At 52.7% G+C, this 57,496-nt stretch carries 59 protein-coding genes (2 of these 59 only partly in view); 17 read left to right on the forward strand and 42 right to left on the reverse strand.

Going from position 1 to position 57,496, the window contains the following annotated elements; genetic code table 11:
• The 5 genes in view from CWE23_RS00875 to pspA are tightly spaced (at most 34 nt apart) and all read right to left on the reverse strand, a layout consistent with a single transcriptional unit that may run on beyond the window.
• Positions 1–742: the 5' portion of a YcjF family protein gene (locus CWE23_RS00875; RefSeq protein WP_126819143.1), read on the reverse strand. 251 nt of this gene lie to the left of the window's left edge; the window shows 742 of its 993 coding nt (coding positions 1–742); its start codon is at positions 740–742; the stop codon falls past the left edge of the window.
• Complete coding sequence (locus tag CWE23_RS00880; protein WP_126819144.1) at positions 739–2,121, reverse strand: YcjX family GTP-binding protein; 1,383 nt, start codon at positions 2,119–2,121, stop codon at positions 739–741. Before CWE23_RS00880 ends, CWE23_RS00875 begins: the two co-directional genes overlap by 4 nt.
• Positions 2,118–2,498 (reverse strand): envelope stress response membrane protein PspC, encoded by a 381-nt coding sequence (gene pspC / locus CWE23_RS00885; protein WP_105306236.1) that lies wholly within the window; start codon positions 2,496–2,498, stop codon positions 2,118–2,120. Before pspC ends, CWE23_RS00880 begins: the two co-directional genes overlap by 4 nt.
• A complete protein-coding gene (pspB, locus tag CWE23_RS00890) occupies positions 2,495–2,731 on the reverse strand; it encodes an envelope stress response membrane protein PspB (RefSeq protein ID WP_105306235.1) in 237 nt (78 codons plus the stop codon). The genes pspC and pspB overlap by 4 nt, the downstream gene beginning before the upstream one ends.
• Before the next feature lie 34 nt (positions 2,732–2,765).
• Positions 2,766–3,440, reverse strand: a complete 675-nt coding sequence (gene pspA / locus CWE23_RS00895; RefSeq protein ID WP_126819145.1) for a phage shock protein PspA — start codon at positions 3,438–3,440, stop codon at positions 2,766–2,768.
• 210 nt (positions 3,441–3,650) lie between these two features.
• Here pspA and pspF point away from each other — a divergent pair, with 210 nt between their 5' ends.
• The 8 genes from pspF (at position 3,651) to ggt (ending at position 13,401) form a co-directional block, all read left to right on the forward strand.
• A complete protein-coding gene (gene pspF, locus CWE23_RS00900) occupies positions 3,651–4,739 on the forward strand; it encodes a phage shock protein operon transcriptional activator (protein ID WP_105306233.1) in 1,089 nt (362 codons plus the stop codon).
• A 7-nt stretch (positions 4,740–4,746) separates the two neighbouring features.
• A complete protein-coding gene (locus CWE23_RS00905; RefSeq protein ID WP_241970503.1) occupies positions 4,747–6,351 on the forward strand; it encodes an ABC transporter substrate-binding protein in 1,605 nt (534 codons plus the stop codon).
• On the forward strand, positions 6,348–7,376 hold the full coding sequence (locus tag CWE23_RS00910) for an ABC transporter permease (RefSeq protein ID WP_126819146.1): 1,029 nt from the start codon (positions 6,348–6,350) through the stop codon (positions 7,374–7,376). Before CWE23_RS00905 ends, CWE23_RS00910 begins: the two co-directional genes overlap by 4 nt.
• Complete coding sequence (locus tag CWE23_RS00915) at positions 7,363–8,256, forward strand: ABC transporter permease subunit (RefSeq protein WP_105306230.1); 894 nt, start codon at positions 7,363–7,365, stop codon at positions 8,254–8,256. Before CWE23_RS00910 ends, CWE23_RS00915 begins: the two co-directional genes overlap by 14 nt.
• Positions 8,256–9,248: an oligopeptide/dipeptide ABC transporter ATP-binding protein gene (locus CWE23_RS00920; protein ID WP_105306229.1), complete on the forward strand. Its 993-nt coding sequence runs from the start codon at positions 8,256–8,258 to the stop codon at positions 9,246–9,248. Before CWE23_RS00915 ends, CWE23_RS00920 begins: the two co-directional genes overlap by 1 nt.
• Positions 9,245–10,045, forward strand: coding sequence for an ATP-binding cassette domain-containing protein (locus CWE23_RS00925; RefSeq protein ID WP_105306228.1), 801 nt, complete (start codon positions 9,245–9,247; stop codon positions 10,043–10,045). The genes CWE23_RS00920 and CWE23_RS00925 overlap by 4 nt, the downstream gene beginning before the upstream one ends.
• 32 nt (positions 10,046–10,077) lie before the next feature.
• Entirely contained in the window at positions 10,078–11,601 is a 1,524-nt protein-coding gene (putP, locus tag CWE23_RS00930; RefSeq protein WP_105306227.1) for a sodium/proline symporter PutP, read from the forward strand.
• 96 nt (positions 11,602–11,697) lie between these two features.
• Positions 11,698–13,401 carry a gamma-glutamyltransferase gene (ggt, locus tag CWE23_RS00935; protein WP_105306226.1) on the forward strand — a complete coding sequence of 568 codons (1,704 nt, stop codon included), beginning with the start codon at positions 11,698–11,700 and terminating at the stop codon, positions 13,399–13,401.
• On the opposite strand, the gene rssA is transcribed toward ggt, so the two are convergent.
• Complete coding sequence (rssA, locus tag CWE23_RS00940; protein WP_105306225.1) at positions 13,398–14,372, reverse strand: patatin-like phospholipase RssA; 975 nt, start codon at positions 14,370–14,372, stop codon at positions 13,398–13,400. The genes ggt and rssA overlap by 4 nt on opposite strands.
• 88 nt (positions 14,373–14,460) lie before the next feature.
• Between rssA and CWE23_RS00945 the strand changes: the two genes are divergently transcribed.
• The gene (locus CWE23_RS00945; protein WP_126819147.1) at positions 14,461–15,678 is read left to right on the forward strand and encodes an EAL and HDOD domain-containing protein; all 1,218 of its coding nucleotides are present in this window, start codon (positions 14,461–14,463) and stop codon (positions 15,676–15,678) included.
• Positions 15,679–15,687: 9 nt separating this feature from the next.
• Positions 15,688–17,046: an anti-phage deoxyguanosine triphosphatase gene (locus CWE23_RS00950; RefSeq protein ID WP_126819148.1), complete on the forward strand. Its 1,359-nt coding sequence runs from the start codon at positions 15,688–15,690 to the stop codon at positions 17,044–17,046.
• A gap of 6 nt (positions 17,047–17,052) precedes the next feature.
• On the opposite strand, the gene recA is transcribed toward CWE23_RS00950, so the two are convergent.
• Both recA and CWE23_RS00960 read right to left on the reverse strand, forming a co-directional pair.
• Positions 17,053–18,141: a recombinase RecA gene (gene recA, locus CWE23_RS00955; RefSeq protein WP_105306222.1), complete on the reverse strand. Its 1,089-nt coding sequence runs from the start codon at positions 18,139–18,141 to the stop codon at positions 17,053–17,055.
• Between the two features lie 68 nt (positions 18,142–18,209).
• A complete protein-coding gene (locus CWE23_RS00960) occupies positions 18,210–18,710 on the reverse strand; it encodes a CinA family protein (protein WP_105306221.1) in 501 nt (166 codons plus the stop codon).
• 34 nt (positions 18,711–18,744) lie between these two features.
• Here CWE23_RS00960 and mutS point away from each other — a divergent pair, with 34 nt between their 5' ends.
• The gene (mutS, locus tag CWE23_RS00965) at positions 18,745–21,318 is read left to right on the forward strand and encodes a DNA mismatch repair protein MutS (RefSeq protein ID WP_126819149.1); all 2,574 of its coding nucleotides are present in this window, start codon (positions 18,745–18,747) and stop codon (positions 21,316–21,318) included.
• A gap of 11 nt (positions 21,319–21,329) precedes the next feature.
• On the opposite strand, the gene rpoS is transcribed toward mutS, so the two are convergent.
• The 9 genes from rpoS to ftsB form a co-directional block, all read right to left on the reverse strand.
• Positions 21,330–22,337 carry an RNA polymerase sigma factor RpoS gene (rpoS, locus tag CWE23_RS00970; RefSeq protein WP_126819150.1) on the reverse strand — a complete coding sequence of 336 codons (1,008 nt, stop codon included), beginning with the start codon at positions 22,335–22,337 and terminating at the stop codon, positions 21,330–21,332.
• An 82-nt stretch (positions 22,338–22,419) separates the two neighbouring features.
• Positions 22,420–23,346 (reverse strand): peptidoglycan DD-metalloendopeptidase family protein, encoded by a 927-nt coding sequence (locus CWE23_RS00975; protein WP_126819151.1) that lies wholly within the window; start codon positions 23,344–23,346, stop codon positions 22,420–22,422.
• A 14-nt stretch (positions 23,347–23,360) separates the two neighbouring features.
• The gene (locus CWE23_RS00980) at positions 23,361–23,948 is read right to left on the reverse strand and encodes a YqaA family protein (RefSeq protein WP_105306217.1); all 588 of its coding nucleotides are present in this window, start codon (positions 23,946–23,948) and stop codon (positions 23,361–23,363) included.
• Entirely contained in the window at positions 23,945–24,583 is a 639-nt protein-coding gene (locus CWE23_RS00985) for a protein-L-isoaspartate(D-aspartate) O-methyltransferase (protein ID WP_105306216.1), read from the reverse strand. Before CWE23_RS00985 ends, CWE23_RS00980 begins: the two co-directional genes overlap by 4 nt.
• Positions 24,580–25,332, reverse strand: coding sequence for a 5'/3'-nucleotidase SurE (surE, locus tag CWE23_RS00990; protein WP_105306215.1), 753 nt, complete (start codon positions 25,330–25,332; stop codon positions 24,580–24,582). Before surE ends, CWE23_RS00985 begins: the two co-directional genes overlap by 4 nt.
• Positions 25,310–26,374 (reverse strand): tRNA pseudouridine(13) synthase TruD, encoded by a 1,065-nt coding sequence (gene truD / locus CWE23_RS00995; protein WP_105306214.1) that lies wholly within the window; start codon positions 26,372–26,374, stop codon positions 25,310–25,312. Before truD ends, surE begins: the two co-directional genes overlap by 23 nt.
• Entirely contained in the window at positions 26,371–26,859 is a 489-nt protein-coding gene (ispF, locus tag CWE23_RS01000) for a 2-C-methyl-D-erythritol 2,4-cyclodiphosphate synthase (RefSeq protein WP_126819152.1), read from the reverse strand. The genes truD and ispF overlap by 4 nt, the downstream gene beginning before the upstream one ends.
• Before the next feature lie 32 nt (positions 26,860–26,891).
• Complete coding sequence (gene ispD, locus CWE23_RS01005; protein WP_126819153.1) at positions 26,892–27,587, reverse strand: 2-C-methyl-D-erythritol 4-phosphate cytidylyltransferase; 696 nt, start codon at positions 27,585–27,587, stop codon at positions 26,892–26,894.
• Positions 27,584–27,907 carry a cell division protein FtsB gene (ftsB, locus tag CWE23_RS01010; RefSeq protein ID WP_105306211.1) on the reverse strand — a complete coding sequence of 108 codons (324 nt, stop codon included), beginning with the start codon at positions 27,905–27,907 and terminating at the stop codon, positions 27,584–27,586. The genes ispD and ftsB overlap by 4 nt, the downstream gene beginning before the upstream one ends.
• A 61-nt stretch (positions 27,908–27,968) precedes the next feature.
• Between ftsB and CWE23_RS01015 the strand changes: the two genes are divergently transcribed.
• From CWE23_RS01015 to CWE23_RS01025, 3 genes are read left to right on the forward strand one after another with little or no spacing between them, the layout of a single operon-like run.
• Complete coding sequence (locus tag CWE23_RS01015; RefSeq protein WP_105307703.1) at positions 27,969–28,688, forward strand: sulfite exporter TauE/SafE family protein; 720 nt, start codon at positions 27,969–27,971, stop codon at positions 28,686–28,688.
• 9 nt (positions 28,689–28,697) lie between these two features.
• On the forward strand, positions 28,698–28,994 hold the full coding sequence (locus CWE23_RS01020; RefSeq protein ID WP_126819154.1) for a hypothetical protein: 297 nt from the start codon (positions 28,698–28,700) through the stop codon (positions 28,992–28,994).
• Between the two features lie 9 nt (positions 28,995–29,003).
• A complete protein-coding gene (locus CWE23_RS01025; RefSeq protein WP_126819155.1) occupies positions 29,004–30,002 on the forward strand; it encodes a branched-chain amino acid aminotransferase in 999 nt (332 codons plus the stop codon).
• A 17-nt stretch (positions 30,003–30,019) separates the two neighbouring features.
• Here CWE23_RS01025 and CWE23_RS01030 read toward each other — a convergent pair whose 3' ends face one another.
• The 3 genes from CWE23_RS01030 to CWE23_RS01040 form a co-directional block, all read right to left on the reverse strand.
• Positions 30,020–30,523: a GNAT family N-acetyltransferase gene (locus CWE23_RS01030; protein ID WP_126819156.1), complete on the reverse strand. Its 504-nt coding sequence runs from the start codon at positions 30,521–30,523 to the stop codon at positions 30,020–30,022.
• A complete protein-coding gene (locus CWE23_RS01035) occupies positions 30,510–31,892 on the reverse strand; it encodes a GGDEF domain-containing protein (protein WP_126819157.1) in 1,383 nt (460 codons plus the stop codon). The genes CWE23_RS01030 and CWE23_RS01035 overlap by 14 nt, the downstream gene beginning before the upstream one ends.
• Before the next feature lie 67 nt (positions 31,893–31,959).
• Positions 31,960–32,619 carry a Fe2+-dependent dioxygenase gene (locus CWE23_RS01040; RefSeq protein WP_126819158.1) on the reverse strand — a complete coding sequence of 220 codons (660 nt, stop codon included), beginning with the start codon at positions 32,617–32,619 and terminating at the stop codon, positions 31,960–31,962.
• A 101-nt stretch (positions 32,620–32,720) separates the two neighbouring features.
• Between CWE23_RS01040 and CWE23_RS01045 the strand changes: the two genes are divergently transcribed.
• Positions 32,721–33,533, forward strand: coding sequence for a hypothetical protein (locus CWE23_RS01045; RefSeq protein ID WP_105306205.1), 813 nt, complete (start codon positions 32,721–32,723; stop codon positions 33,531–33,533).
• Between the two features lie 15 nt (positions 33,534–33,548).
• Here CWE23_RS01045 and CWE23_RS01050 read toward each other — a convergent pair whose 3' ends face one another.
• The 7 genes from CWE23_RS01050 to CWE23_RS01080 all read right to left on the reverse strand — a co-directional run bounded on the left by CWE23_RS01050 (position 33,549) and on the right by CWE23_RS01080 (position 41,792).
• Positions 33,549–34,226, reverse strand: coding sequence for a hypothetical protein (locus CWE23_RS01050; protein ID WP_105306204.1), 678 nt, complete (start codon positions 34,224–34,226; stop codon positions 33,549–33,551).
• Positions 34,180–35,472 (reverse strand): phosphopyruvate hydratase, encoded by a 1,293-nt coding sequence (gene eno / locus CWE23_RS01055; protein WP_126819160.1) that lies wholly within the window; start codon positions 35,470–35,472, stop codon positions 34,180–34,182. The genes CWE23_RS01050 and eno overlap by 47 nt, the downstream gene beginning before the upstream one ends.
• Before the next feature lie 25 nt (positions 35,473–35,497).
• The gene (locus CWE23_RS01060) at positions 35,498–37,135 is read right to left on the reverse strand and encodes a CTP synthase (RefSeq protein ID WP_105306202.1); all 1,638 of its coding nucleotides are present in this window, start codon (positions 37,133–37,135) and stop codon (positions 35,498–35,500) included.
• Positions 37,136–37,236: 101 nt separating this feature from the next.
• Complete coding sequence (locus CWE23_RS01065; protein ID WP_126819161.1) at positions 37,237–38,580, reverse strand: TrkH family potassium uptake protein; 1,344 nt, start codon at positions 38,578–38,580, stop codon at positions 37,237–37,239.
• An 8-nt stretch (positions 38,581–38,588) separates the two neighbouring features.
• Positions 38,589–39,305, reverse strand: coding sequence for a response regulator (locus CWE23_RS01070; RefSeq protein WP_126819163.1), 717 nt, complete (start codon positions 39,303–39,305; stop codon positions 38,589–38,591).
• Positions 39,306–39,307: 2 nt separating this feature from the next.
• Positions 39,308–40,336 (reverse strand): sensor histidine kinase, encoded by a 1,029-nt coding sequence (locus tag CWE23_RS01075; protein WP_126819164.1) that lies wholly within the window; start codon positions 40,334–40,336, stop codon positions 39,308–39,310.
• A 1-nt stretch (position 40,337) separates the two neighbouring features.
• Positions 40,338–41,792 (reverse strand): TrkH family potassium uptake protein, encoded by a 1,455-nt coding sequence (locus tag CWE23_RS01080; protein WP_241970504.1) that lies wholly within the window; start codon positions 41,790–41,792, stop codon positions 40,338–40,340.
• A 177-nt stretch (positions 41,793–41,969) separates the two neighbouring features.
• On the opposite strand from CWE23_RS01080, the gene CWE23_RS01085 reads away from it, so the two are divergent.
• Entirely contained in the window at positions 41,970–42,602 is a 633-nt protein-coding gene (locus CWE23_RS01085; RefSeq protein WP_105306197.1) for a cation diffusion facilitator family transporter, read from the forward strand.
• A gap of 17 nt (positions 42,603–42,619) precedes the next feature.
• Here the strand turns inward: CWE23_RS01085 and CWE23_RS01090 are convergent, their stop codons facing one another.
• The 15 genes from CWE23_RS01090 to rpoE form a co-directional block, all read right to left on the reverse strand.
• Positions 42,620–43,162 (reverse strand): hypothetical protein, encoded by a 543-nt coding sequence (locus CWE23_RS01090; protein ID WP_126819165.1) that lies wholly within the window; start codon positions 43,160–43,162, stop codon positions 42,620–42,622.
• A gap of 28 nt (positions 43,163–43,190) precedes the next feature.
• Positions 43,191–43,979, reverse strand: coding sequence for a nucleoside triphosphate pyrophosphohydrolase (gene mazG / locus CWE23_RS01095; RefSeq protein ID WP_105306195.1), 789 nt, complete (start codon positions 43,977–43,979; stop codon positions 43,191–43,193).
• A gap of 5 nt (positions 43,980–43,984) precedes the next feature.
• Positions 43,985–46,168: a GTP diphosphokinase gene (gene relA / locus CWE23_RS01100; RefSeq protein WP_105306194.1), complete on the reverse strand. Its 2,184-nt coding sequence runs from the start codon at positions 46,166–46,168 to the stop codon at positions 43,985–43,987.
• A gap of 3 nt (positions 46,169–46,171) precedes the next feature.
• Complete coding sequence (rlmD, locus tag CWE23_RS01105) at positions 46,172–47,503, reverse strand: 23S rRNA (uracil(1939)-C(5))-methyltransferase RlmD (RefSeq protein WP_126819166.1); 1,332 nt, start codon at positions 47,501–47,503, stop codon at positions 46,172–46,174.
• A gap of 6 nt (positions 47,504–47,509) precedes the next feature.
• Positions 47,510–47,896 carry a holo-ACP synthase gene (acpS, locus tag CWE23_RS01110; protein WP_105306192.1) on the reverse strand — a complete coding sequence of 129 codons (387 nt, stop codon included), beginning with the start codon at positions 47,894–47,896 and terminating at the stop codon, positions 47,510–47,512.
• Complete coding sequence (gene pdxJ, locus CWE23_RS01115) at positions 47,896–48,624, reverse strand: pyridoxine 5'-phosphate synthase (protein ID WP_126819167.1); 729 nt, start codon at positions 48,622–48,624, stop codon at positions 47,896–47,898. The genes acpS and pdxJ overlap by 1 nt, the downstream gene beginning before the upstream one ends.
• Positions 48,625–48,633: 9 nt before the next feature.
• A complete protein-coding gene (gene recO, locus CWE23_RS01120; protein WP_126819168.1) occupies positions 48,634–49,332 on the reverse strand; it encodes a DNA repair protein RecO in 699 nt (232 codons plus the stop codon).
• 2 nt (positions 49,333–49,334) lie between these two features.
• A complete protein-coding gene (era, locus tag CWE23_RS01125; protein WP_105306189.1) occupies positions 49,335–50,282 on the reverse strand; it encodes a GTPase Era in 948 nt (315 codons plus the stop codon).
• Complete coding sequence (gene rnc, locus CWE23_RS01130) at positions 50,279–50,968, reverse strand: ribonuclease III (RefSeq protein ID WP_105306188.1); 690 nt, start codon at positions 50,966–50,968, stop codon at positions 50,279–50,281. Before rnc ends, era begins: the two co-directional genes overlap by 4 nt.
• Positions 50,965–51,822 carry a signal peptidase I gene (gene lepB, locus CWE23_RS01135; protein ID WP_105306187.1) on the reverse strand — a complete coding sequence of 286 codons (858 nt, stop codon included), beginning with the start codon at positions 51,820–51,822 and terminating at the stop codon, positions 50,965–50,967. The genes rnc and lepB overlap by 4 nt, the downstream gene beginning before the upstream one ends.
• Positions 51,823–51,878: 56 nt before the next feature.
• Positions 51,879–53,690, reverse strand: coding sequence for a translation elongation factor 4 (lepA, locus tag CWE23_RS01140; RefSeq protein WP_105306186.1), 1,812 nt, complete (start codon positions 53,688–53,690; stop codon positions 51,879–51,881).
• Between the two features lie 110 nt (positions 53,691–53,800).
• A complete protein-coding gene (locus CWE23_RS01145; protein ID WP_126819169.1) occupies positions 53,801–54,256 on the reverse strand; it encodes a SoxR reducing system RseC family protein in 456 nt (151 codons plus the stop codon).
• A gap of 5 nt (positions 54,257–54,261) precedes the next feature.
• The gene (locus tag CWE23_RS01150) at positions 54,262–55,215 is read right to left on the reverse strand and encodes a MucB/RseB C-terminal domain-containing protein (RefSeq protein ID WP_126819170.1); all 954 of its coding nucleotides are present in this window, start codon (positions 55,213–55,215) and stop codon (positions 54,262–54,264) included.
• Positions 55,216–55,224: 9 nt separating this feature from the next.
• Complete coding sequence (locus CWE23_RS01155) at positions 55,225–55,887, reverse strand: sigma-E factor negative regulatory protein (RefSeq protein ID WP_126819171.1); 663 nt, start codon at positions 55,885–55,887, stop codon at positions 55,225–55,227.
• Between the two features lie 44 nt (positions 55,888–55,931).
• Positions 55,932–56,510, reverse strand: a complete 579-nt coding sequence (gene rpoE / locus CWE23_RS01160; protein ID WP_105306182.1) for an RNA polymerase sigma factor RpoE — start codon at positions 56,508–56,510, stop codon at positions 55,932–55,934.
• 144 nt (positions 56,511–56,654) lie between these two features.
• On the opposite strand from rpoE, the gene nadB reads away from it, so the two are divergent.
• Positions 56,655–57,496: the 5' portion of an L-aspartate oxidase gene (gene nadB / locus CWE23_RS01165; RefSeq protein ID WP_105306181.1), read on the forward strand. 757 nt of this gene lie beyond the right edge of the window; only the first 842 of its 1,599 coding nucleotides appear in the window; its start codon is at positions 56,655–56,657; its stop codon lies off the right edge, out of view.

The following is a 57,496-nucleotide window of genomic DNA, read 5'->3' on the forward strand; positions in this document are numbered from 1 at the left end:
CTACGTCAACCACCAGTTCGCTGATGCCGGCGTAGGCCAGGTTAGCCAGGATCTGACGCCATAAACGTACGCGGCTCCAATAGCCCAGCTCGACACCATAACAGCGTGCGACATCCGCAATCATGCGCTGATTACGCCACAGCAATAACAGCATATCGGCAATTGAACTGGGGCTAACCGCAACCAGCGCTGCGGATTCCGCCGCCCGTTTGCTGATGATGCGCTGGGCCTGCTGATCAACCCGACTGAGAATGTCCTTCTCGAAGCGTTCCTGACGTTCATCGTCGTTCCAGTAGGGTTGCTCGATTTGCTGCCAGAGCACGTGTAAATCCGGGTGCTTCAGATCGGCTAATAGCTGCGCCGGTGCCGTGTGCTGCTGACGCTGCCAGCGGCGCTTAAGGCGCCGCAGCAACAACCATTCTCGCCCGATAAAATAGCCTAAACTCAGCAACGCGATACCTAAACCGCTCGCCCACAACGCGCCGAGCAGCCAGTGCTGCTGAAAACTTTCCAATAATAATAAGGTTGTTTCGATCGATACCGCCGCCAGCAGTAACAGCAGACTGATCAGCAGCCAGCGTCGCACTCGCCGGTTGGGCGAACTCGTTAGCGGTTCATTGATGCTAAGCGCATCGGCATGTGCTTGAGGCGTATCTGCCTCATCCACGTCGACGGCGGCTGCCGGTTCCTGATCAGGGTCATAATAGGTCAGTTGCGCCTTACCTTGTTTTGGCTGGCTCATAACAGTTTGTCCCCAAGTAGGTATTCGAGTAATTGATCCAGGCGCACGTGCGGCAAGGGTGACTGGCCGCTGACAAACTGCGGCGACAGTCGTGGGTAGGCGAAACCTTGCGCCCATGCCTCACGATCCGGCCAGTTTGCCGGCACCGTTGGTGCGCCGATACGCACGCGCTGCCCTGCTTCATCGCAACCGTCCAGCACCACCGTGCCATCGGCCAGTTTACCGGGCTGCGCCACGGCAATGCCGGACACCGCAAACAACTGATAGCTGATGCGTTCAAAGTCCAACTGCTGTCGGCTTTGTTGCAGCAATTGACCCAATAACTGACGCATGGCGCTGTGTTGCTCCGGTGCGACGTGATCAGCTTTTGATGCGACCAGCGCTACTCGGTCAATTTGTGGTGACAGTAACCGTTTCAACAACGAATTATTGCCGTATTCAAAGCTTTTCATTAACTCGCCAAGGGCTAAGCGCAACTCAGACAAGGCATCTTCCCCGGCCTGCAAGGCCGACAATAGGTCCACCAAAACGATTTGCCGGTTATAGTCCTGAAAATAATTTTTATAAAACGGTTTGATGACCTGCTGTTGATAGTAGCTAAACTTCGCTTCTAACGAGTCGCGCCATGCTGCCGGCAGGCTCAGGTGTTGTGGCCAGGGGAAAAAGTCCAGTGCCGGCGCATCCGCCAGTTCGCCGGGCAGCAGATGACGTCCTGGCTGCAAAAAGTACAGGCCAAATTCCTGTTTGCAGCGTTGCAGTTGCTGCTGATAATCACGTGCCAGACGGCGCAGGGTTTCATCAGTGTCCTGACTCTGCTCAATACTGGCTGCCACCCGTGCCTGCCAGTCCGCAAAAATCTGTTGTCGCACGCCCTGTTGTGCCAGCCGGCTTTGCTGCTCGCTCCACTGCTGATAGGTTAAGCCCAGCATCGGCAAGTCCAGCAACCATTCACCCGGGTAATCGATCAGATCCAGTGTCAGCCGGCGGGTATCACTGAGTTTACTGGCCAGTCCTTTATTCGGTTTGTACTTTAATTCCACCCGAATTTCGCTGACATCACGGGTCGACTGCGGCCAGCCCGGCGTTTCGGCAGTCAGAGCGGCGATGGCGGTCTCATAATCGAAGCGTGCAACGGACCACTGACTGCTCGGAACCAGCCTTGCGCCCTGCAAGCGCCGTTCGGAACGCACCGCCCAGTAGGGCAAGCGGTTGCTGTCATTGGCGTACAACATCTGCTCCAGCAGCCCGGTCAACAACGCCGTCTTGCCGGCGCCGCTTAAGCCGGTGACGGCCAGGCGGACATGACGATCGAGCCCGCGGTCGAGAAGATCGCGGGCTCGTTTAGAAACCTGTTCGGCTAACTTTTCCGTTCGGCTCACAGCTTACTGAATTCCTTATGTAAGTTGTACTGGTTCGAGGTCACGTACTTTTCCATCCGTTGCAGTTCCTGTTCCAGTTCACTCAGTTCCTGGTTCAGTTCCCGAAACGCGCGGTGTGGTGGCTCGCCGGCCTGATACACACTGCTTTTTACATTAACATGGTGTGCCTGTGACAACTGTGCCGGCGCCTTGTCCAGTATCAGCCAGCCGGCCACATACAAAATGAAGAAAAAGCCACTTGAGAAGATAAAGCCGGTGAAAAACACCACGCGAACGATCCAGGCCTCAACATTCAAGTAGTCGGCAAGACCGGCGCAAACGCCGGCCAGCTTGCCTTTTTCGGTATTACGACGCAATTCACGTTTGCCTGAGCTCATATGTGCTCCCTCCAATTGGGCGCATCGGCGTCCAGAATGCGTTCCAGCGTCTTGATTCTGTCACGCATTTTTTCAACCTGTTCAGCCATTTGGTTTAACTGCATGCGCTCTTCGTCACTTAAACCTTTGTTCACCTGCTTCTTGCTGCGGTAATGCAGAATCAGCCAGATGGGTGCGACAAAAATCGTGAATAAGATAATTGGCGCAACTAACAGTCCTAAAATGCTTTCCATAATCCGTTCCTAGTCGAGTCGATTAGCGTTGCGGTTACTCGCCGCCTTTTGCTTTGGCTTTCATGCGAGCTTTTAACGCTTCCAGCTCATCATTCACTTTGCCTTCGTTTTCCAGCTCAGCGAACTCGTCGCGCAACGTACGTTTGCCTAAATCATAGGATTCAACCTGTGCTTCGATATCATCAATCTTAGCTTCGTAACGGTCAAATTTTTCCATCGCATCGTTGACTTTATTACTGTCGACCTGCTGCTTAACCGCAAGACGGCTGGTCGCTGTCTTCTGGCGCATCAGAATGGTTTTCTGACGAGCTTTAGCATCGGCTAACTTTTCCTGTAACTGACCGATTTCGTCGTTCAGTTTATCCAGGCTTTCGTCAACACGGTCGATTTCGTGCTGCAACGATTCAACCACTTGCTGCGCTTTTTGTTTTTCAATCAACGCCTGCTTAGCCAAATCTTCACGCTCTTTAGACAGTGCCAGCTCGGCTTTGCTTTCCCAGTCCAGCACTTCGTGTTCCGCGCGCTGCTGCTGACGCTGCACGTCTTTTTTCTCGGCCAGTAAACGAGCGGAGGTAGAACGCACTTCAACCAGTGTGTCTTCCATTTCCTGAATGATCAGGCGCACCATTTTTTGTGGATCTTCTGCTTTATCCAGAAGCGAGTTGATATTCGAGTTCACGATATCGCTAAAACGTGAAAAAATACCCATAATAATTACCTCACAGTTGGTGTTTCGAATAAGTGGCCATGATTGACCTCTGCTGTTAGGTATTCAACAATCAGGCCAACTTTTAAATTCGACTTAACCATCTGTTTTTGTTAGATTTTTATTGAAATAAAACGATTGTCCGCTTGCACTTATTTGTAAGTTCGACTAATAATTGGCAAAAATAACTATAAAAATGGGATTTTACCTAACATGAGCCAATTTCGCCAAAAGGATAACCTCATCGGTCAGTCCAACAGCTTCGTCGAAGTGTTGGAACACGTCTCGCAAGTGGCTCCGCTGAATAAACCGATCCTGATCATCGGTGAGCGCGGTACGGGTAAAGAGCTGATTGCCCAGCGCTGCCACTTTCTGTCGCAACGCTGGGATCAGAAATACATTACCCTAAACTGCGCATCCCTTAACGATAACTTACTCGAAAGTGAATTATTTGGCCACGAAGCCGGCGCCTTTACCGGTGCCAGCAAACGCCATGAGGGTCGTTTTGAACGCGCCGACGGTGGCTCGTTGTTTTTGGACGAGCTGGCCAATACGTCGATGCTGGTGCAGGAAAAACTGCTGCGGGTGATTGAATACGGCGAATTTGAACGCGTCGGTGGTTCACGCCCGGTAAAAGTCGATACCCGCTTAATTGCCGCCACCAACGAGGATTTACCGACGTTGGCGGAACAGGGCAAGTTTCGCCACGACTTACTCGACCGGCTGGCGTTTGATGTGATTACCCTGCCGCCGCTGCGCGAGCGTCAGGAGGACATTCTGGTGCTGGCGGAACACTTTGCCATTGCCATGGCGCGGGAATTGGAATATGAATTGTTCAGTGGCTTTACCGAAAAAGCAAAGCGGTTGTTGCTGGAGTATGATTGGCCGGGTAATGTACGGGAGCTGAAAAACGTCATCGAACGCAGTGTCTATCGGGTCGGTAACGGTCATATTCCGGTCTCGGAGATTGTACTTGATCCCTTTGACAGCCCGTTCCGTCCGCAGGCGCGGCCAGCCAACCCTGCAACCACAACGCCGACAGCGGCAGCAACTCCGGCCGCGGCAACAACAGCGCCGGCACCCGCGGCGGCGGTCGCCGAGCCGCGCTTGGACGTCAGTGAGCCACTGGATTTAAAACAGGAATCACAAGCGTTTGAAATTCGGGTGTTGAAAGAGGCCCTCAAACAGTGTCAGTTTAACCAGAAGAAGACCGCGAAGCATTTAGGATTAACCTATCATCAGTTACGGGGTTATCTTAAAAAATATCAACTACTGGAAGGTACCAACGGCGATAATGATTAATCTGCGAATGACGCTGCCTTTAGTGCTTGGTCTATTCAGCATTGCCTGCAGTAATGAACAACAATTGCCCGAGCCGCTTCGAAAAGGGCTGGTGTACTGCTCTGAGGGTAATCCGGAAGGGTTTAACCCGCAACGTATTACCTCAGGCACAACCGTCGATGCCACTGCGGCGCAATTGTACGATCGCCTCATCGATTACGACGCCGAAACGCAGCAGTTTGTGCCGGCATTGGCCGAACAATGGCAGGCGCTCGACAACGGTACCCGCTACCGCTTTCAATTACGCGACGGCGTGGCCTTTCATAGCACAGCCTATTTTACCCCGTCGCGGCCGTTTAACGCCGACGACGTGATCTTCAGTTTTAACCGCTGGCTGGACCCAACGTCGCTGTACCATAACGTTGGTGGCGGCAATTACCCATTTTTCACAGCAACCGGGCTGGATAAATTGATCAAACGGGTGGTGAAAGTCGACACCATGACCATTGATATTATCCTTAACAACGCTGACAGCTCCTTCTTAGCCAATCTGGCCACCGATTTTGCCGTGATTCTGTCGGCGGAATACGCTGGCCAATTGGCAGTCGACGGAACCCCGGAACGTATTGACCATCAGCCCATCGGCACCGGTCCCTATCGCTTTGCCGCTTATCGTAAAGATTACTTTATTCGCTATAACCGCAATCCGGATTACTGGCGTGAAGGCCCGCAAATTGAACATCTGGTGTATTCGATAACGCCCAACGCCAATAAACGGATGTTAAAACTGGTGACCGGCGAATGTGACGTTATCCCCTACCCTTTGGTCAGTAAATTGCAGTCGCTGAACCAGGCGCAAATTGAAGTGAAATCAGAGGTAAGCCCGAACGTGGCGTTCTGGGCCTTTAACACGCAGAAAAAGCCTTTTGATGATCCCACCGTGCGCCAGGCGCTGAGCCACGCCATCAATCGACGTGCCATCATCGACGCCATCTATTATGGCAGCGCCGAGCGTGCTGACTCGATTTTGCCGCCGACCTCGTGGGCATACAGTGCCAATGGTAGTGACGTTGATTATGACCCCGAGAAAGCGCGCCAACTGCTGCGTCAGGCCGGCGTTCGCGATGGCTTCCGGATGACCATTTGGGCCATGCCGGTGCAGCGGGTTTATAACCCAAACGCCCGTCGTATGGCCGAGCTGATGCAGTCGGACCTGGCTCAGGTTGGCATCGACGCCCGCATTGTCAGCTACGAATGGAACAGTTTCCGCCGCCGCCTGAGTCGCGGCGAACACGATACGGCGCTGATTGGCTGGTATGCGGATAATGCCGACCCGGATAATTTCTTCCGCCCGTTGCTCAGTTGCGCCGCCGTTGCCATTGGCAGTAACCGCGCTAACTGGTGTCATCCCGGTTTCGACCAAATTTTACTGGAGGCCATCGCCACCACCGATACCGAGACACGCCGCCAGTTGTACCGTTCGGCGCAGGATCTGCTGAACCAGCAGGTGCCGTTATTGCCGATCGCCCACTCGATGCGCTATCAAGCGCAACAGGACTTTGTCACCGGGGTTGAGCTGCCTCCTTATGGCGGCATCAGTTTTCGGCGAGCCGGCAAGGAGCTTAAGCCATGACGCGTTTTTTACTGCACCGACTGATTTATTTTACGCTGGCGTTGTGGTTGCTGACGGTGTTCAGTTTTCTGCTCAACTGGCTGTTTCCCGGCGACGTGATCACCAATATGTCCGGTATCCGCGCCATCAGTGACAGCTACGCCAGCGAATTCGCGTTACGCGGCGGTGACGATAATCTCGTCATGCAATACGTTTATTACCTGCAAAATCTGATCAACTTTGACTGGGGTTACTCGCTGGTCAGCCAACAGCCGGTGTGGCTGGAAGCTTCCCGCACCTTTATGGCAACCGCCGAAATCTTACTATTGGCCTTGCTACTGGCCTTGGTGGTCGGGCTGCCGCTGGGGGCGCTAGCCGCCATGCGTTATCACTCCGGTGTCGACAAGACCATTGTTTCAATCGCGGTCGGGGGTTACTCGATTCCGGTGTTCTGGCTGGCTCAGCTATTGATTTTGCTGTTTGCGGTGAAACTGCGCTGGCTGCCCATTACCGGCCAAATCGACCCGCTGTTTTTGATCGAACCTCAGTCGGGTTCAGTGTTGCTCGACATTGCCCTGAGTGATTCGGCGCATAAAGCGGCAGCTTATCGCGATGCCCTGGCTCATATGGTGTTGCCGGTGATTGTACTGGCCAGCCTGCCGGCCATGCTGTTGTTGCGGATGATGCGCAACACCACCGTCGAAGTGATGCAGCAGCCCTACATTAAAGCCGTTCGTGCCCGAGGCCTGTCGCCGTTGCGGGTAGCGGTTAAACACGCTATCCCCAATGCCATTCAGGGTATTCTGCAACAACTGACCTTTATCTTCGGTCTGATGTTAGCCAATGCCGTGATTGTCGAGTCCATTTTTAACTGGCCCGGTATCGGCTCCTGGCTGCTGAAGGCCATCATTGACCGGGATTATCCGGTCATTCAGGCCGCCTTGCTGATCCTGGTTGCCACCACATTGTTTGCTAATCTGCTGTTTGAACTCTATCGCGGTTGGCGCTTCCCGATTGTCAGAGAGGAACGTTATGGCGCAACCTGACCTGTATTACCGGGATAATAATCCCTCACCGCTGCAGTTGGTCTGGTACTCGTTTCGCAGCCGCATTGCTGCCATGGTGGCGTTGTGGTTTTTGATCATTTTGCTGGCGGTGACCTTATTGTCACCGCTGCTGGCTCCCTTTGATCCGGCGCAGCAATTTACCGACGCCATTTCGCTCCCGCCGTCGTGGACCGATGCCGGTAATATGCAATATATGTTCGGTACCGATGACCTTGGCCGTGATATGTTGTCGCGACTGCTGATTGGCTCGGTTTACAGCTTTGCGCTGCCATTGGCTACGGTCATTGTCGCCTCGACCTTTGGCATTTTCATGGGCGCTGTCGCCGGTGTTGATCGCAACTTTAAATATCAAGTATTCGGCCAGGTCTTTGACCGGGTATTAACCATTCCATCGTTTTTGCTGGCACTGGTGATCATCGCGATTTTGGGTCCGGGTCTGGGCAATGCCATCATCGCCATCACGCTGTCGTTAATTCCGCAGTTTATTTATGTCACCCGCAACGCGGTACACAGCGAATGGCAAAAAGACTACGTCACTGCGTCGCGTTTGAATGGCTGCTCCAATACCTATTTGATGTATCGGGTGATATTACCCAACATCACACCGGCGTTGGTGATGCAACTGACGGTAGCATTATCGGTATCGATTATGGACATAGCCGCTCTCAGCTTCCTTGGTCTTGGCGTGCAACCACCGACGCCGGAGTGGGGCTCAATGCTGTCCCGCAGTCTTGATGAGGTGTACTTATCGCCCTGGTCGATGGTGTTGCCGGGGATTACGCTGTTCTTGACCATCACCGCCATCAATGTGGTCGGCGACAGTCTGCGCCGCGCAATCAAACAACGGATGGAGAACTGATGGATTTACTGGATATTCGTAACCTCACCATCGAACTGGATATGCCGCAAGGTCGGGTACGCATTCTCGACCGCGTAAACCTGCAACTGAAGGCCGGTGAAATCCACTCCATCGTGGGCGAATCCGGCTCCGGTAAAAGTTTGCTGGCTAAAGCCGTGATTGGCGTTATCAACCCGGCCTGGCACGTCACCGCTGACCGCCTGTGGTGGAACGGCCAGGATTTACTGGCCATGAACAGTAAGCAGCGACGCGCCGTCACCGGCCGGGACATGGCGATGATTTTTCAGGATCCGGCCGCGTATCTCGACCCCAACAACACCATCGAGCAGCAAATTGATGAAGCCATCCCTAAAGGTGACGTCACCGGTACGTTTCTGCGCCGGCGCATCGATCGTAAAACCCGTGCACGACAATTGCTGCACCGGGTCGGTGTGCGCGACCATGATAAGGTGTTAAAAAGCTATCCGTTTGAGTTGTCCGAAGGTATTGCGCAAAAAGTCAGTATTGCGATTGCCGTGGCTCACCGTCCAAAACTGTTGATCGCCGATGAGCCGACCACCGCGATGGAGCCGTCAACCCGCGACCAAATCCAACGTCTGCTCACCAAATTGGCGGTCAGCCAGGATATGTCGGTGTTACTGATCACTCAAGATGTGGCGTCGATTTTGCCGGCCACCCAGAACCTGACCCTGCTGTATTGTGGGCAGTTAATGGAAACCGGTGATGCGCAGACCATTCTGGAACGGCCGGCGCACCCTTATACTGATTCGATGATTCGTATGTCATTGCAAAATCAGGACGATTTACCCCGCAAATCGCGCTTACCAACTTTACCGGGAGCGGTCCCTACCCTGCGACATATGCCGATTGGCTGCCGTCTGGGGCCGCGCTGTCCGTACGCGCAAAAACAATGTGTGAAAGCACCGGTGGCGCAGATCCGTGACGAGCAACTGTTTCATTGTCATTTTCCGTTAAACGAGCCGCAATCATGAGCCATGTACTGGAAGTAAAAGGCCTTAGCAAAACGTTTCGTGGTCGCCGCGATTGGCCCTGGAGCCCGAGATCCGTTGCGCTGGAACCCACGTCGTTTACGCTCGAGGCCGGCGAAACACTGGCGATCATGGGTGAAACCGGCTCCGGTAAGTCGACTCTGGCGAAACTGGTGGCCGGAGTCGACAACGCGTCCTCCGGCGACATTTATTTGAACGGCCAGAAGCTGTATGACAACAACACCAAGCAGCGCTGCCAGAATATCCGCATGATTTTTCAGGACAGCGAGAAATCGCTCAACAGTCAGCGCACCATCGGACAACAGCTGGAAGAGCCGCTGCTGTTTAATACCAGCCTGAGTGCCGCGGAACGCGATGATTACGTAAAGAAAATTTTACGGAAGGTGGGATTGCTGGCCGAACATTACGAGTTTTACCCGCACATGTTGTCCACCGGTCAAAAACAACGTGTTGCCATTGCTCGCGCGATTGCTCTGGAGCCGCAAATCATCGTGGCCGACGAGGCGCTGGTCGCACTGGACCCATCCGTTAGAGCACAAATTATTAACCTAATGCTCGATCTCCAGCAGGAAATGGGTATTTCGTACATTTTCGTGACACATTCGCCGCAAATCGTGAAACACATTGCTGACAAGATCTTAATTTTGTATCGTGGTAAAATGATCGCGTTTGAGAAAACCGAACTATTACTAACAGAACCGCAACAACCTTACGTAGAACAGTTGTTGCATGAACACTTAACGACAGAACACTTAAACCAAAAGCGACAGAAGCGCTAACGTCGCTACAACTAAAATTAAGGGAGTTTAATGTGGAAACAGGTACTCTGATATCGCTAGCGCTGTATTTTCTTGTGATGCTTGGCATCGGTCTGTATGCCTATAAAAAGGCGACCGATTCGGTATCCGGTTACATGCTGGGTGGCCGCGGCCTTGGTCCTGCAGTGACGGCGCTTTCGGCCGGTGCATCGGATATGAGCGGCTGGATGCTGATGGGCTTACCCGGAGCGATTTATGTTTCTGGTGTGTCACAGTTGTGGATAGCTGTGGGTTTGCTCATTGGTGCGTATCTCAACTACATCATTGTTGCACCGCGCTTGCGGACATACACTGAGGTTGCCAACGATTCCATCACCATTCCGGATTATTTTGCCAACCGCTTTAACGATAAAGGACGCAAACTGCGTATCTTCTCGTCGGTGGTTATCATCATATTCTTTACCCTGTATACGTCAGCCAGTCTGGTGGCCGGGGGTAAGCTGTTTGACAGCTCCTTTGGCATGGATTACACCACCGGCCTTTGGGTCACCGCCGGGGTGGTCTGCGCTTATACCCTGTTCGGGGGTTTCCTGGCGGTCAGCATGACCGACTTTGTGCAGGGCTGCATCATGTTTGTAGCGCTGGTGCTGGTGCCGATTGTCGCCTTCGCCGAACTCGGTGGTTACAGCGACGTGGTCGGCCAGGTTGGCGACATCAATCCGTCCTTCCTGGACTTCTTTAAAGATGGGGCTACCGGTGAAAGCTTAGCTGCACTGGGTATTATCTCATTACTGGCCTGGGGTCTGGGCTATTTTGGCCAGCCGCACATTATCGTCCGTTTTATGGCGATTCGTTCCGTCAGTGACATCAAGAGTGCACGCCGTATCGGTATCAGCTGGATGTTTGTTTCCATTATCGGTGCGATGGCAACCGGTTTCGTGGGTATTGCCTACGTCGCCGAAACGAAAATGACACTGGCCGATGCTGAAACCATCTTTATTATCTTCTCGCAGTTCTTGTTCCACCCGCTGATTGGTGGCTTCTTGCTGGCAGCTATTCTGGCGGCCATCATGAGTACCATCTCGTCGCAATTATTGGTGAGTTCAAGCTCGTTGACGGAAGACTTCTACAAAGCCTTCCTGCGTAAGGACGCCAGCGATAAAGAGCTGGTTGCCGTTGGCCGAATTTCGGTACTGCTGGTTTCACTGGTCGCTATCTGGTTGGCCTGGAACCCGGAAAATACCGTCCTGACGCTGGTATCTAACGCCTGGGCAGGTTTTGGTGCGGCCTTTGGTCCGGTGGTCATTCTGAGCCTGTTCTGGAAGCGCATGAACCGTCACGGTGCCCTTGCCGGTATGATTCTGGGTGCTGCGACCGTGCTGTTCTGGATTTATGGTCCGGAATTTGGCGGCCAGCCATTAAGCGGCTACGTTTATGAAATCGTACCTGGCTTTATCGTGTCGGTACTGGCCATCATCGTGTTCAGTAAACTGACCGAAGAACCGGCACAGGAACTGCAGGATAAATTCGATGAAATGGAAAAAATCATCGATGACCACTACCACACTCAGAAGTAATCGGTAGTAAGCTAAAGCAGTAAAAGCAGGGTCGCTTCGGCGGCCCTTTTTTGTATCTACAGCGTTAGGACAGGTTACCTAAGCGAGGAGATCGTTATGAAGACTACCCTACTTTCTTGTGCGCTCGCGTTGGGCTGCACATTGGCAGCGGATTCGCTACAGGCGGCCGACCGCATTACCGGCCATCATTTTGCCACCCGTTCAGAAGCCATGGCGCCCAATGCGATGGCGGCAACCAGCCAACCGCTGGCAACCCAGGTGGCGCTGGACATCATGCAGCAAGGCGGCAACGCGATTGATGCCGCAATTGCCGCAAACGCGGTGCTGGGGCTGGTTGAACCGACCGGTAACGGCATTGGTGGTGACCTGTTCGCCATTGTTTGGGATGCCGACAGCGAACGCCTTTATGGCTTAAACGCATCCGGTCGCTCGCCACAGTCACTGAGCCGTGACTATTTTATCGACAACGGTTATGACAGCATCCCGGCACGCGGTGTATTGCCCCTTTCAGTACCGGGAGCCGTTGATGGCTGGTTTGAATTGCACGACCGCTTCGGCGCGCTGCCGATGTCGGAGGTGTTAGCGCCGGCGATTGAGTATGCGCGTCAGGGCTTTCCGGTTACTGAGGTGATTGCCTATTATTTTCAACGCAACGGTGAAGTTCTCAAAGACCAGCCCGGCTTTGCTGAGGTCTTTATGAAAGACGGAACCATGCCGCAGAAAGGCGAACGCTTCCGCAACCCGGATCTGGCCAATACCTATCAGATGTTGGCCGAACAAGGTCGTGACGCCTTTTACGAGGGCGAAATCGCTGAAACCATCGGTGACTTTGTGCAGCAACACGGTGGCTTTTTGTCCTATGAGGATTTGGCGGCGCACGAATCAACCTGGGTCGACCCAGTGTCCAGCAGCTACCGTGGCTACGACTTATGGGAGTTACCACCCAACACCCAGGGCATCGCGGCACAGCAAATTTTAAACATTCTGGAAAACTTTGATGTTGCCGAGATGGGGTTTGACAGCCCCGAATACGTCCATCATTTTGTCGAAGCCAAAAAGCTGGCTTTTGAAGATCGTGCCAAATATTACTCGGATCCTGCCTTTAACGAGGTACCGGTTGAGGGCTTATTAGACAAAGGTTACGCCAAACAACGCGCCAAACTGATCGACCCGAACAAGCCCGCCGCAGCGGTTGAACCCGGTAATCCCCCCACCGAAGGCGACACCATCTATCTGACCACCGCCGACAGTGACGGTAATATGGTGTCTTTGATTCAAAGTAATTACCGCGGTATGGGCTCCGGTGTAACCCCTGAAGGTCTGGGTTTTGTACTGCAGAACCGCGGTGAGCTGTTTCATCTGGACCCCAGCCATAATAACGTTTATGAGCCGGGCAAGCGGCCGTTCCATACCATCATTCCGGCGTTTGTCACCAAAGACGGTAAGCCGCTGATGAGTTATGGCGTTATGGGCGGTGCTACGCAGCCGCAGATGCACGCGCAAATCCTCATCAATATCATTGATTTTGGTATGAATTTACAAGAAGCCGGTGACGCACCACGCATTCTGCATACCGGTTCGGGTCAGCCAACCGGCGGCCAAATGACCGACGGCGGCACCGTGCATCTGGAGAATGGTTTTTCGAAACATACCCGTCGTGAACTGATTAAAATGGGCCATACCCTGCAAGAAGCGGTCGGCCCATTCGGCGGTTATCAAGCGATTTGGAAAAACCATCAGCAAGATGTCTATTACGGCGCCTCCGAGAGCCGCAAAGACGGGCACGCGGCGGGTTATTAACCCCGTCGCTCCCGAAACAATTCGATTTCGTCCATAATGAGATCACGCATGCGTAGCGTGGTCTCATAACCGATGTCGATGCCCTCGTTGCCACGATCAAACTCCATAATGCCAATATGGCCCAGCTTGGGCTGCACTAAAATATCGGGCGGATCACCGGCCATACGAGCTTTGGTAATACGCTCCTGCATGATATCAATGGCACTGGACATGACGCTGAACATACCCGGCGGTTTATGCGGGTTGGCTTTAAATCGATCTTTAATATTATCGAAGTAATGCTGACTGCTTGACCAGAAGTTCTCGAAAAAACCCGACTCGTCATGCCGCGCTTTATGCTCTAACTGCTTTTTCTGCGCTTCTTCGGCCTCAGTTTGCGGCGGAATGTTGCGTCCGCGTTGCTCCAGTGCTTTGGAGTTTAACTGCGAGTTGAGGTGCACGGCGATGACAAAATCCGCCCCCAGCGCGCGACACAGTGATACCGGAACCGGGTTAACCAAACCACCGTCAATCAGCCAGCGCCCATCCATCGCACTCGGCGCTAAAATGCCGGGCATCGCGCAGGAAGCCCGTGAGGCATCGTACAAATCACCTTTGCGCAGCCAAATTTCACGTCCGCTGTACAGATCCGTTGCCACGGCACCATAGGTAATGGGCAGATCTTCGATGTTTTTGGCACCAAACTGCTCACGAGCCTCGTTAAACACCTTTTCACCACCGATCAGTCCACCTTGATTGAAACCAAAGTCGAGCAAATTCCAGACTTCCCAGCGCCCCATATTAACCACCCAATCCTCGATTTCGGCCAGCCGACCGGACGCGTACCCAGCGCCTACCAAGGATCCGATTGAGGTTCCGGCAACCATATTAATCCGCACACCCATTTCTTCTAATGCTTTGATCACACCGATATGGGACCAGCCTCTGGCAGCTCCTGAACCGAGCGCCAATGCTACTTTGACTTCTGACATGTAAACTCTTCCTAATTCCCTGCTAACAACGTACACTGAGTTGCCTCATTTGTAGCATAAAACAACTCACACGGATAAGGAAAACTCGGTGATTTTTTATATAGCGCGGCAACCCATCTTTGACCGTCGTAGAGGCCTGTTTGCCTACGAGCTGTTGTTTCGAGATGGCTTTGAGAATGCGTTCCCGGACATTGACTCCGATGAAGCCACGGAACGGCTGGTTGAGAGCAGCGAACTGAGTACCGGCATTGAAGCATTAACCGGTCAGAATAGAGCGTTCATTAATTTCACGGAACAATCGATCTGCAACCAACTACCTCAACTGCTACCCAAGCAAAACACGGTGGTTGAGCTGCTGGAAACGGTAGCCCCAACCGACGACGTTTTTCAGTCGGTAACGTCATTGAAGGATAAGGGCTACACAGTAGCGCTTGATGATTTTGAATTTGATGATCGCTGGCAGCGTTTTTTGCCGCTGATCGACATCGTCAAAATGGACTTCCGCGCACTGTCGATAGCGCAGATTAAACAGCAAATGCGCGCACACCGCGGCTTTACAGGACGTTATCTGGCGGAAAAAGTAGAAACCTACGATGAATTTAAGCAAGCACTCGAGCTCGGCTTTGATTACTTTCAGGGCTACTTTTTTGCTAAACCGGAAGTCATCCAACGCCGTTCTTTATCGGCGTCACAAAAAGTCTATCTGGAGCTGCTGGATAAAATATCCGCCGACGACTATAACCCCGACGAAATCGCCCAAATTATTGAGCGTGACACCGGCGTTTCCTACAAGTTGCTGCGTTTTGTGAATTCCGCGTTTTTTGCCCGTCGCTCGGAAATAACCTCATTAAAACAAGCCGTCGTGCGCCTGGGACAGGCCGAAATACGCAAGTTTGTTGCGTTAATATCAACCGCCTCACTGGGCGAGAGTAAACCCAACGAGTTAACGCAGTTATCAATAACCCGCGCGCGTTTTTGTGAACAACTGGCGCAGATGAATCCACGCTATGGTGCCGACCCCGGTACAGCTTTCCTGTCAGGGTTGCTCTCTAAGCTTGATGCGATGATGGACGATGAGTTGAGCCAAATTTTAACGCACATTCATGCCGGCACCACCATTCGCGACGCGTTGATTGATAAAAAAGGCGCGATTGGTTTTTTTCTGATTACCGCTGAAGCGATCGAGCGCGTCCATTGGAAGAAAATTGATCAGGCCGCCAAACAGCTCAAACTGTCCAGTGATACGGTGATCAAACTGTACCACGACGCCTCAAGTTGGGCGCGGGCCGCGAGCGGAAGTGCTTAAGGAGGTACTATGCAGCACTCGGATATCTGGCAACAACGTATGCAAGCATCAACACCGGCGGATCGTTCCGGTGATACCCGTACGCCCTATCAGAAAGACAAAGCCCGGGTGTTACATTCCGCCGCATTTCGACGGCTGCAGGCAAAAACTCAGGTGATGTACATTGGTATGCACGACTTTCCGCGTACCCGCCTAACTCATTCGCTCGAAGCCAGCCAAATTGGCGGTGGCCTGGTGGTTCATTTTCAGCAACACCAGACCGAACTTGCAGAGTCTCTGCAACTGTCTGAATCGCTGATCGAATCCTTGTGTCTGGCGCACGATATTGGTCATCCGCCATACGGTCATGGCGGTGAAATTGCGCTCAATTACATGATGCGACATCACGGCGGCTTCGAGGGCAATGGTCAAACCTTTCGTATCGTCACCCAGTTAGAGACCTACACGGCCGACGCCGGAATGAATTTATGCCGCCGCACACTGCTCGGACTGTTGAAGTATCCGGTTACCATGCATCAGGCAAGACGCAAACGACTGCCAAAGGACATCAGTGATTTCCGTCATTTACCAACCCGCGACTGGCTGCCGGCGAAAGCGCTGTATGATGACGACAGCGATGCGTTAAAGTGGGTACTTTCCGCACTGTGTGATCGTGATATCGAGCGCTTACAGCAGTTTTCACAGCAGCCAAGTGAACATCAACATGGCCGCAGTCAATACAAAAGCGTTGATGCGTCGATCATGGAGCTCGCCGATGACATCGCCTATGGCGTGCATGATCTGGAAGACGCCATTGTGGTCGGTTTAATCCAGCGCGATCGCTGGATGGCTGAAATGTATGAGTTGTTGCAACAGCTGGAGTCGGAATTACCTGAGTTTAATGCGGCTGAGCTGACCGATTTGCTGTTCTCAGCACAGCATTATCAGCGCAAACGCGCCATCGGCGATTTGGTTAACCGTTTGGTGACCTCAGCGACCCTACAACCCTACCCAGTCACATTTGACGATCCTATTCTGCAATACCAAGCGTTACTGGGTCCGACAGAACACAAGCTGTTACAGGCGCTAAAAGAATTCATCTTTAAATTTGTTATTCGCAAACCCGAAATGCAAATTCAGGAATTCAAAGGGCAACAGGTGGTGATGGAAATTTTTGACGCACTCGCGGTCGATCCGGAGCGTTTATTACCCGAAAACACCAAACAACGTTATCAGTTGGAAAAACAGCGTCTCGAGCAGGGACTCAAGGGCAACCCCTATCGGGTTATTGCGGATTATCTGGCAGGAATGACCGATGCTTACGCGGCGAGACTTCATCAGGAAATGTTCTCTGTGAACTCACCGCCGCGCATGACATCGAGGTTTTAATAACGCCTAGGTCAATGACAGATCGTCATCGGCCTCGGCTTTATCGCTGGCCTTGCTGGCTTTAGCAGCCGCTTCAGCTTCTCGATCTTCCTTGGTTTTCTTTACGGGTTTAGTCAACAACAGTTCCCGTAAACGTCCTTCCAGCTCGTTCGCGATAGCCGGGTTTTCCTGCAGGAACTTCATTGAGTTCGCTTTACCCTGACCAATCTTATCGCCATTGTAACTGTACCAAGCGCCCGCTTTATCGACCATCTTGTGTTTAACACCTAAGTCGATGAGCTCGCCTTCTTTGGAGATGCCGCGACCGTATAGGATCTGGAAGTTTGCTTCTTTAAATGGCGGCGCTACTTTGTTTTTCACCACTTTCACGCGAGTTTCGTTACCCACCACTTCGTCGCCCTCTTTCAGAGCACCGGTACGACGAATATCAAGACGTACTGACGAGTAGAATTTCAACGCATTACCACCGGTTGTGGTTTCCGGGTTACCGAACATCACACCAATCTTCATCCGGATTTGGTTAATGAAGATGCACAGGCTGTTCGACTTTTTGATGTTAGAGGTCAATTTACGTAACGCTTGTGACATCAAACGCGCCTGCAGACCCACGTGGCTGTCACCCATCTCGCCTTCAATTTCAGCTTTTGGCGTAAGCGCGGCAACCGAGTCGACGATAACCACATCAACGGCACCAGAACGCACCAACATGTCACAGATTTCCAGTGCCTGCTCGCCCGTATCCGGCTGCGACACCAACAGGTCATCAACCTGAACGCCAAGCGCTTCCGCGTAAATCGGATCCAATGCGTGCTCAGCATCAACGAACGCACAGGTTTTTCCGGCTTTCTGAGCTTCTGCGATAACTTGCAGTGTCAGCGTGGTTTTACCGCTCGATTCCGGTCCGTAAATTTCAACGACACGTCCAAATGGCAGACCACCGATGCCGAGGGCGACATCAAGCCCTAACGAGCCGGTTGACACTGAGGCAATGTCCATGGTCTGGTTATCACCCAGACGCATAATGGATCCTTTACCAAACTGTCGTTCAATTTGTCCAAGTGCTGCATCTAGTGCTTTTGAACGATCGTTGCTCATGCTATGCTCCAACTATTAATTACTGGTTTTATGAACAGTATACTGTATGTTTTTACAGTATCAAGTTATTACGATAATTTTTTTAGTAAGCGATTCAAAACCGTTGCTATGGTCTGTATCCGCACCGCTTCGCGGTCTCCTTCGAAAACCTGCGAGAAGCTCTCGGTCTGCTGGCCACAGGCAATGGCCATCCACACCAGACCCACCGGTTTTTCCGCACTGCCACCCTCCGGTCCGGCAATACCACTGACGGCAACCGCCCAATCCGCTGAGGCGGCCTGACAAGCTCCTCGTGCCATCGCTTCAACACAAGGTTGCGATACCGCACCAAATTCCGTCAGTGTGGTTTCGGGTACCTGCAACCACTGCTGTTTGAGTGCGTTAGTATAGGTGATTAAGCCACCATTAAACCATGCAGAGCTTCCCGCCACTTCCGTAATGACGTATCCTATACCTCCGCCGGTACAGGACTCTGCGGTTGCCAGCGTTTGCTGGCGGGCGGTCAACTGTTGACCAACCGTTGCCGCCAGCGACACCAGTTGCGCCCAGTTTTGTCGGCTTGTTACCATAATTTTCGGATCCTAATAAAAAGATAACTAAAGTATGCCAGCGTCCGCTATTTCTGAACAGTCGATCCAATCACATACACCCATGATGCAGCAATACCTGCGCATAAAAGCAGAACATGCTGACATGTTGTTGTTCTATCGGATGGGTGATTTTTACGAGCTTTTCTTTGATGACGCCAAACGCGCCGCCGAATTGCTTGATATTTCGCTGACCAAACGCGGCGTCAGTAATGGTGAGCCGATCCCGATGGCCGGTGTGCCCTACCATGCCGCCGAAAACTACCTCGCGCGACTGGTCAATAAGGGCGAATCCGTTGCCATTTGCGAACAGATTGGGGATCCGGCCACCAGTAAAGGCCCGGTTGAGCGTAAAGTGGTACGGATCCTGACGCCGGGCACCATTACCGACGAATCCTTGCTGAATGAGCGCCAGCAAAATCTTCTCACCGCCGTCAATCCGTTGGCAAACGGCTATGCCATTGCGGTACTGGAATTGAGCAGCGGCCGCTTCTGGCTTACTGAAGCCCACTCGTACGAGCAGTTAACGGCCGAACTGCAACGGCTGCAGCCGGCCGAACTGCTGTACCCGGAAGGTTTTGATATTGCCGGGCTCCCCTTGGCCAAAACCCGCAGTTGCCGCCGCGCGGTTTGGGAATTTGACGTTGAAACGGCGCAGGGTTTGCTGACCCGCCAATTTAATACCCAGCACCTGCAGGGCTTTGGCTTACAGGATAAACACCCCAGCATCAGCGCTGCCGGAGCGGTACTACACTACGTACAAGAGACGCAGCGAGCGGCGTTACCGCATATTCAGGCGCTGCTGCGCGAACCGCCGAACGATGCCATTATTTTAGATGCTGCCACACGACGTAATCTGGAACTGCAACAAAGTTTATCCAGCGCCGATACGCATTTGAGTGCGGTACTCGACGAAACCGTGTCGGCAATGGGCAGTCGTAACTTTCAACGTTGGCTACAACGCCCCATCCGCGAACAACAGACCTTAGAGGCTCGTTATGACGCGGTCGAAGAGTTGTGCGAACAAGAGCGTTACCTCGAGTTGCATCAACAACTGAAGCAGTTTGCCGATATCGAGCGTATTGTGGCGCGGATTGGCTTGCGCAGCGCGCGGCCCAAGGATTTCGCTCGTCTGCGTGACAGTCTGGCGTTGATCCCGGCGTTGAAGCTACTGTGTCAAACAGCGGCGCTGACGCGCTATGACAAGGTGATACAACCATTTGCTGAATTGCAGCAACGGCTCACTCGCGCAGTCATTGAAAACCCACCGATGCTGATCCGTGATGGCGGCGTCATTGCCAGCGGCTATGATAGCGAACTGGACGAGTTACGCGAACTGGCTACCGGCGCGTCCGACTATTTACAACAGCTTGAAACCCGTGAACGTGAGCGTACCGGCATTGCTACACTTAAAGTCGGTTACAATAAAGTTCACGGTTACTTTATCGAAGTATCGCGCAACGCGTCCGGGGATATCCCCGCTGATTACCAGCGTCGACAAACGCTGAAAAACACCGAACGCTACATTATTCCCGAACTGAAACAGCACGAGGAAAAAGTACTGACGGCACAGGCTCGCAGCCTGGCGCGCGAGAAATGGCTTTATGACCAGCTGTTTGAGCACTGCCTGCCCTTTGTCAACGAACTGCAACGCACAGCCGCCGCGCTGGCCGAACTGGACACCCTTGCGGCCTTTGCCAAATTGGCCATGCAACAAGGCTACTGCCGGCCACAACTGGTCAGCGACAACAACCGGCTGCAGTTGCAACAGGCTCGCCACCCGGTGATCGAACGGCTCAGTGACGAACCCTTCATAGCGAACGACATTGTACTGAGTCCCGAGCGCAAAATGTTGATGATAACCGGCCCCAACATGGGGGGTAAATCCACGTATATGCGACAGGCCGCGTTGATCGTTATTCTTGCTCATATGGGCTGTTATGTGCCCGCCGAAGCCGCGGTGATCGGTCAGTTCGATCGCATCTTTACCCGCATTGGTGCGGCCGATGATATTGCGTCAGGACGCTCAACCTTTATGGTCGAAATGACCGAAACGGCAAATATTCTGCATAACGCTACCGCGCAAAGTCTGGTGTTAATGGATGAGATTGGCCGTGGCACTTCTACCTATGATGGCTTGTCGCTGGCCTGGGCCGTGGCTGAACAACTGGCGCGCAATATCGGTTGTCTAACGCTGTTTGCAACGCATTATTTTGAACTCACCGAGTTGGCAGAACAGCTGCCCGGAACCGTAAATGTGCACGTCGAAGCACAACAACACCAGGATCATATCGTGTTCCTGCACCGTGTCGCTGAAGGCGCCGCCAGTCAGAGTTTCGGTTTGCAGGTCGCAAAACTGGCCGGTGTACCGGGTCATGTCATCAGCGCCGCCAAACGTAAATTAAGGACGCTGGAGCAAGAGTCAAGCGCACAACAAAGCTTACCGCTTGAGCCTCAGCCAGCAGCGCCACAAACGCCGGAACCGCAAGCAACGGCGTTGCTGGAGAAGTTACAGGGCGTTGACGTTAATGAACTGAGCCCGAAACAGGCATTGGATTTGCTGTTTGAATGGAAAAAGGCGCTCGATTGAGCGCCTTTTTATCAGTTCGAGGTAAACAGGGAGTCCAGTGTTAATCCCCGTTGTTTGAGAAAGTCCCTCAGCTTGCGTAACGCCTCCACCTGAATTTGCCGCACCCGTTCACGGGTTAACCCAATTTCATGGCCGACATCCTCCAGTGTTGAGGGTTCATAACCGAGCAGGCCGAACCGCCGTGCCAACACTTCTTTTTGCTTCGGACTCAGAGCTTCCAACCATTCCGTAATGCGCTCCTTGAGATCGCCGTCCTGCAAAATACCCTCAGGGCCGCCATCATTTTCATCGGCAAGCAGATCCAACAGTGCTTTATCACCATCCCCGCCCATCGGCATATCTACCGAAGCAATGCGCTCATTGAGGCGCAGCATTTTGTTGATGTCACCAACCGGCTTATTAAGGCTACGGGCAATATCTTCGGCGGTTGGCTCATGATCCAGTTTGTGGGCTAATTCCCGCGCTGCACGCAAATACACATTCAACTCTTTAACCACGTGTATCGGCAGGCGGATGGTGCGGGTTTGGTTCATGATGGCGCGCTCGATGGTCTGTCGTATCCACCAGGTCGCGTAAGTTGAGAAGCGAAAGCCGCGTTCGGGATCAAACTTTTCGACCGCACGAATCAGTCCCAAATTGCCTTCTTCGATCAAGTCTAAAAGCGCCAAACCGCGATTGTTATAGCGGCGAGCGATTTTAACCACCAGTCTCAGGTTGCTTTCAATCATTCGCCGTCGTGCGGCTTTATCGCCTTTTAACGCACGCCGCGAATAGAACACCTCGTCTTCGGCCGTCAACAGCGGCGAAAAACCAATTTCTCCCAAATACATTTGGGTAGCGTCCATTTTACGCTGGTACTGAGTATTCGATGACAGCGCTTCTTCTAAGGCAGCTTCTTCATCTTCAGCAATACGGGACGCATTCAGCGCCTCGGGTTGCGGTTCCTCGATGTCATCATCCTCAACAAAATCTTCACTGACTTCGTCATTTTCGTCCAACTCTGCCTTGGTCCTGCTCATAACAACTTCCCCTTGTCTAACCCTTCGTGACAAACGACACGCTGACATCCCTATCCGTTGCTTTTCATCCTCCTCGCCCTCACTAGCGGGATTTAGGCAAATAATGCCGTGGATTAACTGACTTGCCGCGATAGCGAACTTCAAAATGCAGCTTCACCCGCTGCGTTCCTGAATCGCCCATTTCGGCAATGGTTTCACCCACATCTACCCAATCTTGCTCTTGCACAAGAATCTTGTCGTTGTGCGCGTAAGCAGTAATAAAATCATCGTTATGTTTCAAAATGATTAACTGCCCAAAACCTCTTAACGCGCTGCCGACATAAACGACTTTCCCGGCAGCCGCCGCACGCACTGGGTCGCCCCTGTTACCGGCAAAATCGAGGCCCTTATTACCCCGTTCCGATAACGAAAAATCTTCAATGACTGCCCCCGCCGCCGGCCATCGCCACTGAATGTCTTTGTTGGCGACTGTCACCGAGCGACGTGGCTCAACCGTCTTCACGCGTTTCTGAACCGTTCGCTCAGACGCCTGGCTTTTCGGTTTAGTTGTTGGTTTTACAACCTTTTTCTTGCTGTCTACTTTTTGACCATACTCCTTCTGTGCAGACTTAGCAACGGGTCGCTTTATATCTTTTTTTGAGTCTCGGACAGTATTATTATTCGCTTTCGTTTGAGCAACCGATTTTGGCGGACGTTGACGTGCGAGATTGCCGGATAAACGCAACGTCTGGCCGGGGTAAATCGTGTAAGGCTCATCCAGTTGATTGAGTCTGGCCAGTTCGTTGACATCACGATTGGCACGGAAGGCGATAGAATAGAGGGTTTCACCGGCTTGTACCTGATAGGTATCGGCGGTCAATGAATTGGGTTCGAAGTCGCGAAAGGTTTTACCGGTATATAAGGTTTCCACCGGCGCCGGGGAACTGCGCCCCGAGCAGCCAGCGATGAGCAACAGGCCAATGGCTGCAGCCGCTGATAATACCAGTCTGGCAGGCAGTTGCTCTTTCATTGCTGTGTGCGCCCTTAACTCATCCCTTGGTAAACAACATAACCCAGGATAGCCAGCACCACAACACTCCAACCAATGCGGTCAACGTAAAGACGCAGTTTTACCGCCATTGCCGGGCCACCGGTTTTCAGCAGCCAGGCAACCAGATAAAAACGCAGCCCGCGACTGACTGCCGACGCCAGCACGAAAGGTAAAAATGCCATTTGCATAACCCCGGCTGTTACGGTAAATAATTTGTACGGAATGGGTGAGAAGCCGGCAATAAAGACGATCCAGATCCCATAAGTCGTAAACCACTCGGTTACCGTGGCCAGCTTGTCCTGATAACCAAGCGTTTCAACCAATGGCACCACGGCGACATCATAGGCCCAGTAGCCGAGCAAATAACCCAGTATGCCGCCGGCAACCGAGCTTACCGTCGTCAGTGCGGCCAACCGCCAGGCGCGCTGGGGCTGAGTCATTGCCATCGGCGCTAGCATGACATCAGGCGGGATCGGGAAAATAACCGATTCGGTAAAACTGAGTAACGCCAACAGCCAGTCTGCTTTCGGGTGTTGCGTCCAGCGAAGCACCCGATCATACAACGCAGAAAAAAGTTTCAAAGAAGATCCCCTTTAACCAATGGCACAAATCGAACATCACCAATCCGTTGTTGTTCAATGGTGTCGCCAAACCGACGCAGCACCGTTAACGTCTGCTGCTTATCACCCACAGGAATGATCATCACCCCGCCGTCGGCCAATTGTTCTACCAGCGCTTGCGGCACTTCGGTTGCGGCGGCGGTGACGATAATACCGTCGAACGGCGCTTTACTGCGCCAACCTTCCCAACCGTCACCATGGCGCATCGAGACGTTATGCAAGTCCAGACTACGCAACCGGCGTTTGGCCTGATACTGCAACTGCGCGATTCGCTCGACGCTGTAGACGTGATCCACCAGGCGCGCCAGAATTGCGGTCTGATAACCGGAGCCAGTGCCAATTTCGAGTACTTTTTTGCAATCGTGCTGCATCAGCAATTGGGTCATGGTTGCCACCATCAGCGGCTGCGAGATGGTCTGCCCGTTGCCGATGGGCAACGCGGTGTTTTCGTAGGCTTTGTGCGCTAGGCTCTCCGGCATAAACAACTGCCGCGGCGTGGTTTCGATGACGTCCAGTACCTGCTGGTTCGTGATACCCGCCTGCCGTAAAATACTGATCAAACGCCGAGCCGGACCTGAAGATGTAAATGCTGTCATGATTGATCGGATAACCAGTCGTTCAAGGTGTCCTGATGACGTTTTGCGGTCATATCCAGACTTAATGGTGTAATCGAAACATAACCTTCGCGCACCGCATAAAAGTCGGTATCCGGCGCATCATCGGCGTGATGGCCAATCGGCCCGTACCAGAAGATTTCACGGCCGAACGGATCGCGGTCATGCACCATGGTTTCAGCGCGATGACGGCGTCCCAGCCGCGTCACCCGCGTCCCTTTTAACTGGTCAAAGGTGGTGTACGGCACATTAATATTCAGCACCGTGTCCAGTCGCAACGGTTTGGATTCCATCGCCTGTACAATATCAGCGACCACCCGGGCGGCGGTATCATAGTAGTCGTGCCCTTTACCGCCCATCGACACCGCAATCGCCGGCAACCCTTTAAAGCGACCTTCCATGGCGGCCGCAACCGTACCGGAATACATCACATCATCCCCCATGTTGGGGCTGTCATTGATGCCGGAAACCACTAGATCCACTTCGTCAGCAAAGGGTGAGTTGGTGCCTAAATGGACACAATCTGTTGGCGTACCGTTTAACGAGTAAAAGCCGTTATCGAGGCGTTGCAGGCGCAACGGGTTATGCAGGGTCAGCGAGTTAGAGGCACCACTGCAGTTGCGATCCGGGGCAATCACACGAACATCTGCAACTTCTTTTAGCGCACGGTAAAGCGCATGAATTCCCGGTGCGTGGACACCATCGTCATTACTCAACAGAATTTTCATCATTTTCAGTCACCGCTAAATCAATGAGTTCATTAATACAGGTTGTCGCAAAGCTGCCGGTCGGTAAGGCAAAGTCTATGGTTGCATCATCCCCTTGCCAGTGCAATTGGGGCGCCTGCAGAAACAGTCGCAACGGCCGTCGTGATGCTTTTAGACGGACTTTGGCAAAATCGTCCAACCATTGCTGATACGGCGCCAGCCACTGCTGCTCAGCAGCGGCAGCCGCGCCCTCAACTTTACCGGGACCGTCTTCGCCGGGCATCGCACAGGTTAATTGCACGTCACCCTGCGCCAACCGGCTCAGCAATTCATCGTCCCAGTTATCGGCAATAAAGACCGACTGCGAGCCCTGTAACATGACACAGTCACCGTCCAACGGCTTAAATTCATGTGTCTGCCAGCGCGCTGCAGCCAGTTGGTTGAATAAATACGAGCGCAACGCGGACAGCCACAGACTGCGCTTATTGCGGGCAATTTTGCGCGGTGATTCAGCGCTTAGCCAACGGCGCCCTTCGTGCAGGTTATTGCCGTCAAAACCAAAACGCTGAGCGCCGAAATAATTCAGCGTACCCTGTTCGCACAGGTGCTGCCAATTGCGTTCAAACAACGCCTTGTCGGCAACATCACGCAGACGAATGGTAAAGCGGTTGGCTTTGTGGAAGCCCAGTTTCAACTTTTTGCTGCGTTGAATCACGCGCTCCACCTCGACGCCGTCGAGCGCAAGATCGCTCCAGTTGAGCAGCGCTTTGCCCGGCAATTGTACCGAGAACCACTGCCAGGTAACGGCTTTGCGGTCCTTCAGCCCGGAATAACTGACCTGGCGCGGGTGAACGTTGGCAAACTTTGCCAGTTGCTCCGCAACAAAACGGGTGTTGGCGTCGGTTTTTTTGATCCACAGCCATTGATGTTCACCCTCACCCTCGTCGTCCACCGCCAGCTCTTCACGTACCTGGAAGTCTTCGGCGGTGTGCTTAAAGCGAGCGCTGGTCCGCTGCGCGTTCAGGGTTGGCCACTGCAGTTGAAGGTTTTCAAGTGACGCGCTCATGATGCGGTTCCTGCGTACAACAACGCAACGCAGTGGCAGGCAATGCCTTCCTCGCGGCCAACAAATCCCAGTTTTTCGGTGGTGGTGGCCTTAACATTAACGGCATTTTCAGCCACCTGCAGACCCTGCGCGATGCGGGTCCGCATGGCAGTAATGTGCGGGGCCATTTTTGGCGCTTGTGCAACGATGGTGACATCGACATTGCCGACCTTAAAGCCCTGTTGCTGTGCCAGTTTTACCGCGTGCTGCAGCAATACCATGCTGTCGGCACCGGCAAACTGCGGGTCAGTATCCGGAAAATGTTGACCAATATCACCGAGCGCCACTGCGCCTAACACCGCATCGGTAATTGCGTGCAGCACCACATCGCCGTCAGAATGCGCTTGCAGACCGGTAGTATGAGGTACCTTAATACCTCCGAGTAGCAGCGGTTTATCTGCGCCCCACTTATGTACGTCGTAACCGTGTCCTACTCGAAACTGCATAAGGTCAAAACTCCTTCTCTTGGTTGCTCGGTTTATCGGCCTGGCGGTGCCAGTATTGCGGTCACCAGTTCCAGATCTTCGGGGTGGGTGACTTTGATGTTTTTTAACGAACCCATTACCAGGCGCGGATGATAACCCAAATAGGCCATCGCTGATGCTTCATCGGTCAGTTGCGGGTGTTCAACCCCCATTTCACTGATGGCGTCGGCCAGCAGTGCCGCGGTAAATACCTGCGGCGTCTGCGCCTGCCATAGGTGTTCACGGCTGACACTGGTGCTGATCATGTCACTGTCCGGTTCGCTGCGTTTTAATGAATCTCGTACCGGCATGGCAACGATAGCGCCGTTATCGCCGCTGAGCGCCGCATCGATGACGGCGCTCAGTACCGCTGCAGGAAGCCCCGGCCGAGCCGCGTCGTGGACCACGACATGGGTGTAACCCTGAGTGATGGCGTGCAATACGCCAGAAAGCACCGACTCAGCGCGCGTTACGCCTCCGGCGACAAACGAAATGTTGGGTAAGCTCTTGGCGACCGCCTGTTCATTTTGCTCGTCGCTGGCAATGAAAACGTGTTCGACACGGGGGTCACGCAGCACCGCATCGACGCTGTGCTGTAATAGAGTTTTGCCGTGTACGACAAGAAATTGTTTCGGGGTTGCAGACTGCATCCGGCGTCCGCGCCCGGCGGCCGGGATAACTGCAGCAATGCTTGCCACCTTATTGGTCATGGCTGGGTCGCTCCTGCCCTATCCTTACTGGCTAACGACTTAGGTACGCGGCTGGGAATGATCCGGAAAAACACTTCGTCCTTTTTGATCATACCCAGTTCGTTGCGCGCGCGTTCCTCGAGCGCATCCTCGCCTTCGCGAAGATCCTCGATATCAGCGTACAGCACTTGATTGCGGCGCTTTAGGCTGTCATTGGTTGCTTGCTGGTTTTTAACCTCTTGTTGCAAACGCCAGTAGTCAGGAAGACTGTTTTTTCCAAACCATAAACGGTATTGTAGCGCCAGCAAAACGGTTAAAAGCAGCAATATCACCACACGCATGCGTTGCTCCGTTATTATTATCCTTCGTATTATGAATACTTATCGACGGTGTGAAAAGGCTATGGAATACATTTTTGCCGGATTGGTTCTTTTTTTTGCAACAACCTTACAAGGAATCAGTGGTTTCGGCTCGGGATTAGTCGCTGTGCCAATACTGGCATTATGGTTTCCACTGACGCTGTTGACCCCCAGCTTGTCCGTTATCAACATTTTCGTCGCCGCCGTCATTTACTGGAAAAACCGCCACGCAGCGCGTCCCGGACAGTGGCGCTGGTTAATTGGCGCCGGCGTGATGGCCTCGCTGGTGGCCGGCAGCTTACTGGTGAGCATTAACGAGCAATGGCTGAAACTGGCGCTCGGTGTCATCATCATTGCGGTCGCGCTGATCCTGGCCAGCGGCCGCCAGTTACCCACCGCCGAACACACCGCCGGTTACCTCACCATCGGCACCAGCTCTGGTATTTTAAACGGTCTGATGACCCTTGGCGGTCCGCCGATTGTGCTGTTTCTTGCTAACGCGCGGTTGCCAAAAACGCAGTTTCGCGCCACCCTCAGTTTATTCTTTCTCGCCATTGCGCTGGCGAACGTGATTAATTTTAGCCGTCAGGGACTCTACAGCGATACGCATTTTTACCTTATCGTGGCGCTGTTGCCTTGCGCTATCCTTGGCGCGGCGCTGGGGCAACGCTTGCAACATTACGTTTCCGAATTCCGTTTTCGCCAGTTAACCATTGGCTTAATGTTGCTGTCAGGTATCATAGTCAGCCTTCAAAGTCTGTAGGAGCCCTTTATGATACCCGCTGAGTTACTTGTGGTTGCGCTGTGCCTGGTAATGATCCTGGTGTCTTATCTGCATGTGTACCCGAAAGTTGCCGGCAGCAATTTCAACAAATTAGCCGCCTATGATCTGATCGCTGCAGGTATTGCGTTATTTATCGTCGGCTACAAATACTGGGACACGGGTTTTCCCTTTTATTTACTCGGACTGTCACTGAACTGGTTCTGGTATACCCTAATTGTCTACATTGTACTGGAGACGCCGGTGGCACTTTGGTACATCAAAAAACATAATATTCGATTTAAATGAGGAAGCACCATGGCGGCATTCGGTACCGTTTTTATGCCCAAGATGAGTCTGGCAGAGTATAAAGACCAGCGTTGGGATTATCAGCAGCTGGTCAACTCAGATTCACTTAATTTACACCCCGGCGCCCACGTTCTGCACTACGCCAGTACTTGTTTTGAAGGCTTAAAGGCGTTTCGTCACGATGACGGCAGCGTACACATTTTTCGCATGGACAAGAACATTGCGCGGATGGCACAAAGCAGTCGTCTGCTGGCACTACCGCCAATTGATGTCACCTTACTGCGACAGATGATCATTGATGTGGTCACGGCCTTTAACGATCAGGTGCCGGCACCGCCGGGATCGATGTACATACGCCCCACCCACATCGGCACCGAACCGGCTATTGGTAAAGCCGCTCACCCGACCAACCAATCCTTACTTTACGTGCTGTTGTCGCCGGTTGGCGATTACTTCTCCGGCGGTATTAAGCCACTGAAGCTGTTGGTGGAAGACCAGGGTTCCCGTTGTGCGGCGCACATGGGCATGATTAAAAGTGGTGGCAACTACGCCAGCGCCTTGGGCCCGATTTTGCAGGCTCGTGAGGCATTTGCTGCGGATCAGGTACTGTTCTGCCCCAACGGTGACGTGCAGGAAACCGGTGCCGCTAACTTTATTCTCATTGACGGTGACGAGATCATTACCAAAGACCTCGACAGTAGCTTTTTACACGGCGTTACCCGTGATTCGATCTTAACCCTTGCCCGCGACCGCGGCATGACCGTCAGCGAACGTCCGCTGAGTGTGGAGGAACTGATCGAACGGGCGCAGAAGCCACAAACCGAGGCGGCCTTGTCAGGCACGGCGGCGGTACTGACCCCGGTCGGTTCACTGGTTTATCAAGGACGCACCATTAACGTCGGTAATGGCCAGGGCGGCCCGATAACAGAACAGTTACGCAACGCGTTGAATGCTATCCAGTGGGGACAAGCTGAGGATACCCACGGTTGGCTTACTCGGATTGACTGAGCACGATGGCAGCGCGCTCAGTTCAACACGATACGATAACGTTTGATGGACTGTGTCTCCCCCGGAGGCACAACGTCGCCGTCGTCGCTAAAACCGAGTTTGTAAAGTAACCCGGCTGAGGCACGGTTGTCCGGATTACAAATGGCCAGCACTTCACGGTGTTGATGTTGTCTGGCCCATTCCAACACCGCACGATTTGCTTCATAGGCATAGCCCTGGCCGGTATATTCCGGCAGCAACGCATAACCAATATCAGCCAGCGGCAAATAGTCGCGCTTGAGTAAGCCCGCCATGCCGATCGGCTGATGGCTTTCCCGCAGACTGACTTTCCACAACCCAAAACCGTGCTGACGATAACTGGCCAGCGGCCCATCACGCAAATAGCTACAGGCACCGGCGCGGTCTCTAACCCCTTTATCCGCAATGTTCTCGATAAAGCTGGGCTGATTCAGCAAATTCACCAAGAAGTCTGCATCGGCATTGGACAACGGTTCAATCAACAGGCGTTCAGTGGTTATCATATTCCATTCCCTCACCGCGGTGTTTTACCACCGACGCTTTATGCTTGTCATCATACATGGCTTTATCGGCAAGGTTTAATAATTCATCAACACTCGCACCGTCGTTGGGATAGTGTGCGATGCCGATACTGGCAACAATATAAAATTGCTGCTCGTGGTGGTGAAACGGATTGGCCAGCAACTGTTGCTGAACTTTACGCTCAAGCACATCAGCGGTTTCAGCGGCAGCGGGCATCACTATAACAAATTCATCACCGCCGACGCGGGCTACGGTGTCCCCTTCGCGACACACCTGTTTTAAGGTTTTCGCCACGTGCAACAAAAACGCGTCACCGACCTGATGACCGTAGGTGTCATTAATGGATTTAAACTTATTTAAATCGATAAATAAGAGGGCGAACTGCGCATTCCGCGCTTTGATCAACTGCTGCATACGGTCAACCAGCAACCGTCGATTCGGCAGTCCTGTTAACACATCGGTCAGTGCGGTACTGCGCACCTGACGATAACTGCGAATCAATAACCACAACAGCCCCGCCACAAGCAACAGCAACGGATAGCCCACCAGGCGCGCCAGTTGTTGCTGCCAGAGGCTGATGGTGGCCGTTTCGGCGCGTTTCGCGTACAACGACCACTGGGTACCGTGAAACTGCACCTCGATACTCGCCTCATGGCCGGTGACCGTGCCTTCGTTACCATAGAAGCGCGAATCAAGCACCGGTGGTGTATCCGAGTGCGTTAACGCAAACGCAAGCTGTTGCCCGCCCACTTCGCTGATCGTATTGTGTAATAGCCGGCTGAGGTTAAGCATCAGCCGCAGTTCACCCCAATAGTGGCCACGATAAAGATAAAAGCTGGAGTAAATCGGCGCACGGACACTGAGACCCAGAAAACCGTCAGGCTGATAGCTGGGGGTACCAATGCGGGCTCGGTTTAAACCAATCGCGATGTCAGCCCGACGCGCCCAGTTATCACTTTGTTCAAAGGGGGTATCGGCGGTCATGGTCAGCAACGGATAGATAAACGCATCACCATCCCGGCTGTTCACTCTGATCTGTTCGATTTCACTAAAGCGCCGCAGCGTTTCAGCACTCACCAGCCGTGCTTCGCGCACGTCCGGATTGGGGTTGACGGAAAAGTAAGTACCGAGCGATAAACCGGCCTGAATCGTGCGACTTAACGACTGCTCGAGTTTGGATCGCACCGCCGTCAGACGATTGACGGTTTGTTGATACTGTTGTTGCTGCTGACGCTCGAGCGCTAACGCCTGGATGAATTCAACCAGCACCACGCCACCCAACACCAACAGGACGATCAGGACTTGGGCGCGCTTAAGCATTCCGCGTTTAAAAGAAGATTTTTCGGGCATTTCAGTTTGTTACGGTTTCGAGTTTACAACGGCGCACAGTCTAACGGGTGTGACCCGATTTGGCGAATTAATCGTCGAGCCATCGCCGCAACAGGTTTTGGTAGCTTTTGCTGAGGCGAAAGAACTGTTCACTGTGACCATTGGCCTGATGCTCAGCTTTTACCGCGGCTTGCAGATCAAACAAAATTTCGCGCTGCTGCGGGTCTCGCACCAGACTTTGCACCCAACCCACCATGGCCAGCCGTTCGCCGGCCGTAACCGGTTCAACCTGATGTAAAAAATGACTGGGGTAGATCAACACGTCGCCGGCGTCCAGTCGCCAACTGCGCTGTCCGGAACTGTCGTCGATGGTGAGCGCGCCACCCTCATAGTCCGCCAATGATGTCAGCCCCAGCGTAAACGAGATGTCAGTACGAATGCCGGCCATCAAGGCGTCATCCATGTGCATACCGTAAAACTCGCCTTGCTGATAGCGGTTGATCATTACCCGCGCAAATTGCTTGGGTCGCAGTGCCGCTTCCACACCGGCGGCGCTGCGGAACCGTTTCAGCAACAATTCCAGTACCGCATCCGCGGCCTTGCCGGAACCCAATTGTTGATTTTGCTTCAGTGGTTTTGCCGCCCAACCGGCGGTTAATTTACCGTCCGTAAAGGTCAGCGTTGCCAGCTTGTCGCGAACGGCCTGTAAGGTGTCGGAATCAATCACCTGTTGAAGATGCAGAATCATGGCGCCTCAATTAATTTTTGCGAATAGTTCTCATTTTTGACATTATAATGGCACTGTTTGGTTAAGACTACCTTGATTAAGAACAATGAAGGATTCGCACTATGTTTGAAAAACGCAAAGTATGGGTTGGTGTTGGTTCAGCCCTCGCCAGCAGCCTGGTTGTCGCCTCAGCGTCGGCCGATCAACCGGCGTCGGTCTACCCCGCTACCGCGATGGTTGCGCCAGGCCCGATGATGGAAGGTGAAGGCGGCGAAGGTGAAGGCGAAGGTGCCGTCAGCGTTAACCTGGCGGAGAACGACGCACAATTTCTGGCTCAGTTGGGCCTCATCCGTGGGCACCTGTGGGTCGGCATGACCTTGTACGAGCAAGGCCATATCGAGATGGCGAAAACACACATGAAACATCCCGGCGACGAACTTTACGCGGGGCTGGTCAGTGCGTTTGAAGCACGCGGTTTGCCGGGGTTTGCTGACGAATTGCAAGCCTTAGCCGATGCGGTAAATAACGATAACAGCCGTGCCGTGGTTGAGAATGCCTATAGCGCCTTGAAACAGGCGATCAGCGTTAACGAACCGGTGGCTGAGATGACTGCCGGCGATGTGTTGAAAAGCATCTCCAGTATGCTCATTACCGCCGCGGACGAATACGCCATTGGTATCAATGAGGGCAAGGTCGTGAATGTTCACGAATACCAGGACGCGTATGGTTTCCAACAAATTGCGCTGGCACGGCTGGAGGCAATTTCAGCGGCCGAACAACAACGTGGCGAAGCCGCAATCGCTGAAACCCGCCGCATCATTGAAGGGCTGACCGCCTTGTGGCCAACCACCACCCCCGAAGGTACGGTTGAAGGCGATGCCAGCCGCATTTATGGCGCCGCATCACGCATCGAACTGGAAGCGAACAGCATTTAATGAACGGGTAAAGGATTACCTTGCTATCGAAAGTGCGGCCTGAAACTTTTTCCAGTCGAGGGTCGCCACCAACAATAACTCGCGCAGCGTCAACGTGCGCGGGTTGATGCGGCCTCGATGATTCCATTGATGGCCACAGCAGGCAGCGGTCATAATGCGCTTATTGGGCTTGAGCAACTGCTCGGTGCCCGTTTCACCCTCACCACTAAAGGTAAACCAACCGCGGTAATTAAGGTGCAGTCGATTGTAGGTATGATCAACACGGTCGATGCTGTCGAGGAATATCGTTTTCAGCTCTGGCGTCTGGTAGCGCACCGGTACCACCAACCCCAATGAGGCGTGTTTTTCGAACCACTGGTGCTGTGCTTTTGCGGTACCGCTGGATTGTGGGCATTGGCTCGCCTGTGGCCCCTGCCAACTGGCGTTTTGTACATCCAGACTTAACGGTGATTCCGAGGCCGCACGCAGACATCCATGCGCCGCTCGTTGAATGTAGAAAGGCAGGCTGGCCAGTCGCCGCTGCAACGCGGCAACCGAAATATCTTCTGCGTGAGCCAGCTGATTCAGCTCACGTTCATACAAAGCAGAGCACAGCTCGGCGAAATCGCCGTGCTGTGCAATAGGCTGAAAAATATCAGCCTGTTGGTTACCCAGCGTTGACTTCCTGTCGTCCGCGGTAAGGCGCTTTGCCATTCAACTCGCCCTCGATACGTAGCAATTGATTGTACTTGGCCACGCGATCGGAGCGGCACAACGAGCCGGTTTTAATTTGTCCGGCCGCAGTACCCACCGCTAAATCAGCAATGGTCGCATCTTCGGTTTCACCTGAGCGGTGCGAGATAACCGCTGTGTAACCGGCGTCACGTGCCATTTTGATCGCTGCCAAGGTCTCCGACAGACTACCAATCTGATTAAACTTAATCAAAATGGAATTTGCAATCGACTTATCGATGCCCTCTTTGAGGATACGCGTGTTGGTAACGAACAGGTCATCACCGACCAACTGAACTTTATCGCCCAGCCTCTCGGTCAGTACTTTCCAGCCGTCCCAGTCGCTTTCATCAAGGCCGTCTTCGATCGAAATGATCGGGTAACGATCACACAACTCAGCCAGGTAGTCGGCAAAACCGGCCGCGTCAAAGGACTTGCCCTCGCCCGCTAACACATACTGACCGTCTTTGTAGAATTCCGATGCGGCACAGTCAAGCGCCAGGGTAATGTCTTTACCCATTTGGTAACCGGCTTTTTCAACCGCTTCGACGATAACCTGTAGCGCTTCTTCGTTCGATGCCAGGTTCGGTGCAAAGCCACCTTCATCACCAACAGCGGTGCTTAAGCCGCGTTGCTGCAACACTTTTTTCAGGGCATGGAAGACTTCAGCACCAATGCGCAGTCCTTCTTTGAAGCTTTCAGCACCGACCGGTTGAATCATAAACTCCTGAATATCAACGTTGTTGTCGGCGTGTTCACCGCCGTTGAGGATATTCATCATCGGCAACGGCATGCTGTATTGACCGGCCGTGTTATTCAGGTTAGCGATGTGCTCATACAGGGCAATCCCCTGGCTTGCTGCAGCCGCTTTCGCCACCGCCAGTGATACCGCCAGAATCGCGTTGGCACCCAGTTTTTCTTTGTTTTCGGTACCGTCCAGGCGCAACATAATGTCGTCAATCGCCTGTTGGTTATCGGCATCTTTGCCGTTCAGTGCTTCAGCAATGGCACCATTAATGTTATTGACGGCTTTCTCAACGCCCTTACCCAGGTAACGTGATTGGTCGCCGTCACGCAGCTCTAACGCTTCGCGTGAGCCGGTTGAGGCACCACTGGGTGCCGCTGCCCGACCCATATGGCCGGATTCCAGATAAACGTCTGCTTCAACGGTTGGGTTACCCCGGGAGTCCATGATTTCACGGGCAACAATACGCGTAATCTTGCTCATTATTCTGTCCTGTCCTTAAAGTCGATTAACCTAAACGTTCTTTATTGTACTGACCCGCAGCCTCGATAAAGCCCTTGAACAAAGGGTGACCGTCACGCGGCGTTGAGGTAAATTCCGGATGGAACTGCACCGCAACGAACCAGCGATGGTTCGGGTTTTCGATGATCTCGACCAGCTTTTTGTCGTGCGAGTAACCGGTGATTTTCAGTCCGGCTTGCTCCAGCGGCTCAATAAAATGATTGTTCACTTCGTAACGGTGACGGTGACGCTCTTCAATGGTTTCTGAGCCATACATGGCCAGCGCTTTAGAGCCTGGTTCAAGGTGACATTCCTGCGCCCCCAGACGCATGGTGCCGCCAAGGTCAGAATGCTCGTCACGAAGTTCTTTCTGACCGGACGCATCCATCCATTCGGTGATTAAACCGACCACCGGACTCTTACAGTTAGCGTCAAACTCGGTGCTGTTGGCGTCTTCCAGCTTCGCGACATTGCGCGCGTACTCGATCATCGCGATTTGCATACCCAGGCAAATGCCCAGATAAGGAATGTTGTTTTCGCGCGCGTATTGCGCCGCGATCAACTTACCTTCGATACCCCGATCGCCAAAACCGCCGGGCACTAAAATGGCGTCGACATCAGCCAGTTTACCGGTACCTTTGGTTTCCAGATCCTGTGCATCGATATAGCGAATATTCACCGTCAGACGGTTCTTTAAGCCGGCGTGTGCCAGGGCTTCGTTGACCGATTTATAGGCATCGGGTAATTCCACGTATTTACCGACAAAACCAACGGTCACTTCACCGTTAGGATTGGATTCCTGGTACAACACTTGTTCCCATTCACTCAGATCCGCTTCCGGGCAGTCCAGACGGAAGCGATGGGTGACGATTTCGTCCAGCCCCTGAGATTTCAGCATCGATGGAATTTTGTAAATGCTGTCGACATCGCGCAGACCAATAACAGCTTTTTCTTCGACGTTGGTAAACAACGCAATTTTCGACCGCTCCGATGCCGGCAGCGAACGATCCGAGCGACAAATCAGAATATCCGGCTGAATACCAATTGAACGCAGTTCCTTCACCGAGTGTTGGGTCGGTTTGGTTTTCACTTCGCCGGCCGCACCAAGGAATGGCACCAGCGTCAAATGCATGAACAGGGTATGGTCGCGACCGACCTCTGTGCCCAACTGACGAATCGCTTCTAGGAACGGTTGCGATTCGATATCGCCCACCGTACCGCCAATTTCAATGATGGCAACATCAAAACCTTTAGCACCCTCAACAATGCGACGCTTGATTTCGTTGGTAATGTGCGGAATCACCTGAATGGTAGCACCGAGAAACTCGCCTTTACGCTCGCGACGAATGATGTCTTCGTAGACACGGCCGGCGGTGAAGTTATTGTGTTGGGTCATGCGAGTGCGGATAAAGCGCTCATAGTGACCCAGGTCAAGGTCGGTTTCTGCACCATCGGAGGTAACAAACACCTCACCGTGCTGAATTGGGCTCATGGTGCCGGGATCTACGTTGATGTAGGGATCCAGCTTCATGATGGTTACGTTAAGGCCCCGTGCTTCAAGAATGGCTGCCAGTGAGGCTGCAGCAATGCCTTTACCCAGCGAGGATACCACTCCGCCGGTTACGAAAATATAGTTTGTCGCCATGTGTTACCCAGTTGGTCAGGTCAATGTAGGGATTTCTTTAAGACGGGAAAATAGTATACCGAAAGAGCACTTAAACGACAATCGAAAACCGACAATTGCCGTTACCCAATCGGTATTTCGGTACTCGGTGCACGCACCCGATTACGTTTGGGTCGTGCCAGCAGATAACCCAGCGTTAATGGCCCGATGCGTCCAAAAAACATCAGAAACATCAACAGCAACTGACCAAACACATTAAGATCTGCCGTTATGCCACGGGACAGCCCGACCGTGCCAAAGGCCGAAACAACCTCAAAAATCCCGTCAATAAAGCTGACCTTTTGCGTTGCCGCTAACAAGAAGAAGCTTATCCAAATCAAGGACACCGACATCACCGTTAACGCAAACGCTTTGCGCACGGTATGCTCCGGAATACTGCGATTGACCAACCGAATTTCTTTACGCTGACGGATAAAAGCATAGGTGGATAAAATCAACACCACAAAGGTCATCAGCTTAATCCCCGATGACGTACTGAGCGAGCCGCCGCCGATAAACATCAACAAAATCGTCAAAATGGTGGTGGCATCGTTATAACCGCTCACATCCAGCGTATTGAAACCGGCGGTGCGTGGTGTTGTTGCCTGAAACCAGGCGGCCCACAAGCGATCCTGTTCGGCCAGGCCACCCAGGGTGGCCGGGTTATTCCACTCCAGCGCCAGAATCAACAGCATCACCACCACATTAATCACCACGGTACTCATGATCATCATGCGACTGTATAAATTGAGTTTTTGCCAGCGACGCTGTCGGTACAAATCGATCCACACAACGAACCCAAGACCCCCAACAATAAACAACGTGGTGATGATCAGGTTAATGGCCGGATCGCCGACAAATGGCATCAGACTGTCGGCAGACAGCGCAAAGCCGGCATTATTAAACGCGGAAATGGAATAAAAGAAGCTGTGGAATAGCGCGTCACCGAACGGCATTTCGCCATACCAGCGAAACAGCAGCAGTAACATACCCAGGCTTTCGACGATAAAGGCAAAAATCACCACCGACTTGGCGGTCGAGGTGACGGTTGAGAGTTTGGTCTGATTAAACGCGGTGGCGGCCACCTGCTGCTGGAACACGCCGATTTTGCCGCCAATCGCAATTAAGGTGACTACCGCAAAGGTCATCAGTCCAAGCCCACCAAACTGGATCAGCACCGCAATCACAAACTGACCAAACAACGTAAAATCCGCACCGGTATCGACCACCGTCAGTCCGGTCACCGTCACCGCCGATGTCGCGGTAAACAACGCATCACTTACGCCAATGCTTTGATGGGTGGCAAACGGTAACAGCAGCAAGCCGGCACCCAGCACGATCAGTACCAGAAAACTCAGTGCCAGGATCAGTGGCGGGCTCAGTTCCAGATTTCGTGAGCGGGCCACCAGCGGGCGTTTAAATTTCATGAAGCGGCTTATCCTTGCGCGGCAATGGGTTGTCCTATAAAGCGATAACCAACCCCCGGTTCAGTTTCAATAAACCGGGGGTCGCTGATGCTGTCTTTGAGTTTTTTCCGTAATTGGCTGATAAAAATGCGCAAATAATGGGTATCATCCTGATGTGACGCTCCCCAAATTTCACGCAGCAATTGCTCCTGAGTCACCAGCTTATTGGCGTGACTGGCAAGGTAATTCAGCAACATAAACTCCTTACGCGATAACGAAATGCTCTCGCCGTCGAGGCTCACGCGGTGATTCTGACGATCAATCGACAGCCCCTGAAACGCTAAGATGGCATCCTCTGTCGTGCTTTGAAAGTACCAGCTATCACGCAACAAAACAAACAACCGCGCCATCAATTCATTAACACCAAAGGGTTTGGTTAAGTAATCGTTGGCACCGGCCTTTAGCAAGCGCACTTTTTCGGCTTCCTGATCCCGCGCGGTTAAAACCAGCACCGGCACCTTACTCCAGCTTCGGATTTGCTGCAGTACCTGATAGCCGTCGGCGTCGGGCAATCCCAAATCCAGTACAATGACACTGGGATTATAACGAGCCGTTTGCTCCAGCGCCTCTTTTGCCGTCGTTGCTTCAAGGTACTCATAGCCCTCCGCCGTAATCGACACTTTCATAAAGCGCCGAATTTGCGGTTCATCATCAACCACGAGAATACGATGGTGTGTGTTCGCCATAATCAGTTATTGACCTCTTCAACCAGTGGCAACCTCACCCGGATATGACAGCCTGAGTCAGTGTCCAGTAACCTAATACTGCCGCCATGCAACTCGACAATGCCTTTGCTGACCGGCAAACCTAAGCCTGTTCCTCCGGCCCCGGAATCCCCTTGTCGTGAGGAGTAAAACACATCAAAAATTTGCCGGCGGTGGGCCGGACTGACACCGGGACCATCATCCAGCACGTCAATCTGCACGGTATCGCCGACCATTGCCGTGGAAATCTCTACCATGCCCTGCGGGCGGGAGAATTTGAGCGCATTATCGATAATATTGTAAAACGCCTGTTCAAGCAGTGACGATTGCATCGCCACCATCAGTTCCTCATCGCTCAGTGTCAGACGAATACGTTGCTGCTGCGCGAAACGTTGCACAACTTTCGCCAGCAATGCGCGTACGTCGTAATCAAAAAAATTCATATCGGCGGCACCGTATTGTATCCGCGTTGCCTGCAACAGATTTTCAATATAACGATGCAGCCGATCGCTTTCATCGAGGGCGGCCTGCAACAATTCATTACGGTCATCGGCGCTTAACTTGCCGCCATAGGACTGTAAGGTACTAAGATTACCCATGATGCTGGCCAACGGCGTGCGCAAATCATGCGATACGCTCAGCAGAATGTTTGAGCGCAATTGCGATTGTCGCAGGCTTTCTCGCTGCGCCCGGAACGATGTGGTGAGGTGACTGATGATGACGGCAACCGCCAAAAACACCAGGGCCGTGACGATTTCATCGGCGTCGGTCATGTGCAACGAGTAACGAGGCTCGGTGAACAGAAAGTTAAACACCACTATCGACACAATGGTGGCGATCAGCGCGCCGATGAAGTTGGTCAAAAACGCCACCACCACCACCGCCAGAAGCAACAGCAAGGCGACGCCGGCCAGCGGTAGCAGCCACTGTTCGAGGACATAGACAACGGCAACCGTTAACAGAACGGCAGCCACTGCCTGCACGATTCGGTACCATTCGGCCCGCTTTATCACGTTAATCTCTCCAAAACTTAGGTAACAGCAAGGTTAGCACGGTAAAGTACTCCAGGCGTCCAAGAATCATCGCAAAGGACAAGATCCAGGTACCGGTATCGGATACCGGAATAAAATTACTGGACACTTCGCCAAAGCCCGGGCCCAGCACATTAATGCAGGCCACCACCGCGGTAAATGCACTGTAAAAGTCCAGCCCGGTCATGGCCAGTAATACCGTCAGTACCAGTGAGCTGATTGCAACCAGCAACATAAATCCCATAACCGCCAGTACCACATCGTTTTTAACCACTTTACCCTGGTAACGCACCGTTAAAATAGCCTGTGGATGGATGGCCTGCATCATCTGCTGACGTAAAATACGTACCGTCAGAATATTGCGAATGAACTTGCTGCCGCCGGCGGTCGAGCCAGCACAACCGCCCATGTAACTGGCCATGATCAACAGTCCCGCCGTAGCCGCCGGCCAGGCCGACAGATCATCGGCACCGTAACCGGTACTGGTCATAAAAGAAATGACGTGAAACAGCGCCTGACTGATGCTCTCGCTAACCGAGTCATGAACGCCATGGTTAAACACAAACAAAAACAAAATGAACGAGATCGCCGCCACACTGATCAGCATCCAGCGGGTTTCTTCGTCCTGCCAGTAGCCTCGAAGCGCCCGGCGGGTGAAATTATTGTAATGTAGCGCAAAACTTATCGCGCCCAGCAGCATAAAAACGTCGGCAATGGCAAGAATCCAATGGTTGTCAAAATGTCCCATGCTGCCATCGTAGGGTGAGAAGCCACCGGTGGATACCGTGGTAAAAGAATGGGCCAAGGCATCAAAGCCGCTCATTCCTGCCAGCCAATAGCACGCCGCACACAGCAGCGTTAATACCACATACACCAACCACAGATAGCGAGTGGTGCTGCTCACGCGCGGTGCCAATTTATCGTTTTTAATCGGCCCGGGTGTCTCTGCCCGCAGCAGCCGCATCCCGCCGACATTCAGCATGGGTAAAATGGCGACCACGAAAATGACAATGCCGAGCCCTCCCATCCACTGCAAAAACTGGCGATACAGCAAAAAGCTTTTGGGCATGTTATCCAGCCCGACAAGGATGGTGGCACCCGTTGTGGTCATCGCGCTGATGGACTCAAACACGGCATCAGTAAACCCGGCATCGGTGATGAACAGGATCGGGAACGCACCCAGTACCCCGACCACAAACCAGGTGAAGGAAGCAAACGCCAGCGCTTCGCGGTAAAACAGCTTGGTCAATTTGGCTTTGTGGTAACGCACATAGATGATCGCCGCCAGTACAAACGACAGTAACCCTGAATAGACAAACTGCGTGACGGTTTTATCTTTAAAAACGATCAGCGCCAACAGCGCAAACACCATTTGAATACTGGCTATCCAAACCACCGGCCAAAACAAAAGTCTTACTGTTGCATTGATGTTCAACACAACCCCCTTAGCTGAGCGTGTCCGGACGAATGACAGGTACCGAGTTATGGTAAATAACAAGCGGGTAAAATTGCTGTTAAAGAATCGTGCCAAGGCATAAAAAATGCGTAAAAATTACAAACGCGCGTCGCTATGTCATAATGGCGAGCGCATGTTGTGTCACCAAATGGATGAGCTATGTCAGGTTGTTGTGCTACCACACAGGCAAAAATGGATAACGCGCAAAGGCGGTTATTGTGGACCGTACTGGTACTCAATGGGGTCATGTTCTTTGTGGAATTTATCGCCGGATGGCTGGCGGAATCCAGCGGTCTGATTGCGGATTCATTGGATATGCTGGCGGACACCATGGTTTATGCGATAAGCCTGTACGCCGTGGGTAAAGCCATTACGTACAAAGCGAACGCCGCCATCGTCAATGGCTCGCTACAATTAGTGCTGGCGCTGCTGGTGCTCGCCGATGTGGCGCAGCGGCTGCTGTTTGGCAGCACACCGCAGGCCGATACCATGTTGGTCATTGCCGGACTGGCACTGGCGGTTAATATCGCCTGTTTCGTGCTACTTTACAGCCACCGTAACGGTGACATTAATATCCGCGCCAGTTGGATTTGCTCGCGTAACGATATGCTCATGAACAGCGGTGTGATCATCTCTGCGTTGCTGGTCAGTCAACTGGATAAAGCCTGGCCGGATCTGTTGATCGCTACCCTAATAGCGGTGGTGGTATTGCAGTCGGCGCTACGCATCATTCGTGATGCAAAAGCCGTAAAAACCGGCGAGAAGACCGATATTTCCAGCTGCTGCGGGTAGCAGCTGGGATTACTTATTCACCCGTCGCCAACGGTTTCTGACGCCCCGTCCTTGGTTATTATTTCAAGCTCCGCCTCGTCAACCAGTGTTATGTAATTGCCCTCTTCTTTCAGTTTGATAAAAATCGAAAACTGAATGGTGTTAACGGAGCGCGGAACTCCCTCTAAATCGGTGCTGACCGCAAACCGAAATTTGCCGGATTGTTCATTGTTAATTTCTGACTGAACCCGTTTAAAACTTGCCAGAGCGTCATCATCCAGCGCCAACAGATATTCCGATTTCGCGGCGGTATCAAAAAACAATCCCTGCTCAGCCGGAATGGTGTTCTCGGCTAACAAACGCAGCGAAAACTGCTCACTAATAACACCTTTCGACGTTTCCAGGCGCAACTTCATTAGGGTTTGGCTGGGATCAATACGAACAGGCTGTTCGAGATGAATTTTCGCTCTGATAACGGAAGGATTAATATCGATAAAGTCTTGCTCATCAAATGAGCGAAACTCCAGCAGAGTTCCCAGCGGGATACTGGCGCATCCGACTAGAAAAACAGATAACAGCACGAATAAGATTCTACACATGTTTTAACACTTAACCCTGTGTTGTTTTTACCGCTTGCCAATAACCTTCCAACTGCTCAAGGTTGCAGTCCTGTGGGTGTTTTCCTTGCTCACTCAACCGCTGTTCGATCGCTTGAAAACGACGTTTAAACTTTTCATTGGCGCGTTGCAGGGCGGCCTCCGGATTGACTTGCTTATGACGAGCCAAATTCACCACCGCGAACAACAAGTCACCTATTTCTTCTTCGATGTGCTCGGGCTCGGTGGCGTCTTTGACTTCGGCAATCTCTTCCTCGACTTTCGCGTAGACGGGCTCTGCATCCTGCCAGTCAAAGCCAACAGAAGCGGCTCGCTTCTGTAATTTGGCCGCCTTTAAAATGCTCGGCAGTTGACTGGGGATGTCATCAAACACCGAGGCGCGGCTGTTTTTCTCAGTTCGTTCCTGCTGCTTGATGTGTTCCCACTGTGCCTTTATTGCTGCGTCGGACAAATTGCGCTCGTTGTCGTTGCCAAACACATGCGGATGGCGTCGGATCAATTTATCCGCCGTGTGAGCGGCAATATCATCGAAACTAAAATCGCCCTGCTCCTGCGCTAACTGCGCATAAAACACCACCTGAAACAGCAGATCACCCAATTCGTCTTTAATCGCCGCCATATCACCGGACTGTATCGCATCCACCACCTCGTAAGTTTCCTCAATGGTATAGGGCAATAACGACTCAAAACTTTGCTTTAAATCCCATGGGCAACCGCCTTCAGGGTCGCGTAGGCGGCGCATAACTTCCGTCAGCGCCGCGGTACCGGTAAATTCACTCATACGGCTTATACCCGTTGTACTTGTTCAACACCATTTATCTGTCGCAGCCGCTGACTGATGCGCTGCAGACTCTCGTTATCTTTTACCGCCAGTTGTAACACGATGGTGGCCGTTTGCGAGCTGCCGTCGGCATCGCTGTCCATCTGCAACACAGCGGCTTTTTCATTCGCCAGCACACTGGTGATGTCGTGCAGCAGGCCGTTGCGGTCAAGCGCTGAAATGCGCAAACCGGCACGATAATCCTGCTTGGTCTGACGCGACCAGTTAACATCGATACCGCGTTCGGGATGCTGGGTCAGTAAATGCGCCAATTGCTCACAATCGCGACGATGTACTGACACACCGCGCCCCTGCGTGATAAAGCCCATAATGGGTTCGCCGGGCAGAGGCTCACAACATTTGGCAAATTGCATCATCAGGTTGCCGATACCTTCAATCACCACCTCGGAGGTACCGCCTAATTTGCGCTTATTGACCTTGCTGCGTTTTTTCAGCTGCTCCAGCTTGTCATCCTCACTGGGCTGCGGTCTAACCTGATTGACCACTTGCTGCAAGCGAATATCGCCGGCTCCGATGGCCGCCAGTAAGTCGTCCATGGTGGTGACGTTAAAGCGCTCCAGATCGAGGTTTTTACTGACTTTGGCCAGACTCAGTTGATGCTTTTGTAACTCATTTTCCAGCAGTTCTTTTCCGGCCGGAATGTTCTTCTCGCGATCCAGTTTTTTAAAGTACGTGTGCACTTTCGCTCGCGCCCGTGACGAATGTAAATAGCCCAATTGGGGATTGAGCCAGTCACGCCGCGGTTTAGCGGTTTTCTGCGTGAGGATTTCGACACGATCACCATTTTGTAACTGGTACGTGAAGGGTACGATGCGCCCGTCGATTTTTGCGCCCACGCACTTGTGGCCAATTTGGCTGTGCACGTAGTAGGCAAAATCTAACGGCGTTGATCCCATCGGCAAGTCAACAACTTCACCTTTGGGCGTGAATACGTATACCCGATCCTCAAAAACCTGCGAGCGGATCTCGTCCACCAGGGATTCACTGCCGGCCATGTCTTCGTGCCAGGCGAGCAATTTGCGTAGCCACGCAATTTTGTCTTCAAAACCATGACGTTTGCCGGCTGCCGCGCCTTCTTTATACATCCAGTGCGCAGCAACCCCGAGTTCCGCATCGTCGTGCATATCGTGCGAGCGGATCTGGATCTCGACGTTTTTATGCTCAGGACCTATGACCACCGTATGAATGGACTGATAGCCGTTAGGTTTAGGCGTGGCAACGTAATCATCAAATTCAGAGGCAATATGACGCCAGCGCGAATGCACGACGCCGAGCGCTGCGTAGCAGTCTTTCAAATTGTGAGTGAGAATACGCACGGCCCGGATATCAAACAGCTGATCAAACTGCAGGTGTTTTTTCTGCATTTTGCGCCAAATCGAATAAATGTGTTTGGGGCGACCATACACATCGGCTTCAATCCCCTGCTCGGCGAGCGCCTGCTGCAATTCAGCGACGAAGTTTTCGATGTACTGTTCACGGTCGCTGCGCCGTTCGTGCAAACGTTTGGCAATGGTTTTGTAGGTGTTGGGGTGCAGGTAGCGGAACGAAATGTCCTCCAACTCCCATTTTAACTGGCCAATACCCAGTCGGTTGGCCAGAGGGGCATAAATTTCAGCACACTCTTTAGCCGCCAGAACCCGGGTTTCTTCGTCCGCATTTTTTACTTCGCGCAGGTAACAAATGCGTTCAGCAAGCTTGATCAATACCGCCCGCACGTCTTCCACCATCGACAGTAGCATACGCCGGACATTATCAATTTGGCCGCCGTCGGGCTGGCCGTGCTGAAAGTGCTGTAAGTCGCTGATACTTTGCATTTGTTGAACGTTACGCAGCAACACAATCAGGGTTTTTGATTGTTTGCTGCTGAGCTTGTCCAAATCGAGCTTGCCGGCGTCCAACAGTGGCATGTACAGGGCGGCCAATAACGATTCGGCATCGAGTTTTAGCGGCGCCAGAATTTCGACCATCTCCTGCCCTTTCAGTAACGCCGCTGCATCCTCTGGAAACTGTTGCTGCAGTTCCGCCAGGGTGCGCTCCAGCGGAGCCGGATCACTGACCGCGTTCAACCAGTGCTGTGCACTGTCTTTGTATTTGGGATCATCCACGTGGGTACTGCGTACATGGACCATAACTTACGCCACTCGCTCAAGACAAACCATGGTTTCAATGTGATGGGTTTGCGGGAACATGTCAACTGTGCCGATCCGCGTCAGCCGGTAGCCAGCCTGCTCAATTGCCGCAACATCCCGCGCCAGCGTATCGGCCGCGCAGGACACATAGAGAATTTTTTGCGGACGTTGCTGCGGAGCCAGCTTTTGCAGTAGCCTGACCACCCCCTCGGCGCCCGGTCGAGCCGGGTCCAGACACCATAAGTCGGCGGCTTCCCCCAGTTCAGCAACGGTGATCTGATTCAGATCGGCGGTTAATGCGGTCACGTTGTCGAGCCCATTGAGCTGGGCGTTTTCATGGGTTTGTTGTGCCATTCGTGCAACCCCCTCAACGGTGACAACCGCTTTGCAGCGCCGCGCCAATGGCAAACTGAAGTTGCCGATACCGGCGAAAAAGTCGATCACCCGTTGTGTTTTCGTCGGTTGCAGCCAATTCATCGCCTGCTCGACCATGCGCTGATTAACGCTGCCGTTGACCTGCAAAAAGTCGCCCGGCTGAAAATACAATTTATCGCCATCGATGCTGGTATCGAAAGCGGTTGCTGCCGGATTCAGTGACCAGGTTTCGGTGTCATTTTGCAACCACACATCGACCTTATGCGTCGTCTGCCAGTCACGCAGTTGGGCAATCACGGTGTCCTCAAGGCGGCCGGTCAAACGCAGTAATACCAGCGGTTTATTCACATTAATGACTTCGATATGTCCGAGTTGGGATGCCACCGCGGCAACATTAAGCAGCGGGTAAAGCGTATTGACGACCTGCAACAACACCTGATCAGCCACCAGGCAATCAGCGATGGGCACAATCTGATGACTTTGCGCGGCACGAAAACCTACTATCAGCCGTTGTTCTTTGCCCAGCCAACGGGTTGCCAGCCTCACCCGCCGGCGGTAACGGTTGGGTTCGCTCAGTAACGCAGGCTGCCAGGGTAATGGGTCGGCGCTAACGCCAAATTTATTGAACAACTGCGTAACCACGGTTTGCTTATGGCGCAGTTGGTAAGCTTCATCCGCATGCTGAAAATCACAACCACCGCACTGCTGATAATACTGGCAAGGCGGCGGACGGCGCTCGGGGCTGGCGTTCATAACGCGTTGCAGAAGGCCACCGTTTTTGCCGTCGGTTTTGAACTGAATGACTTCGTCGGGCAGTGCCCCGCTAATAAAACGGGTCTGCTGCTGCCGCGTTTGCCCACGAACCACGGCGCGGGCTTGATGATCCAGCGCGGCAACGGTTGCAGTTAACACTTTGGTGACGGTTTTGGTGTGCTTCTTCGGCTTAAAAAACTGCGCCATGGGCTGTTATCTTTCGTTCGTTTCTAAAATCGTGGTGGCGACAACGTAGTGTTTCTCATCACTGATCGACAAATGGCTCGCCGAAATACCGCGCTCTGCTAACAGTTCTGCAGCGCGGCCGCTAAATTGCCATATCGGCTTGCCCCATTGATCGTGACCCACTTCCATATGCTGAAACGACAATCCTTCGGCGATACCTAAGCCAAAAGCCTTGGCACAAGCCTCTTTGGCGGCAAAGCGCTTGGCTAAAAAATGATCCGGGCTGGCATCGCCCTGCATCTCATCCAATTCAACCGCGGTCAGTATCCGCCGCGCTAATTGCTGACCGCGGCTGAGAGAACGTTGAATTCTCGCCACCTCAACAATGTCAGTGCCGATTCCGTAGATCGCCATTAACGAGCCTTATTCATGATCTGTTTCATATCGCGTACCGCCGTTTCTAAACCGACCAGCACCGCCCGCGCAATAATGGCATGGCCAATATTCAGCTCTTCGATTTCGCTGATTTGCGCGATTTCCAGGGTGTTATGATAGTGCAGGCCGTGGCCGGCATTAACTTGTAGCCCCTGCTCCGCGGCATAACGGGCACCTGCGCGAATTTTTTCCAATTCAGCCGCCTGCTGCGCAAGACTCTCGGCTTCGGCGTACTGGCCGGTGTGCAATTCGATCAGCGGCGCACCTGACGCTTTGGCAGCATCAATCTGCTCCCGATTCGCATCAATAAACAGCGACACGGCAATACCCGCCGCTTGCAAACGCGTTACCGCAGCTGTCACGGCAGGCAATTGCCCCGCCACATCCAGTCCGCCTTCGGTGGTCAATTCGGCGCGCTTTTCGGGTACCAGGCAGCAATAGGTTGGTTGGATTTCTTCGGCGATGGCGAGCATTTCGTCGGTGATCGCCATTTCCAGGTTCATCGGCACGTTCAGGGTTTGTTTCAGCATACGCACGTCACGATCGACAATATGACGGCGATCTTCGCGCAGATGAATGGTAATACCGTCCGCACCCGCCTGTTCCGCAATGGCGGCGGCATGCACCGGGTCAGGATAGCGAACCCCGCGCGCGTTGCGCAGGGTTGCGATGTGGTCAATATTAACGCCAAGGCGTAAATTTCTCATCGATAACTCCTATCGTTTAAACAGCTCGCGTGAGCGTAATGGTTTACTCCCCAAATGCGGAGCTAACGCTTCACGCATAATCCATTTACAGAGTTTGCGTTGTGCTGGATCTAAGCTGACTGCGTCATCGTTGAGGCAAGCCAGTGTCTGGACCTGCGCCGACGGTAGCGCAACCGCTCGCGGATGCGGTGCGACATGAACGAAGCCCTGCTCCGGGTCGAAAAAACACTCCGTCTGGGTGGCCAACGCAACACCGCTTTGGGCATCCGTCTGCCAGTCAAACGCGCAGCCGAGTTGTTGCAGCAGTTGCCATTCAAACCAGCGCAGGGTGTCTTCCATCGATTGTTGTTGTGCCAGCTGTGATAATGCCCGTTGGTAAGCATAAAACAACTCGGTCACTTCCGCGTACTGCGGCAGCACCCGTTGCACCAATTCGTTCAGATAAAACCCGCTGTACAGGTAGTGTCCGCTGAGCGGCAAGGGCGTTGCCGTAGCTTCCGCTAAACTCAGTGTTTTTAGATCCTGTCGACCACTGTATTCAACCTGCAGCGGCAGGAACGCCTGCAATACCGCTCGCCAGGGATTTTTATGGCGTTTGGCGCCCTTGGCAATGACCCGCACCCGGCCGTCGTTCAGGGTCAGTAGATCAACCAGTAAACTGGTTTCCTGATAATCACGCCGGTGCAGGACGAATGCCGCTTGCGGCATGATCAGTCCTCGCGATAACCCAGGCTTTTAAGCGCTCGTTCGTCGTCAGACCAACCGGATTTTACTTTCACCCAAAGCTTGAGGTTAACTTTACTGCTGAGCAGCTTTTCCAGATCACGGCGAGCTTCGGTGCCGATGGTTTTTAACTTGCTGCCACCTTCACCAATCACCATGCGTTTTTGTGCCGCCCGCTCCACCAAAATTAATGCGTGAATGTGCGTCGTGCCACGTTCGGATTGGCCGAATTGTTCAATTTCGACGGTAGTTTCATAGGGCAGTTCTTCACCGGTGAAACGCATCAGTTTTTCACGGATGATTTCTGCGGTCATAAACCGAACCGAGCGATCGGTAACATAATCCTGCGGGTAAAAATGGAAGCCCGGTTGTAAATGCGCTTTCACCACGCTGCGTAAAGCATCGATGTTATCGCCGTTCTTCGCCGAAATGGGCAGGATGTCTTTAAATTCGCGCTGCTCGCTTAACCACTGCAGGTGCGGCAATAATGTGCTTTTATCTTTTATCTGGTCGACTTTGTTGACCAACAGCACCACCGGCCGCTCGGTGCGGGCAAGTTTTTCCAGCACCATTTTATCGTCGGCGGTCCATTTGGTGTTTTCCACCACAAATAAAATCAAATCGACGTCGTTTATCGCCGCTGCCGCGGTCTGATTCATCACCCGGTTAATTGCCCGTTTTTCCTCGACGTGCATACCCGGCGTGTCGACATAAACCGCCTGACAATCGCCCTCGGTATCGACGCCAAGAATGCGGTGACGGGTGGTCTGGGGCTTATTTGAGGTAATACTGACCTTTTGCCCCAACAGATAATTTAATAAGGTCGATTTACCGACATTGGGGCGGCCGACGATAGCGACAAAGCCGCTGTGTTTGTTTTCGTCTATCAAGCCATCATCGCCTAAAGACTGTTTGATCATGTCGTCAAGATTCATGATGACTCCTGCAATTGTTCTAACGCTGCGGTCGCAGCGGCCTGCTCTGCTTTACGGCGGCTGGTACCGGTGCCCAGTAACGGATCTTTGATACCTTCGACCTGACAGGTAACGGTAAACTGCTGGTTGTGTGCCTGACCTTTGGTGGCCACCACATCATACTCCGGCAACGGTCGCTGACGAGCCTGTAACCATTCCTGCAAACGGGTTTTGGGATCTTTTTGATTGGCGCCCGGTTTGATGGTCTCCAATTGCTCACTGAACCAGGCCAATACCATCGTTTTGACGGTTGCCATGTCACTATCGAGATACACCGCCCCAATAATGGCTTCCATGGCATCGGCAAGGATCGACTCACGGCGATAACCGCCACTTTTCAATTCGCCCTGGCCCAGCCACAAATAGTCACCCACTTGCTTTTTACGCCCCAGCTTTGCCAGCGAACGACCACAAACGATGGCCGCACGCATACGGCTTAAGTCACCTTCGGCAACGTTTGGAAAGCGCTGATACAATGCCTCAGCGATCACTACACCTAAAATCGAATCGCCCAAAAACTCCAGTCGCTCGTTGTGATGAGCGTGGGCACTGCGATGCGTCAACGCCTGCTTGAGCAGTTCGCGTTGACGGAATTCATAACCAATTACTTGTTCGAGTTGTGCGAGCGGTGGTTTGGGTAAACTCACTCTATACTCCCTAATCGTTCAAATCGAACGCCGGTCGGCACCCAAGATGGCAATACGCTGTCAGGACCTCGATTCATCTCGAAGCTCATCCAGACAAAAAAGGCCCGGCCGACGAGGTACTCTTCCGGCACAAAGCCCCAGTAGCGACTGTCCTGAGAATTATCGCGGTTATCACCCATGGCAAAATAGTGCCCTTCAGGTACCACAAATTCACCGGCGCTTGTACCCGGCTGCTTATAGTATAACGGAACCCGGGGTCTGACTCGCGGGTCCACTAAAATGCGATGACTGACATCCCCCAGGCGTTCCTGGTACATGTCCAGCGAACCGCCACCCGAGAAATAGGTTTCATCCGCCTCGACCGGTTCACGGCTGATGCGCACGGGCGGGCATTCTGCGCCCTCGTCACACTGTGGCTGAATAAACAACTGCTTATCACGATAAACAATACGATCACCGGGCAGACCGACAATCCGTTTGATGTAGTCGACATTAGGTTCTAACGGGTACTTGAACACCGCAATATCGCCACGCTCCGGCTTGCCGGTTTCAATCAGTTCACTGCGAAATACCGGGTCTTTAACGCCATAGGCAAACTTTTCGACCAGAATAAAGTCGCCTTTCAGTAAGGTGGGCATCATTGACCCGGACGGGATTTGAAACGGCTCGTACAAGAACGAACGCAGTACCAATACCCCGGCCAGTACCGGAAATACCGATTGACCAAACTCGGTGATCGAGTTTTGTGGTTCGCCTTGCTGGCGTTTCGGTTTTAATACCAGCGCATCAAACAGCCACAAAAGTCCGGCCACCAGGGTGACCACCGTCAGTAAAATTGAAAAATAATTGGCCATTGCCCAATCCTGTTTTTGGTGATTTATCCAATCCGTTTATGCGTTGCCAATGGCCTTTACTTGCCTACTTTTAGAACCGCTAAGAAGGCTTCCTGAGGGACTTCCACATTGCCCAGGTTCTTCATTCGTTTTTTACCTTCTTTCTGTTTCTGCAACAGTTTTTTCTTACGGCTGACGTCACCGCCGTAACATTTCGCTGTCACGTTTTTACGTAACTGCTTCACCGTCGAGCGCGCAATGACGTGATTGCCAATGGTTGCCTGAATGGCGATATCAAACATTTGCCGTGGGATCAGCTCTTTCATTTTATCGACCAACATACGGCCACGACTTTCGGCGTGTTCGCGGTGGGTGATCATAGCCAACGCGTCGACCCGATCGCCGTTGATGAGAATATCAACCCGCACCATGTCCGCCGGCTGGAATTTCTTGAACTGATAATCCAGCGACGCATAGCCACGGCTGGTTGATTTCAAACGATCGAAAAAGTCCATCACCACTTCAGCCATCGGCAGTTCATAGGTAACCGACACCTGTTTTCCGTGATAGTTCATCGCCGTTTGCACACCGCGCTTGTCCACACATAAGGTGATGACGTTACCGAGAAACTCCTGTGGCACCAGGATGTTGGCCTCTACCACAGGCTCATAAATGGTTTCGATGTCATTAACCGGCGGCAAATTCACCGGGTTATCAACTTTAACCATTTCGCCTTTTTTGGTTTCTACTTCGTACACCACGGTTGGCGCAGTGGTGATCAAGTCGATGTCGTACTCACGTTCGAGGCGTTCCTGGATGATCTCCATGTGCAACATGCCAAGGAAACCACAACGGAAACCGAAGCCCAGTGCGGCGGAGTTCTCCGGTTCATAGAACAGCGACGCATCATTCAGCGACAATTTACCCAGCGCATCACGAAACGACTCATAGTCGTCCGCACTGATCGGGAACATCCCGGCATACACCTGTGGCTTCACTTTTTTGAAACCAGGTACCGGTGCCTTTGCCGGGTTTTTGGTATTGGTCAATGTATCGCCAACCGGCGCTCCGAGGATATCCTTGATGCCGGCAATCACGTAGCCGACTTCGCCGGTGTGCAGTACGCCGGTTTCATGCGGTTTGGGGTCGAAATAACCAACCTTATCAATCAGATGGGTTTGGCCGGTCGACATTACCGTCATTTTATCGCCGGCGCGCAAGGTACCGTTCTTAACCCGCACCAATGAGACGACGCCCTGGTAGTTATCGAACCAAGAGTCAATGATCAAGGCTTGCAGCGGAGATTCCACTTCACCCTGCGGTGGCGGAATCTGCCGCACGATGCGTTCGAGTACGTCTTCGATACCCAGCCCGGTTTTTGCCGAACACTGCACCGCATCAACGGCTTCGATACCGACGATGTCTTCAATTTCCTGTGCCACGCCCATTGCATCAGCTTGCGGCAAATCGATTTTGTTGAGCACTGGAACCACTTCCAGATCCATATCGATGGCGGTATAACAGTTGGCTAAGGTTTGGGCTTCAACCCCCTGCGCGGCATCAACCACCAGTAACGCCCCTTCACAACCGGCCAACGAACGTGAAACTTCATAGGAGAAGTCAACGTGCCCGGGCGTGTCGATAAAGTTTAACTGATAGGTTTCACCATCCTTTGCGGTGTAATACAGCGTAACGCTCTGTGCCTTAATGGTAATGCCACGTTCACGCTCAAGATCCATCGAGTCGAGCACCTGCTCAGCCATTTCACGGTCGGTTAAACCGCCGCAATGCTGAATAAGACGATCTGACAACGTCGATTTACCGTGATCGATGTGCGCGATGATGGAGAAATTTCGAATATTTTTCTGGTTAAACGCCCTTTCCGGCATTGATGACACCTCTAAAAACTAAAATTCTGTGCAAGCGTTGCTAAATAGCGTTGATCATACCGATGTTGCGGCAAAGCACAAATGCTTTTGTCCGCTTTCGTAGCGGATACTCAGCTTTTTACAGTATGACTGGCAGAGGCTTCGGCCTGGGTAACACGGATTAACTGCTGAACCTTCACATCACGTCGTTTAAACCACTGCTTTAACGCCAGAAAGCTGGCTGCGAATCCACTAAAGGCGAGTAAAATAACGGTCCATTCGGGAAGCGTACCCAGCGCACTGAGCAGCATGGCAAGTAACAGCAGCACCAGTATTGGCAGGCCGTACAATAATAACGCATAGCGGGTGAAATCGGCCTCGTGCATGGTAAGCTGAACCTGCTCGCCAACACGGACAGGAACATCACTTTCGACCGTAAACTGCGTGTTTCTGTCAGCGAAAATGTGGCTAAGAATGCCTGCGCCGCAGGTGCTTTTTTGCACGCAGCCCGAGCAGGCGGATTTTAATTCCGTCGACAGCGTAATGCGGTGGCCGTCGACGGCAACAACTTCTGCAATTTCTTTCATAGCGGCTATTGTACGCTAGATGCCACCTGTTTGGCGACATCCAACGGAATTTGTCCCACCACGGTTACGCGCAGATTGGCGACTAACTGGCTGTGCAGGGTGTGCGGTCCGGTCAGGCTCATACCATTGGTTGAGTCGGCGTTGGCTTCGGTCAAATACACCGAATATTCAGCCAAACCATCAGAGAACAGATAGTGGTCAACCGGAGTGCCTTCTAACACCAGTCGGTGATGCTGAGCTTTGAGCAAATGAAAACCCGACGGCGCCCAGCGCGGCTGCTGTGGCAGTTTTGGTTGCTGCTGAGGTTGCAATTCATCGAACATCGGCGGCCGCTCAACCCGACTTAATTCTTCGATGGTATCGCTTGATACAGAACGCAGTGACAAATTGGTCAGTTGCAGTTGCTCCATCACCTCGCCGTGCTGATTCACCATCAGCACTTTCAAGGGTAAACCGTGTTCGCGATCGACCCATAACGAAAAACCGTAGCGCTGATCGTCCCTGCTCACCAACCGAATATGCTGAGCTTTGCGATCCAAGACTCGGGCACCGCCGACGGCTACTGCACGATAATGGTCAGCAACCTCAGCAAAGGGCTGATTAAAGGCGGTGGGTAACATCGTCGAAATAGAATTGGAGCGGATTGAGTAGCTGGTCGAGGCCGGATGAAAATGTGATACGGTGTCATCAATACGCAGCGCACGGAAGCCAGGACCGTTCATTTGCATCAGCCATTCGTACTGACGCCCGTCACTATCAACACCATGAACCCACTGATAGGGTTCGATGCGATCGCCCTGCACATACACAAAAGACGCCTCGAAATTCAATTCGTTAAGCGCCTTCGCCATTAAATTAAACCAACGTTCGCCGTTATCCTCGGTTGCCGACTCCTGAACCGTAGCCGCATTCGCTACTGACGCACATACCAGTAACAAGGCACTGACAACCCATTTCATAGAACATCCTTACTGCGGTTGCGACGATGGTTTCTGCGCGGATTTATCAGCCGATTGCTCGGTTTCTGGTGTTGTGGTCGAACGTTCCGGCGCAGTTTGTAGCAATAAAATTTGTTGCTGATGATCAATCAGGTATGACTGTGCCTGACGGCGCATCTGCACGTCCTGTTGCTGCTGATTGGCAACCGGGCTAGCGGACATGGACGGCGAATAGCTTACCGGTTGACGCCCGCCAAGTGGGTTGGTCATTAACGCCGGTTCTTGTGCCGCCGGCACTGACTCAGGCTGTTGATAGGTCTGCACGGTCATGACCGCAACCGCTGCTACGCCGGCGGCAACCGCGACTTTAGCAAAGGGCTGGAACCATTTACTGGCCGCTTTACGCGCTGCCGGAGAACGACTGCTTGACGATATCGAAACCACTGAGTGCGCTTGTTCCTGCTCGATAGCGGCCCGTACCTTCTCACTGATGTCCACAGAGACAGAGGCCGACAAATCCTTTTTCAAACTACTACTGATAAGACTGTAACGATGCCACCGCTGTGCGGTTTCATCATCTTTTAACCACGCATCAATCGAACCACCATCGGCGTGTTCTTCATCAAAATACGCTGATGTTGCTTCATGCTTTGCTGCATGGAGTTCGTCTTTAGACAGTTTGTCCTGAGACATAGCTTACCCTCTGTAAAAGTGCCGTTAGCTGTGTACTGCGTTCATTAACGCTCTAACAACGGCCGTAACTGATTATCAATGGCTTCCCGAGCGCGGAAGATACGTGATCTTACGGTTCCTATGGGGCAATCCATTTCTATCGCAATTTCTTCGTAACCCAATCCGTCGATTTCCCGCAACGTGATCGCTCGACGCAAATCTTCCGGCAACTCTTCGATGGCTTTCAACACCACCGCCTGAATTTCATCCGTCAACAACTGTCGTTCCGGGGTTGCCGTATCTTTCAGTGCCGCTGCGCCTTCGTAATATTCCGCGTCTTCGGCATCGACGTCCGACGCCGGTGGTTTGCGCCCTTGCGAAACCAAATAATTTTTCGCGGTATTTACCGCAATTCGGTACAACCACGTATAAAACGCGCTGTCACCACGAAACTTGGGCAACGCCCGATAGGCTTTTATAAACGCTTCCTGAGCCACATCGGCGACATCCCCTGGCTGTTTAACGTAGCGAGAGATCAAACTCATCACTTTGTGCTGATACTTTTTTACCAGCAAGTCAAACGCGCGGTTATCTCCTTGTTGTACTCTTTCGACCAGTTGTTGGTCTGTAAGTTTCTCGCTCATCCGAGCCTGTTCTCCCTAGCCAAGGAACTGCTTGAACTGGTGGCCCGTCGTAGTTGTTACAAACTGTGACAGACCGCTTCGTAAAAAGTTCGCAAAAATTTCACTGAATGCGTAAAATCATCCAAAATTCTTTATGAGTACTTTATGGAACCTGCAGCAAATTATCAATCAGATGTCTTAGTCATTGGCTCTGGTGCCGCCGGTTTAACGACCGCTTTGCAACTCGCCGACCACGTGAGTGTTATCGTCGTCAGTAAAGGTCCGCTCACTGAAGGGTCTACCTATTACGCTCAAGGCGGTATTGCCGCCGTGTTCGACGAAAACGACAGCGTCGAGAGCCACATCGAAGATACCCTCAACGCCGGTGCCGGTTTATGCGACCATGCTGCGGTAGAGTTTACCACACGCAATGCGCGCGAGGCATTACAATGGCTTATCGATGCTGGTGTCGGTTTTGACCGGGTCAATTCTGACGACGATAAGCCCGAATATCATCTTAACCGCGAAGGCGGTCACAGCCACCGACGTATTCTGCATGCCGCCGATGCCACCGGCCGTGCTGTTCAGACAACCTTACAGGAAAAAGTTCTGCAACATCCGAATATTACGGTACTGGAAAGATTTAATGCCGTCGACCTGATTACGGGTCGACGTCTTAATAAAGATAAAGGCTGCTACGGCGCTTATCTCTGGAACCGGGCTAAAGAGCGGGTTGAAACGGCAGCCGCCCGCTACGTCGTGTTAGCAACGGGTGGCTCCAGCAAGGTGTACCAATACACCAGCAACCCCGATGTTGCCAGCGGTGATGGCATCGCCATGGCCTGGCGCGCCGGCTGCAGTGTCACCAACATGGAGTTTAATCAGTTCCATCCAACCTGCCTGTATCATCCCAACGCCAACAGTTTTCTGTTAACGGAAGCCTTGCGGGGTGAAGGCGCTGTTTTGCGCCGGCCGGACGGCAGTCGCTTTATGGACGACTTTCATGA

Source organism: Idiomarina aquatica, assembly GCF_003987185.1.
Lineage (GTDB): Bacteria > Pseudomonadota > Gammaproteobacteria > Enterobacterales > Alteromonadaceae > Idiomarina > Idiomarina aquatica.

Bases quoted from the DNA above. Each gene is read 5' to 3' on its own strand.
- CWE23_RS01035 (WP_126819157.1), bottom strand. From the start codon at position 31,892: ATGCCCGAAAAATCTTCTTTTAAACGCGGAATGCTTAAGCGCGCCCAA.
- relA (WP_105306194.1), bottom strand. From the start codon at position 46,168: ATGGTCCATGTACGCAGTACCCACGTGGATGATCCCAAATACAAAGAC.
- rlmD (WP_126819166.1), bottom strand. From the start codon at position 47,503: ATGGCGCAGTTTTTTAAGCCGAAGAAGCACACCAAAACCGTCACCAAA.
- pdxJ (WP_126819167.1), bottom strand. From the start codon at position 48,624: ATGAGAAATTTACGCCTTGGCGTTAATATTGACCACATCGCAACCCTG.
- truD (WP_105306214.1), bottom strand. From the start codon at position 26,374: ATGAGCGCGTCACTTGAAAACCTTCAACTGCAGTGGCCAACCCTGAAC.
- ftsB (WP_105306211.1), bottom strand. From the start codon at position 27,907: ATGCGTGTGGTGATATTGCTGCTTTTAACCGTTTTGCTGGCGCTACAA.
- rssA (WP_105306225.1), bottom strand. From the start codon at position 14,372: ATGTCAGAAGTCAAAGTAGCATTGGCGCTCGGTTCAGGAGCTGCCAGA.
- CWE23_RS00975 (WP_126819151.1), bottom strand. From the start codon at position 23,346: ATGAAAGAGCAACTGCCTGCCAGACTGGTATTATCAGCGGCTGCAGCC.
- CWE23_RS01070 (WP_126819163.1), bottom strand. From the start codon at position 39,305: ATGGCGAACACACACCATCGTATTCTCGTGGTTGATGATGAACCGCAA.
- CWE23_RS00985 (WP_105306216.1), bottom strand. From the start codon at position 24,583: ATGACAGCATTTACATCTTCAGGTCCGGCTCGGCGTTTGATCAGTATT.
- CWE23_RS01155 (WP_126819171.1), bottom strand. From the start codon at position 55,887: ATGTCTCAGGACAAACTGTCTAAAGACGAACTCCATGCAGCAAAGCAT.
- CWE23_RS01045 (WP_105306205.1), top strand. From the start codon at position 32,721: ATGTTTGAAAAACGCAAAGTATGGGTTGGTGTTGGTTCAGCCCTCGCC.
- recO (WP_126819168.1), bottom strand. From the start codon at position 49,332: ATGCCGCAAGCGGCATTCGTCCTGCACCGGCGTGATTATCAGGAAACC.
- pspB (WP_105306235.1), bottom strand. From the start codon at position 2,731: ATGGAAAGCATTTTAGGACTGTTAGTTGCGCCAATTATCTTATTCACG.
- surE (WP_105306215.1), bottom strand. From the start codon at position 25,332: ATGATGAAAATTCTGTTGAGTAATGACGATGGTGTCCACGCACCGGGA.
- pspA (WP_126819145.1), bottom strand. From the start codon at position 3,440: ATGGGTATTTTTTCACGTTTTAGCGATATCGTGAACTCGAATATCAAC.
- pspC (WP_105306236.1), bottom strand. From the start codon at position 2,498: ATGAGCTCAGGCAAACGTGAATTGCGTCGTAATACCGAAAAAGGCAAG.
- lepB (WP_105306187.1), bottom strand. From the start codon at position 51,822: ATGGCCAATTATTTTTCAATTTTACTGACGGTGGTCACCCTGGTGGCC.
- CWE23_RS00905 (WP_241970503.1), top strand. From the start codon at position 4,747: ATGACGCTGCCTTTAGTGCTTGGTCTATTCAGCATTGCCTGCAGTAAT.
- CWE23_RS01085 (WP_105306197.1), top strand. From the start codon at position 41,970: ATGTCAGGTTGTTGTGCTACCACACAGGCAAAAATGGATAACGCGCAA.
- CWE23_RS01065 (WP_126819161.1), bottom strand. From the start codon at position 38,580: ATGAAATTTAAACGCCCGCTGGTGGCCCGCTCACGAAATCTGGAACTG.
- CWE23_RS00910 (WP_126819146.1), top strand. From the start codon at position 6,348: ATGACGCGTTTTTTACTGCACCGACTGATTTATTTTACGCTGGCGTTG.
- CWE23_RS01015 (WP_105307703.1), top strand. From the start codon at position 27,969: ATGGAATACATTTTTGCCGGATTGGTTCTTTTTTTTGCAACAACCTTA.
- ggt (WP_105306226.1), top strand. From the start codon at position 11,698: ATGAAGACTACCCTACTTTCTTGTGCGCTCGCGTTGGGCTGCACATTG.
- CWE23_RS01040 (WP_126819158.1), bottom strand. From the start codon at position 32,619: ATGATTCTGCATCTTCAACAGGTGATTGATTCCGACACCTTACAGGCC.
- era (WP_105306189.1), bottom strand. From the start codon at position 50,282: ATGAATCTTGACGACATGATCAAACAGTCTTTAGGCGATGATGGCTTG.
- lepA (WP_105306186.1), bottom strand. From the start codon at position 53,690: ATGCCGGAAAGGGCGTTTAACCAGAAAAATATTCGAAATTTCTCCATC.
- eno (WP_126819160.1), bottom strand. From the start codon at position 35,472: ATGAGCAAGATTACGCGTATTGTTGCCCGTGAAATCATGGACTCCCGG.
- rpoE (WP_105306182.1), bottom strand. From the start codon at position 56,510: ATGAGCGAGAAACTTACAGACCAACAACTGGTCGAAAGAGTACAACAA.
- CWE23_RS01145 (WP_126819169.1), bottom strand. From the start codon at position 54,256: ATGAAAGAAATTGCAGAAGTTGTTGCCGTCGACGGCCACCGCATTACG.
- CWE23_RS01025 (WP_126819155.1), top strand. From the start codon at position 29,004: ATGGCGGCATTCGGTACCGTTTTTATGCCCAAGATGAGTCTGGCAGAG.
- CWE23_RS01150 (WP_126819170.1), bottom strand. From the start codon at position 55,215: ATGAAATGGGTTGTCAGTGCCTTGTTACTGGTATGTGCGTCAGTAGCG.
- ispD (WP_126819153.1), bottom strand. From the start codon at position 27,587: ATGACCAATAAGGTGGCAAGCATTGCTGCAGTTATCCCGGCCGCCGGG.
- CWE23_RS00915 (WP_105306230.1), top strand. From the start codon at position 7,363: ATGGCGCAACCTGACCTGTATTACCGGGATAATAATCCCTCACCGCTG.
- ispF (WP_126819152.1), bottom strand. From the start codon at position 26,859: ATGCAGTTTCGAGTAGGACACGGTTACGACGTACATAAGTGGGGCGCA.
- recA (WP_105306222.1), bottom strand. From the start codon at position 18,141: ATGAGCAACGATCGTTCAAAAGCACTAGATGCAGCACTTGGACAAATT.
- mazG (WP_105306195.1), bottom strand. From the start codon at position 43,979: ATGAGTGAATTTACCGGTACCGCGGCGCTGACGGAAGTTATGCGCCGC.
- mutS (WP_126819149.1), top strand. From the start codon at position 18,745: ATGCCAGCGTCCGCTATTTCTGAACAGTCGATCCAATCACATACACCC.
- CWE23_RS01050 (WP_105306204.1), bottom strand. From the start codon at position 34,226: ATGGCAAAGCGCCTTACCGCGGACGACAGGAAGTCAACGCTGGGTAAC.
- CWE23_RS00920 (WP_105306229.1), top strand. From the start codon at position 8,256: ATGGATTTACTGGATATTCGTAACCTCACCATCGAACTGGATATGCCG.
- rpoS (WP_126819150.1), bottom strand. From the start codon at position 22,337: ATGAGCAGGACCAAGGCAGAGTTGGACGAAAATGACGAAGTCAGTGAA.
- CWE23_RS00925 (WP_105306228.1), top strand. From the start codon at position 9,245: ATGAGCCATGTACTGGAAGTAAAAGGCCTTAGCAAAACGTTTCGTGGT.
- CWE23_RS01020 (WP_126819154.1), top strand. From the start codon at position 28,698: ATGATACCCGCTGAGTTACTTGTGGTTGCGCTGTGCCTGGTAATGATC.
- pspF (WP_105306233.1), top strand. From the start codon at position 3,651: ATGAGCCAATTTCGCCAAAAGGATAACCTCATCGGTCAGTCCAACAGC.
- acpS (WP_105306192.1), bottom strand. From the start codon at position 47,896: ATGGCGATCTACGGAATCGGCACTGACATTGTTGAGGTGGCGAGAATT.
- CWE23_RS00960 (WP_105306221.1), bottom strand. From the start codon at position 18,710: ATGGTAACAAGCCGACAAAACTGGGCGCAACTGGTGTCGCTGGCGGCA.
- CWE23_RS01060 (WP_105306202.1), bottom strand. From the start codon at position 37,135: ATGGCGACAAACTATATTTTCGTAACCGGCGGAGTGGTATCCTCGCTG.
- CWE23_RS01030 (WP_126819156.1), bottom strand. From the start codon at position 30,523: ATGATAACCACTGAACGCCTGTTGATTGAACCGTTGTCCAATGCCGAT.
- CWE23_RS00950 (WP_126819148.1), top strand. From the start codon at position 15,688: ATGCAGCACTCGGATATCTGGCAACAACGTATGCAAGCATCAACACCG.